General features: G+C 59.3%; 39 protein-coding genes, 2 tRNA genes and 1 pseudogene. 14 read left to right on the forward strand and 28 right to left on the reverse strand.

Features of this window, described 5'->3' with window-relative positions:
* Positions 1-72: IS3 family transposase (locus ACTM86_RS07560; RefSeq protein ID WP_441015707.1), on the forward strand; the 72-nt coding region annotated here is incomplete at its 5' end.
* A gap of 202 nt (positions 73-274) precedes the next feature.
* On the opposite strand, the gene ACTM86_RS07565 is transcribed toward ACTM86_RS07560, so the two are convergent.
* The 20 genes from ACTM86_RS07565 to ACTM86_RS07660 all read right to left on the reverse strand — a co-directional run bounded on the left by ACTM86_RS07565 (position 275) and on the right by ACTM86_RS07660 (position 21,252).
* Positions 275-1,024 (reverse strand): transposase, encoded by a 750-nt coding sequence (locus ACTM86_RS07565; protein WP_195838550.1) that lies wholly within the window; start codon positions 1,022-1,024, stop codon positions 275-277.
* 230 nt (positions 1,025-1,254) lie between these two features.
* Complete coding sequence (gene rsfS, locus ACTM86_RS07570) at positions 1,255-1,710, reverse strand: ribosome silencing factor (protein WP_427726898.1); 456 nt, start codon at positions 1,708-1,710, stop codon at positions 1,255-1,257.
* 28 nt (positions 1,711-1,738) lie between these two features.
* Positions 1,739-2,272, reverse strand: coding sequence for a bis(5'-nucleosyl)-tetraphosphatase (symmetrical) YqeK (gene yqeK, locus ACTM86_RS07575; RefSeq protein WP_427718844.1), 534 nt, complete (start codon positions 2,270-2,272; stop codon positions 1,739-1,741).
* A gap of 87 nt (positions 2,273-2,359) precedes the next feature.
* Positions 2,360-3,037 carry a nicotinate-nucleotide adenylyltransferase gene (gene nadD, locus ACTM86_RS07580; protein ID WP_154516208.1) on the reverse strand — a complete coding sequence of 226 codons (678 nt, stop codon included), beginning with the start codon at positions 3,035-3,037 and terminating at the stop codon, positions 2,360-2,362.
* 3 nt (positions 3,038-3,040) lie between these two features.
* Positions 3,041-4,507 carry a GTPase ObgE gene (gene obgE / locus ACTM86_RS07585; protein ID WP_441016857.1) on the reverse strand — a complete coding sequence of 489 codons (1,467 nt, stop codon included), beginning with the start codon at positions 4,505-4,507 and terminating at the stop codon, positions 3,041-3,043.
* An 85-nt stretch (positions 4,508-4,592) separates the two neighbouring features.
* Positions 4,593-4,850, reverse strand: a complete 258-nt coding sequence (gene rpmA / locus ACTM86_RS07590) for a 50S ribosomal protein L27 (protein ID WP_154516202.1) — start codon at positions 4,848-4,850, stop codon at positions 4,593-4,595.
* A 33-nt stretch (positions 4,851-4,883) separates the two neighbouring features.
* Positions 4,884-5,258, reverse strand: coding sequence for a 50S ribosomal protein L21 (rplU, locus tag ACTM86_RS07595; protein ID WP_035138585.1), 375 nt, complete (start codon positions 5,256-5,258; stop codon positions 4,884-4,886).
* Between the two features lie 67 nt (positions 5,259-5,325).
* Complete coding sequence (locus ACTM86_RS07600; RefSeq protein ID WP_441016854.1) at positions 5,326-6,138, reverse strand: TIGR03936 family radical SAM-associated protein; 813 nt, start codon at positions 6,136-6,138, stop codon at positions 5,326-5,328.
* A complete protein-coding gene (locus ACTM86_RS07605; protein ID WP_441016852.1) occupies positions 6,135-8,012 on the reverse strand; it encodes a TIGR03960 family B12-binding radical SAM protein in 1,878 nt (625 codons plus the stop codon). Before ACTM86_RS07605 ends, ACTM86_RS07600 begins: the two co-directional genes overlap by 4 nt.
* Positions 8,013-8,021: 9 nt before the next feature.
* A complete protein-coding gene (locus ACTM86_RS07610) occupies positions 8,022-8,951 on the reverse strand; it encodes a YcjF family protein (RefSeq protein WP_441016849.1) in 930 nt (309 codons plus the stop codon).
* An 18-nt stretch (positions 8,952-8,969) separates the two neighbouring features.
* Complete coding sequence (locus ACTM86_RS07615; protein ID WP_154516190.1) at positions 8,970-10,196, reverse strand: FtsW/RodA/SpoVE family cell cycle protein; 1,227 nt, start codon at positions 10,194-10,196, stop codon at positions 8,970-8,972.
* A 9-nt stretch (positions 10,197-10,205) separates the two neighbouring features.
* Complete coding sequence (mrdA, locus tag ACTM86_RS07620; protein ID WP_154516187.1) at positions 10,206-12,275, reverse strand: penicillin-binding protein 2; 2,070 nt, start codon at positions 12,273-12,275, stop codon at positions 10,206-10,208.
* Between the two features lie 13 nt (positions 12,276-12,288).
* Positions 12,289-12,855, reverse strand: a complete 567-nt coding sequence (locus ACTM86_RS07625; RefSeq protein ID WP_441016846.1) for a hypothetical protein — start codon at positions 12,853-12,855, stop codon at positions 12,289-12,291.
* Positions 12,856-12,867: 12 nt separating this feature from the next.
* On the reverse strand, positions 12,868-13,809 hold the full coding sequence (gene mreC, locus ACTM86_RS07630; RefSeq protein WP_441016843.1) for a rod shape-determining protein MreC: 942 nt from the start codon (positions 13,807-13,809) through the stop codon (positions 12,868-12,870).
* A gap of 78 nt (positions 13,810-13,887) precedes the next feature.
* Complete coding sequence (locus ACTM86_RS07635) at positions 13,888-14,919, reverse strand: rod shape-determining protein (protein ID WP_006236061.1); 1,032 nt, start codon at positions 14,917-14,919, stop codon at positions 13,888-13,890.
* 127 nt (positions 14,920-15,046) lie between these two features.
* Complete coding sequence (locus ACTM86_RS07640; protein WP_427726917.1) at positions 15,047-16,351, reverse strand: tetratricopeptide repeat protein; 1,305 nt, start codon at positions 16,349-16,351, stop codon at positions 15,047-15,049.
* Between the two features lie 12 nt (positions 16,352-16,363).
* The gene (locus ACTM86_RS07645) at positions 16,364-16,906 is read right to left on the reverse strand and encodes a peptidylprolyl isomerase (RefSeq protein ID WP_154516178.1); all 543 of its coding nucleotides are present in this window, start codon (positions 16,904-16,906) and stop codon (positions 16,364-16,366) included.
* Between the two features lie 105 nt (positions 16,907-17,011).
* Positions 17,012-18,166, reverse strand: coding sequence for a zinc ribbon domain-containing protein (locus ACTM86_RS07650; RefSeq protein ID WP_441016840.1), 1,155 nt, complete (start codon positions 18,164-18,166; stop codon positions 17,012-17,014).
* A gap of 215 nt (positions 18,167-18,381) precedes the next feature.
* The gene (locus ACTM86_RS07655) at positions 18,382-21,099 is read right to left on the reverse strand and encodes an HAD-IC family P-type ATPase (protein WP_441016837.1); all 2,718 of its coding nucleotides are present in this window, start codon (positions 21,097-21,099) and stop codon (positions 18,382-18,384) included.
* Between the two features lie 76 nt (positions 21,100-21,175).
* Positions 21,176-21,252, reverse strand: a tRNA-Arg gene (locus ACTM86_RS07660).
* A 203-nt stretch (positions 21,253-21,455) separates the two neighbouring features.
* On the opposite strand from ACTM86_RS07660, the gene aroF reads away from it, so the two are divergent.
* The 9 genes from aroF to ACTM86_RS07705 all read left to right on the forward strand — a co-directional run bounded on the left by aroF (position 21,456) and on the right by ACTM86_RS07705 (position 31,097).
* Positions 21,456-22,478: a 3-deoxy-7-phosphoheptulonate synthase gene (gene aroF, locus ACTM86_RS07665; RefSeq protein ID WP_427794404.1), complete on the forward strand. Its 1,023-nt coding sequence runs from the start codon at positions 21,456-21,458 to the stop codon at positions 22,476-22,478.
* A 3-nt stretch (positions 22,479-22,481) separates the two neighbouring features.
* Positions 22,482-23,396: a prephenate dehydrogenase gene (locus ACTM86_RS07670; protein WP_441016834.1), complete on the forward strand. Its 915-nt coding sequence runs from the start codon at positions 22,482-22,484 to the stop codon at positions 23,394-23,396.
* Positions 23,397-23,432: 36 nt separating this feature from the next.
* Positions 23,433-24,539 (forward strand): 3-dehydroquinate synthase, encoded by a 1,107-nt coding sequence (gene aroB / locus ACTM86_RS07675; protein ID WP_441016831.1) that lies wholly within the window; start codon positions 23,433-23,435, stop codon positions 24,537-24,539.
* On the forward strand, positions 24,533-25,852 hold the full coding sequence (gene aroA / locus ACTM86_RS07680; protein WP_441016828.1) for a 3-phosphoshikimate 1-carboxyvinyltransferase: 1,320 nt from the start codon (positions 24,533-24,535) through the stop codon (positions 25,850-25,852). The genes aroB and aroA overlap by 7 nt, the downstream gene beginning before the upstream one ends.
* Position 25,853: 1 nt before the next feature.
* Entirely contained in the window at positions 25,854-26,951 is a 1,098-nt protein-coding gene (gene aroC, locus ACTM86_RS07685; protein ID WP_441016825.1) for a chorismate synthase, read from the forward strand.
* A gap of 169 nt (positions 26,952-27,120) precedes the next feature.
* Positions 27,121-28,266 carry a prephenate dehydratase gene (gene pheA / locus ACTM86_RS07690; protein ID WP_441016822.1) on the forward strand — a complete coding sequence of 382 codons (1,146 nt, stop codon included), beginning with the start codon at positions 27,121-27,123 and terminating at the stop codon, positions 28,264-28,266.
* Positions 28,267-29,505 carry a shikimate kinase gene (locus ACTM86_RS07695; RefSeq protein WP_441016819.1) on the forward strand — a complete coding sequence of 413 codons (1,239 nt, stop codon included), beginning with the start codon at positions 28,267-28,269 and terminating at the stop codon, positions 29,503-29,505. It abuts the gene before it with no gap.
* A 100-nt stretch (positions 29,506-29,605) separates the two neighbouring features.
* Positions 29,606-30,040 (forward strand): type II 3-dehydroquinate dehydratase, encoded by a 435-nt coding sequence (gene aroQ / locus ACTM86_RS07700; protein ID WP_441016816.1) that lies wholly within the window; start codon positions 29,606-29,608, stop codon positions 30,038-30,040.
* 223 nt (positions 30,041-30,263) lie between these two features.
* Positions 30,264-31,097, forward strand: a complete 834-nt coding sequence (locus ACTM86_RS07705; RefSeq protein WP_441016813.1) for a helix-turn-helix domain-containing protein — start codon at positions 30,264-30,266, stop codon at positions 31,095-31,097.
* 98 nt (positions 31,098-31,195) lie between these two features.
* Here ACTM86_RS07705 and ACTM86_RS07710 read toward each other — a convergent pair whose 3' ends face one another.
* The 4 genes from ACTM86_RS07710 to ACTM86_RS07725 form a co-directional block, all read right to left on the reverse strand.
* Positions 31,196-32,182 carry an acyltransferase family protein gene (locus tag ACTM86_RS07710; RefSeq protein WP_441016810.1) on the reverse strand — a complete coding sequence of 329 codons (987 nt, stop codon included), beginning with the start codon at positions 32,180-32,182 and terminating at the stop codon, positions 31,196-31,198.
* A gap of 75 nt (positions 32,183-32,257) precedes the next feature.
* Positions 32,258-32,334: transfer RNA gene (locus tag ACTM86_RS07715), tRNA-Arg, on the reverse strand.
* Positions 32,335-32,386: 52 nt separating this feature from the next.
* Positions 32,387-33,154: an ABC transporter ATP-binding protein gene (locus ACTM86_RS07720; RefSeq protein ID WP_006236046.1), complete on the reverse strand. Its 768-nt coding sequence runs from the start codon at positions 33,152-33,154 to the stop codon at positions 32,387-32,389.
* 11 nt (positions 33,155-33,165) lie between these two features.
* Positions 33,166-34,011 (reverse strand): ABC transporter permease, encoded by an 846-nt coding sequence (locus ACTM86_RS07725; RefSeq protein WP_441016807.1) that lies wholly within the window; start codon positions 34,009-34,011, stop codon positions 33,166-33,168.
* 160 nt (positions 34,012-34,171) lie between these two features.
* Here ACTM86_RS07725 and ACTM86_RS07730 point away from each other — a divergent pair, with 160 nt between their 5' ends.
* The 3 genes from ACTM86_RS07730 to ACTM86_RS07740 are packed head-to-tail and all read left to right on the forward strand — an operon-like array spanning position 34,172 to position 38,513.
* A complete protein-coding gene (locus tag ACTM86_RS07730; protein ID WP_441016804.1) occupies positions 34,172-35,143 on the forward strand; it encodes a glycosyltransferase family 2 protein in 972 nt (323 codons plus the stop codon).
* Positions 35,144-35,149: 6 nt separating this feature from the next.
* Positions 35,150-36,118: a glycosyltransferase family 2 protein gene (locus ACTM86_RS07735; RefSeq protein ID WP_441016801.1), complete on the forward strand. Its 969-nt coding sequence runs from the start codon at positions 35,150-35,152 to the stop codon at positions 36,116-36,118.
* Complete coding sequence (locus tag ACTM86_RS07740; protein WP_441016798.1) at positions 36,102-38,513, forward strand: YfhO family protein; 2,412 nt, start codon at positions 36,102-36,104, stop codon at positions 38,511-38,513. Before ACTM86_RS07735 ends, ACTM86_RS07740 begins: the two co-directional genes overlap by 17 nt.
* Positions 38,514-38,550: 37 nt before the next feature.
* Here the strand turns inward: ACTM86_RS07740 and ACTM86_RS07745 are convergent, their stop codons facing one another.
* Genes ACTM86_RS07745 through rfbA form a run of 3 tightly spaced genes read right to left on the reverse strand, consistent with a single transcriptional unit; the run spans position 38,551 to position 41,965 of the window.
* Complete coding sequence (locus ACTM86_RS07745) at positions 38,551-40,005, reverse strand: sugar nucleotide-binding protein (protein ID WP_441016795.1); 1,455 nt, start codon at positions 40,003-40,005, stop codon at positions 38,551-38,553.
* 13 nt (positions 40,006-40,018) lie between these two features.
* Positions 40,019-41,041 (reverse strand): dTDP-glucose 4,6-dehydratase, encoded by a 1,023-nt coding sequence (rfbB, locus tag ACTM86_RS07750; RefSeq protein ID WP_441016792.1) that lies wholly within the window; start codon positions 41,039-41,041, stop codon positions 40,019-40,021.
* Positions 41,042-41,065: 24 nt separating this feature from the next.
* Positions 41,066-41,965, reverse strand: a complete 900-nt coding sequence (rfbA, locus tag ACTM86_RS07755) for a glucose-1-phosphate thymidylyltransferase RfbA (RefSeq protein ID WP_441016859.1) — start codon at positions 41,963-41,965, stop codon at positions 41,066-41,068.
* A gap of 156 nt (positions 41,966-42,121) precedes the next feature.
* Here rfbA and ACTM86_RS07760 point away from each other — a divergent pair, with 156 nt between their 5' ends.
* On the forward strand, positions 42,122-44,593 hold the full coding sequence (locus ACTM86_RS07760) for a glycosyltransferase family 2 protein (RefSeq protein ID WP_441016789.1): 2,472 nt from the start codon (positions 42,122-42,124) through the stop codon (positions 44,591-44,593).
* Positions 44,594-45,362: 769 nt separating this feature from the next.
* Here the strand turns inward: ACTM86_RS07760 and ACTM86_RS07765 are convergent.
* Positions 45,363-45,725 (reverse strand): annotated as a pseudogene (locus ACTM86_RS07765) (transposase); the annotation flags it as partial.
* Between the last annotated feature and the right edge of the window lie 200 nt (positions 45,726-45,925).

The following is a 45,925-nucleotide window of genomic DNA, read 5'->3' on the forward strand; positions in this document are numbered from 1 at the left end:
ACGAGGAGGCGCCAGGTTAAACTGAAGGGACTGACCCCGGAGGAGTTCCGGAGACAGTCCCTTGCGGCGTAGTTCTTATTTAAGCCGTCCAGGTTTTGGGGTGCAGTTCAATTTGGGACGGGGCTTTTTTAGCTACCCTTCAGCTGGCAGCGAATCACCCGGGGCCGGAATAAAACTCAACCGATTTGCAGGGTTAGCTAAAATAGCCCCGTCCCAAATTAGCTACCCAACCCATACCTGACGCGGTCGCAACACAGACCTCGTCCAAAATGAGTTATTTTTTGACTTTGACCTTTTGTATGGTGCAGTGTCCAATGCCCGTAAGGCGGACGATCTGTTTAATCGAAAAGCCCTCGCTCTTCAAAGTACGAATGCAGGCATCGCGCGCCCCCTTTGGCAAAGCCTTAAGGTGATGAGGCTCGTACGGCTTAAGAAGAGCCTGCGCAAACTCCAGCGCATCTGTGTCGCTCACATGAGCGCCGTCACGGAAGCAATAGCGATTGGGCTCACCCGAGGTGCTGAAGGCAAAAAATCTCTGAGAGTCACCGAGCAACCCGAGAACGCAATCCGTTTTGCAGATACCCGGATATCCCATATACTCGCGAAAGCTGCTCCATCGATACAGCGAAGCGGTCCCAATCCTCGCCTTCGCGGGATTGTCGTGAATGTATCTCACGCAGTTGAGCAGCTGATCATCATCGAGGATCGGCACACTCTTAAATCGATCCTGGAAAACAGGCCCCTTCCTGCCTGTCTTTGAGTTGAAATACATGGCATACGCCGTCGTAATCGAATGCATGCAATCGCTCAGATGAACATGCTCGTCGTCAAGCAGAAGATGAATATGGTTATCCATAAGGCACCACGCGATGACATCCACTTTAAACTTCTGGCATTTCGAAGCAATCAGCCGAATCAGATAGAGCCGATCTTCGTCATCCTCAAATATGAGTTGGTCGGCACATCCCTTTTGGACGACATGGTAAAAACCATATACAGAGATTTCTCGCGCAGTCCGAGTCATACGCATCCCCTCCTCTACAGATGACAATTACGTTACCCGAGCCAGAGTAGAAAAAAACGTACTGGGAGCTATAAATCGCGATGTTCGGCGAACGGTAGGTAGTAGCTAAAAAAGCCCCGTCCCAAATTAGCTACTTTTGGGCAAAAAGAAAGCCGGGCGGCCGCGGAAAAACGCGACTGCCCGGCGAAATACTTGAGGGTAGCTAAAAAAGCCCCGTCCCAAATGAGCTACTAGAGGAGGTCCAGGGAGAGCTGGGGAGCGTCGCCCCAGAGCTTTTCGAGGCGGTAGAACTCACGTGCCTCGGGAGTGAAGACGTGGACGACAACCGAACCGTAGTCCATGAGCATCCAGGTCTTCTGCTCGCGGCCCTCAATGGAAAACGGGTGCTCGCCGCAAGCCTCGGCGACTTTCTCCTCAATCTCGTCGACGATGGAATCAACCTGGCGGTTGTTGGTGCCGGTAGCAAGGACAAAGTAGTCGCACACATCGGAAAGCTCAGTCAGGTCGAGCACCTGAACGTCCTCGCCTTTCTTGTCGTAGGCGGCCTGCGCGGCAGCGCGGGCGACATCCTCGGCGGCGACACCGCTGGCGGAGAGCGTCGCGGCAGTGCGGTCGGACGTGGCCACGAAACTCTTGTGCTCCGCACCTTCAAGAATCTGCTCGTCGGTCATGGTCTCATCGGCCATGGAATACCTCTTTCTAGACGCACCCGAGCTAGCGCAGCTGGGCGTAATGGTTGTAAATCGTAATAGCCGTGGGATAAAGATAGCGCCCGGACTGGATCACATAGACCAGACCCTGCGCAAAACAGGAGAAGAACAACTCGTCGAGCGAGGACTTCCCCACCATCTTGCGCAGCGCATGGGCATAATCGCCGTGGCGGTTGGGTTCGATGGCATCGGCCACAAAGACCACCATATCGAGCGGCGTCATGTCGCAAGCGCCCACGGTGTGACGGTCGACAGCCTGAAAGACCGCCGGCGACAGCTCGGGAAAAAGCTGCGGAAGCTCATAGGCGGCAACCGGGCCATGCAAAAGCGGCGTCGCGGCAGACGGAGAGCCGGCAATCTTAATGCCGTAATGCAGAGCGCGCGTGACCAGCTCGTCGTCGGAGAGCACTTTGTCCCAGTCATGGATCAGGCCGGCGGCAGCGGCATCAAAGCGGTCGACACCGTATACCTCGGCTAGGTGCAGCGCCGTCTCGGCAACCCCGAGCGAATGCACGTAGCGCTTACGCTTATCCTTCATGCGCACATCGAGCAACTCGTGGATACGCGTCAAGAGCGCGCGCTCGTCGCCCTCAAACTGATCTTCTACCGACAACGTTTCCCCCCGTCAATCAAAATCGTCTTGCCCAAGATCGGCATACAGGCCGCGTTTACGGATATAGCCGAGCACGGACTCGCTCGTAAGATAGCGCACGCTCATGCCGCGGGCAACCCGCTTGCGAATGTTGGTCGAGCTAATAGCCAGCGCCGGAATCTGAATATAGCGCACATCGAATGGCAGTCCCGATTCCTTAATCCTCGACCGGGCCGTATCGATGTCAAAGCCGGGACGCGTCGCAGCGATAAAGGTTGCCAGTTCGGCAATCTCATCAGCATTGTGCCAGGTCACAATATCGATAATCGCATCGGCACCCGTAATAAAGTAAAGCTTCACCTGTGGCGGGTAAAACTCGCGAAGGGCACGCAGCGTATCGGCTGTATAGGTGACACCGGCACGATCGATCTCGAAGCGGCTTGCCAAAAAGGCCGGGTTCGCGGCAGTCGCGAGGACCGTCATGGCATAACGGTCCTCAGCAGGCGTCACCGGTTTGTCGAGCTTAAAGGCAGGAGAGCCGGCCGGCATAAAAAGCACAGCGTCCAAGTCGAGCGACTCGCGAGCCTGCTCGGCGGTAACCAAGTGCCCGTAATGAATCGGGTCAAAGGTGCCGCCCATAATGCCAAGCCGAAACTCGTGCCCATCCTTGATAGGCAGCTCTGGCAATCCGATTCCACCGCGCAGCGACATGGCCTACTCGCCCTCCGGGGTCTCAATAACGTCGACTTCGGTAGCGCCTTCGGAGCCCTCGGCGACATGAGCCACGTCCACATCCTCGGCCGCTACGTCAATAACCTCAACGCCAGCATCCTCGAGCTCGTCCTCGAACTCCGAGAAGTCCTCGGCGCCCTCAAAGTCAAAGGCGCGCTGGCAAATGCGAACCTCGTCGCCCGCACGGCAGCCGGCCTTCTCGAGCGCGTCGTCGACACCCATGCGCGCAAACTTATGCTGCAGGTAGATGACAGCTTCCTCGTTTTCCCAGTCGGTCTGGATGACCATGCGCTCGATCGCGCGACCAACCACGCGGAAAGCACCCGGCTCTTCCTCAACAATGCGGAAGCGCTTCTCGCGCTGCAGGCGGCGACGCTCCCACTCCTCATCGCGCAAATCGACAGGCTCATCGGAAACCGCAAGCTCCGCGCGGAGCTTAGCCACCTGCTCGCCCACGGCAAGCATCAGCGTGTTGAGGCCGGCACCCGTAACGGCGGAAACGGCAAAAAACATGTGGCCATCGTCGAGCGCCGCGCGCTTAAGGTCGGCAATCTTGTCGGCCGTGCCCGGCGCATCGCACTTGTTGGCGACGACGATCTGCGGGCGCTCCGAGAGCTCGGCACCATACTGCTCGAGCTCACGGTTAATGATGCGATAGTCCTCAACCGGATCGCGATCCTCAAAACCGCCCGTCATATCGACAACGTGCATAATCAAAGCAGTGCGCTCAATATGGCGCAGGAACTGGTGACCCAGGCCCTTGCCTTCACTCGCACCCTCGATGAGTCCGGGGACGTCGGCAACGACGTAAGAATATTCACCGGCACGCACCATGCCCAGATTGGGCACGAGCGTGGTAAACGGGTAGTCGGCGATCTTGGGACGGGCGGCGCTCATACGCGCGATGAGCGAGGACTTGCCCACCGAGGGAAAGCCCACGAGCGCGGCATCGGCCATAAGTTTCATCTCGAGCTCGATCCAGTGCTCCTCGGCAGGCTCACCCAGCTGGGCAAACGCGGGCGCGCGGCGCACCGACGTCACAAAGTGGGTGTTGCCCAGACCGCCGGCCCCACCGGGCGCCACGACAACGCGCTCGCCATCGTGCACCAGGTCGGCAATCTCGAACATCGGGGTCTGCGTCTCGGGATCGAGCTCGCGGACTACGGTGCCCATGGGAACTTTCAAAATCAGGTCCTCGCCGCTCTTGCCATTGCGACGGGCACCCTGGCCGTGCGTGCCGCGCTCGGCACGGAAGTGGTGCTTAAAGCGGTAATCGATCAGCGAAGACAGCTGAGCATCGGCCTGGATGACGACATTGCCGCCACGACCGCCGTCGCCGCCATCGGGGCCGCCCTTGGGAACAAATGCCTCGCGCCTAAACGACATGCATCCGGCTCCGCCGTCGCCGCCGCAAACGTTAATGCGGCTGATATCGGTGAACTGTGACAACAGAATCGCCTCCTACAAAAAAGAGGGAGACCCTTGAATCCTAAAACTCAAGTGCCTCCCACATATGTGCTCTATGAAGGGTGAATTACGCGTTCGCGAGCGGGCGTACGCTGACCCTGTGCTTGATACCCTTGTGGAACTCAACGGTACCGTCGACCAGCGCGAACAGCGTGTCGTCCTTGCCACGGCCAACGTTCGCACCCGGGTGGATGTGCGTGCCATGCTGACGGACGAGAATCGTGCCCGTGGTTACCGTCTGGCCGGCGAAGCGCTTCGTGCCAAGGCGCTGACCGCGGGAGTCACGGCCATTACGGGAGGAACCGAGTCCTTTTTTGTGTGCCATTGTGTATACCTACTCTTTCGTTACGAGTGTAATCTACTCGGCGACGGGAGCCTCGGCAACAGCCTCAGCCTCTGCCTTGACAGCCTTCTTGGCGCGGGAAGTAGCCTGAACCTTCACGATCTTCAGCTTGGTGAGCTGCTGACGGTGACCCTTCAGACGACGATAGCGCTTACGCTTGTGGAACTTGAAGACCAGCTGCTTCTCGCCCTTGAACTGCTCAACGATCTGAGCGGTAACCTTGGCCTTGGCCAGCTTGTCGGGATCGGTGACGATCTTCTTACCATCGTTGAGGAAGATGACCGGCAGGGTGACCTTGTCGCCCTCATTGCCCTCGATCTTCTCGACGGTGATGACATCGTCGGTGGCGACCTTGTACTGCTTGCCGCCCGTGTTAACGATTGCGTACATGTTTACTTGCCCTTCATGCATCAGTTAGTGCAACAGCCGAATATAGTAGCAGGCGATAATACCCCCGTCAACGAGTATGTGGAGCAAATCCACAAGTTCGCACAGGTATGGGGCTGACGAGTCGGCCCTCGTCGTCTTCGCATGCTTGATTCTGACGCTCGACATCGTAGGAGCAGATGGTCACGAGGTCTTGCATACCGGTGGAAACAATAGGTGCATCGACGCCCGGGGTCAAGCCCTGCAACAAAACATCAGCAGCAGAAAGCAAAATTTCCGGACGCATGGAGCCCTCGTTGTCGGCATGGGTGTCGAGCATGAGCACCAGATGGTCCGGGCGCTCCCCCGCCTTAAGCTCGTAGCCCACAAGCGTATGGTCCAAGTCCAGGCGCTTGCTCTTTTTGCCGCGCGCATAGTCGATGCCGTGGCCCGCACGCAACGTGTCGATTGCGCGACGCACCTCGTCGACAGCGACCGGCGCCTCAGGGTCCAGGTGCAGGTCGATGCGGTACGACAGGCGCGTGAGCTGGGCCGTGAGCGCCGGCGTGCGCACGTCGATGTAGGCGGCCTCGATGGGCGCCAAATCGGCCGGAGATGCCGCGGCCAGGCGCCCAAAGGCCTCGTCGAGCGCGACGAACTCGGTCATAAACAGGTCATACCACTCGCAGGTCGACGACGTGCCCACGGGCAACGCCGACGAAAAGCCCACACGCATATGCGGCGAGAAACCCTGCGTCACGGCATAGGGCAGCCCCGCACGACGCACGATACGCTCAATGGTATGGATTAGTTCCAAATGGCCCAGGTACTTGAGACGATCGCGCTTGCCGTAGCGAACGCGAAGCCTAAAGAGCGTGGGGTTGTCGGTCAAGCGCTCACTCATGCGCGATCACCCACCAATACGTTCTTGGCGTGGAGCGTGGGGCAGATTCCGCAGCCGGTGCACGACGTGCGGGTGCAGTCGGGCGTCGTGACACCCTCCAGCGAGCGACGGTACTCGCGCTCGAGGAAGCCGCGCGAGCAGCCGGGGCTCACGTGCTCCCAGGGCAGGTGCCAGTCCAGCTCGTAGGGCAGGTGCACGAGCTCGTTGAGGTCGATGCCGTTTTTGGCCGCGGCCTCCTTCCAGTTATCGAGCGAGAAATGCTCCACCCAGGCGTCAAAACGCGAACCGGCACGCCAGGCGTCAATGATGACCGGCGTCATGTCGCGGCCTGCACGAGACAGCGCCGCCTCGATAAGCGAGGTCTCGGCATCGTGGTAGTGCACGCGGACCGCACGGTTGCGAACGCTCGTAATGAGGAGCTTCTGGCGGCGTTTGACGTCGTCGTAATCGAGCTGCGGGCACCACTGGAAAGGCGTGGCGGCCTTGGGAATAAACACCGACACCGAGATGGACACCGAGATGGAGCCGCGGCGCGCCTTGGGTACCACGGAGCGGCCGAGCTCGAGCACATGGTCGGCCAGGTTGGCGATGGCCACGATATCCTCATCGCGCTCACCGGGAAGACCCATCATAAAGTAGAGCTTCATGCGGTTCCAGCCGGCCTCGAAGGCCGCCTTGGCCGCGCGGTCCACGTCCTCCTCGGTCACGTTCTTGTTGATGATGTCGCGCATGCGCTGGCTACCGGCCTCGGGGGCAAACGTCAGGCCGCCCTTCTTTTCTCCGGCGACCGACTCAGCCATATCCACGCCAAACGAATCCAGGCGCTGCGAGGGAATGGACACGCGAATGCCCGTATCTTCCAGGCGGCGGTTAAGGCGACCGAGCACGTCGCGGATGCAGGAGTGATCGGTGGTCGAAAGCGAGGTAAGCGACACCTCGTCATAGCCGGTCTTTTCCAGGCCCTGGATCACCGAGGACACGATCTGGTCGGCCGAGCGCTCGCGCACCGGGCGATACGTCATGCCGGCCTGGCAAAAACGGCAACCGCGAGCGCAGCCGCGCAGGATCTCGATAGACAGGCGATCGTGAACGAGCTGCGCATAGGGCACGCAAGACTGCGACAATGGATTGGTAGCGCCAAAGTCCTCGACGACGCGCTTGTAGACCACCGGCGGCACGTCCTTACCCTCGCGCGGCACGGTATAGCCGTGCGGTGAGCAGGGTTCGTCATAGCGCACCTCGTACAGCGACGGCACGTAGGTACCGGAGACGGTCGCGAGCCGCTCGACAATCTGGGCGCGCGGGACGCCCTCGTCACGCAGGCGGCGATGCAGGTGGCAGATCTCGAGCAGCGACTCCTCACCCTCGCCAATCAGGATGGCATCGAAGAAGGCCGCATACGGCTCGGGGTTATAAACCGAAGGTCCGCCGGCGACGATGATGGGATCGTCCTCGGTGCGGTCAGCAGCCAGCAGCGGAATGCCGGCGAGGTCGAGCGCCTCGAGAAAGTTTGTCACGGCCATCTCGTGCGGCACGTGCATACCGACGATATCAAACGAGGCCACGGGCGCTGCGCCCTCGAGCGACAGCAGCGGGATACCGGCCTCGCGCATGGCATCGCCCATATCGGGCCACGGCACATAACCGCGCTCACAGGAGATGCCCTCGGCCTGGTTAAGGATGTTGTACAGGATGGCGATACCCTGGTTGGGCAGGCCGACCTCGTACACGTCCGGGTAAATCATGCAGCAACGATAGTCGGCATCGGCCTTGGAGAGCGTACCCCACTCGTGGTCGATATAGCGACTCGGCTTTTCGACCTTCGCGAGCAGCGGCTCGATCAAATGAAAACAGTCTTGGTATGGAACGCGCAAAAGAAACCCCTAAGCAGCGAGATCGGATGCATCCTCAAAAGGATTCATGGGACGGGTAGCGCCGGCAACCGTGGTCACCAGGTCGCGGACGCGCGAGAACGTGGCGGCAACCACCTCGTTGGCACGGCTGTAGTCGATATCGCGCTCGTAGAGAGACACGAGCGCACGACCCATGACATAGGTGCCCGCGGCGGCGGAGAGTGCCTTGACGGCAAAGCCGATATGCGGCGTCTGCTTTACCAGGGCGCGAGTGACGGCGCGCATTACCAAGCCGCCGGCAAGCACGCCCGCGACCTCGTAGCCTCGCTCGGGCTTAATGCCGCGTCCAAAGATGGCCGCAAGCTCAAAGAGCATGCCAACCTGCGCCAGCGCCATAACGGGATAATCGGCCCCCGGCAAAAACACCAGCGCGCCCGTCGCCATATTGGTAAGCGCGCACGAGGTGATGATGCGGTTGGCGGCGGCGATGCGCATAAAGGCAAAGTTCGCCGCAAAGGCCGTCTCCTTTTCCGTACGGTCCAGGATCCAGCGGGCGAGTGTCTCGAGCAGATACGTCTTATCGGTGGCCGCTACCACGCCGAGCATGGGCGTGGACTCCTGGATAAAAGGCACCTCGACAGCGGACTCGGCCAGCACGCACACGGGCGCACCGGCAATGACGAGCTCCTGTACAGCACTCTCAAGGCGCTCAGATCCGCACGAAAGCACCAGCACCACGTCGGTATCGGTCTTGGGGACGATTCGCTCCTCCCCCAGGCGCTCAACGCGCACAATACCCGACGTCGTCTGCGGCACAAAGGCATCGCGCACCGTCTCGACCAAAAAACGCGAGGCGGTCGAATCCAGGTAGACCGAAACGCGCACCGGCGTATCGGAATCCCTCTTGGTGGTTGCGCCCATTTTAAAAGCGCGAGTCAGCTTTTCCACGGGAATCTTCATGGCAAACCCCTCCAGCGGTTACGCGGCGCCCGAACGATGCCGCCATATGGATTGTACGATACCCACCGTCAACAACTGAATCATCATCGACGACGAACCAAAGCTAATGAACGGCAGCGGAATACCGGTAATCGGCATCATGCCAATGCACATGCCAATGTTCTCGAACGTCTGAAATGCCCACATGCCGACAATACCCACGCATGACAAGCGTAGAAACAGAGACTCGCACTTAAAGGCGACGCGGATCGTCGAGAAGATGAGCAGCACGTACAGGCACAGCAACAAAAAGGAACCGCAGAAGCCGAACGTCTCTGACAAAAAGGCGAAGACGAAGTCGGTATGGAACTCGGGCAGGAAGCCGCCGGCCGACTGCGTCGCATGCCCCAGGCCCTTACCAAAGAAACCGCCCGAGCCGACCGCGATCAACGACTGCTGCAGGTTATACGCATCGTCCGAATCGGCGTTGTCGGGGTCGATAAAGACCGTCAGACGATTCATCTGGTACTGCTTAATGAGCACATCATGACCGAGCAGCGAATCGAAGACCGAATCGAGCGCCAGGACGAGCGCCACCAAACCCACGAGCAGAGCCAAAGTCGACAGCACCCATTCGCGGCGCGCACCGCTCATGCAGATGACGATGGCGCCCGACACCAGCACGACCAGACCCGAGCCCAAATCGCCCATGGCGACGACGGCCAAAAACGGAACGGACAGCATGCCGCAGAGCTTAATGTAGTCGCGAGCGGTATCGATGCGCCCGTTGTACTGCGAGCCAAGCGTGGCCATAAAGAAGATGGTGATGAGCTTGGCAAGCTCAACGGGCTGGAATGTTAAACCGATACCGGGAATCTTGATCCAACCCGTCATTCCCAAGCCGCCCGTGTAGGACAGGCCCGGAATCTTAGGCGAGAAGATCACGATGAGATCGATGACGAGCAGGGCCGTCGAAAAGTTGGAAATGCCGCGCAGGTCGGTGCGCCAGACGAGCACCGCCAGCACCGCGCCAATACCGATACCCAGCAGGTGACGCGAGAACGAGGCATCGGCTTTAAACTGCGAGGCGGACCAGATAATAATGGCGCCATAGGTGACGAGCGCCACAGTCGCCAACAGCACGCCGACGTGCACCTTTTGGCGAAACGTTCCGCGCGATGCGGAAATCTGCTTGTTGACGCGGTCCAGGCTGCTGCGAGAGCCGGTTTTGGTTGAGCGGAACAGGTCCGCCGGCGAAAAGTCCATCGCAACCTCCTATCGAACCGAGGAATCGCCCGTGGCCGTCGACGTGTCGGGCTCGTCATAAATCGCACCGAGGACATCGCGCACAACGTGCAGCGCGGTATCGGAGCCGCCACCGCCCTGTTCCAAGACAGTGGCGATCACGTACTTGGGGTCATCGGCCGGCGCGTAGGCGCAAAACCACGCGTAATCGTCCTCGCCGCTCTTCTCGCCCGTGCCGGACTTGCCGTAGACCGTAGGGGTCAGGGAGTTAAAGTGCGCGGCGGTCGAAGTCGACGCCGAGTAAATCACATCGTGCATGCCGTTGCGGACCAGCGCAAGATCGGCATCGTTGTTAATTTGGGCCTCAAGGCGCTTCTTTTTGCCCTTGCCGTTGTACTTGTAGGCATCGCCGTCGCCATCACGCGAGACAGCAGACAAGAACACATGCGGCACATACTGTTTGCCGCCGTTGGCAATACCCATGTAGGCGCAGGCCATCTGCAGGGGTGTCACCAGAATGTCGCCCTGGCCGATGGCGATGTTGGTCATATCGCCGGCATTCCACTTGCGGTCCTCGGCCGAGGCGTCGGTAAAGTACGACTCTTTCCACTCGGCATCGGGAATGCGGCCCGCACCCTCACTCGGCAGGTCGATGCCGCAGGTCTTGCCCAGGCCCCAACGGCGAAAGACCTCTTGCAGGCCTTCGGGATGCTGGTCGTTGTAGAAAAAGGCCTTGCCCATATCGTAGAACACGGGGTCGCAGGAGTTGGCGATACCGGACTGCAGCGTCATCGTGCCGTGGCCGGAGTGCAGCCAGCAGTACTTTCCCCAAGATTTGCCCAAGCCGGTCCAATATCCCGTGCAGTTGGTCGTTTGACTCGAAGTGTACGTGCCAAATTCGAGGCCAGCCAACGCCGAGAGGGGTTTGATGGTCGAGGCGGACATGTACTGGCCGCTAATGGCGCGGTTGAGCAGCGGATGCGAGCCCTCGTCATCGTTAAGCTCGGTCCACACGTCATTGGAAACGCCGCCGATAAAGACAGAAGGATCAAACTTGGGTTCGCTTGCCATGCCCAGGATCTCGCCGTTGTTGGGGTCAAGGCACACCACGGCACCGTTGCCGGCATTGCTATGGCCCGTAGTCTTGGCAAGCTCAATGGCATTCGCCAGAGCCGTCTCGCAGGCCTGTTGAATCTTAAGATCGAGCGTAAGCTTAATGTCAGAACCGGCCTTGGCGGGAACGGCGCCGGCTTGACCGGTAACGTTACCCGAGGCGTCAACTTTCACGGTCTGCTCACCGCGAATGCCCTGCAGCAGATTTTCGTAGTAAATCTCTACGCCCGCCTGACCCACAATATCGCCCGATTGATACGAGATCTGGCCAGCCGCGCTTTCGTTGCCGTCCGACGACTTCTTGTTCTGCGCCTCGAGCTGCTCGGAGGTAATGGTGCCGGTATAGCCCAAAATATGGCAGGCGGTCTCGCCATACGGGTACTGGCGCTCGGTGCGCTCGGCGATCTTCACGCCGGGAAACTCACCGGCGTGCTCCTGAATGTAGGCGACGGTAGAGCGGCGCACGTCAGTCGCGATCGTATGCAGGCTCTGCGCGCCCTCGGAATTGTCCTGGATGTTGCGCAGCACCGCGACATACGGCATGCCGAGCACGTTGGCAAGATGACGCACCAGCACCTTGTCGTCGGCAAGATCGCGATAGGCGACGACGGCGAGCGAGGGGCGGTTTTGCACCAGTGCGACGCCGTTGCGGTCCAAGATACGGCCACGCACGGCCGGCGTGGTAACGGTACGGGTCTGATTGCTCTTGGCCTGCTTGTCGTAGTAGTCCGACGAGACCATCTGCATGCCCCACAGCTTAACGGCAAGCGCGGCAAACATGGCACCTACGCCCGTGGTGAGGATGGAAAAACGGCCCTTGAAGGCCGTGGCGGCCGTATTGCCCTCGCCCTCGGTGGCGCGCGGGGCCGTTCCGTGCTGTGTGTCGTAGGTAAAGCGGGAGTCGCCGCGGCGCATGATGACCAGCGCGACCACAATGGCCACGACCAGCGCGATACCGGCGACAACAACCGTCAACTGGGAAGACATCTTGAGGCCTCCCCTATTTGAGCTTACGGGTCTTGGGCTTAAAGCGCATGCCCGTCTGACGCCCACCGCGCGCGGAGAACCCATGGCCAGACTGCGGAGCGGCACCGGACATCAAAAACGGAATGGCAATCAAGCCCGTCAGGATCGAGGACGGCAGAGCGTGCCCAAAGATGGCCACCACAAAGCTCGTCTCCAGACCCATAAACAGCAAGATAATGCTGTAGACCACGTTGATGGCAAGCGCAAAGGCGCCCACGGTAATGCCGCGCGCGCTCGGCGAGCCGCCCGTCTGACCAGCCGCGCTGTGCACCAAAGCAAAACTGCCCACGGTCAGCAGCAGCGACATAACGCCCACCGGCACGGCGGCGGAAAGGTCGTAAAACAGACCGCTGCAAAAGCCGCACACGACGGCACGCGTAGGGTCGCCCGAAAACACGGCCAGGCACACCAAAATAATCATAAAGTTGACGCGGCCGCCCGCGATGGAGATTTGCGGTGCCAGTCCCGCCTGCAGCAGCACGCAGACGATAGCGGCGATTGCAAAGGCGCGGGAGCCAGTCCCCTGCTCGTGTAGATCCATGGACATGCCTCCCTATTCGCTCGATCCAGAATCGGACGCTTCGGCCGTGTCGGAATCATCATCCGATTTCTCGTCCTTAGACTGAGTCGCGGCATCGCGCGACGAGCCCTGCGGGGCACTATTGGCCGAGCTCACGTCCTCGTCCGAAGCCGACTGCTCGTCGGTGAGCGAGGTGATGACGAGCACTTCCTCGTTATTTTCGGCCGTGGTCTGCGCACGCACCACAATGGTGTAGTACACGTCGTTAGCCGACTTCTCGACCGAAGACACGGTGCCAAGCGGCAGTCCCTTGGGGAACACGCCACCGATGCCCGAGGTCACGATGATATCGCCAACCTTAACATCGGAGTCGACGCTCACGTACTCAAGACGCAGCGTGCCATCGGGCTGGCCCTGTAGCATGCCTTGTGCGCGCGTGTCCTGCACCATGGCGGACACACCAGAGTTCTCGTCGCCAATCAGGCGCACGGTCGATGTCTTGGCCGAAACCTCGATAATCTGGCCGATGACGCCGGCCGAGCTCGTCACGGGCATGTTGATGGTAAGCCCGTCGGCAGAACCCTTATCGATGGTGACGGTCGACGTCCAAGCGTCACCCGAGGCTCCGACAATACGAGCCGCAGTGGACTTGAGGTTATAGGTCGACTGCAGGCCCACAAGACCCTCAAGGCGCTCAGCGGTCTTTTGGGCCTCGGAAAGCTCCGCGACCTTGGAAGTGAGGACCTCGTTTTGCTTTTTAAGGTCGTCGAGCGACTCCTGGGAAGCGGTGAGGTTGGAGAACACGTTGCCGATGGCATTGAATGGCGCCGCCACCGCCGAGCCAACAAAACGCACCGGAGAGGTGATTGTCGTGACGCCCGAGCGCACAGCATGTATCGGCCCGGCCTCGCCCTCTCGAATGTAAAACGTGAGCAGCAACACAGAAATCAGGCTGAAAACAATCAACGGGCGCATACCCGTTGATTGTCGTTTGGTATTCAGATTTGAAGAGAAACCCGAAGATCGTGCCAAATGGAATCCACCTTTTGGAAATTAAGCATTGGTCTGGACGAAACCGCCGTCAAACGCGTTGGCCTCGAGCACGCGAGCGCAACCGTTTACGACGTTGTCGAGCGCCGTGGGGCTCACGTTGACCGAAACGCCTGTCTCGTCGCGCAAGCGGACGTCGAGGCCGCGCAGCAGCGCTCCGCCGCCGGTCAACAGAATGCCGTAGTACATAAGATCCGAGGCAAGATCGGGCGGCGTGGCGTCGAGTGCGTCCTTAACGGCCTTGGCCATCTCGTCGAGCGGCTTATTGAGCGCACGACGAATCTCCTCGCTCTCGATGCGCACGGTCTTGGGCAGGCCCGTGATCACGTCGCGGCCATTGACCTCGACGTCGAGCTCGTCCTTGAGCGGCACGGCAGAGCCGACCTTAATCTTAATGTCCTCGGCCGTGCGCTCGCCGATGGCCAAATTGTAGGCATCGCGAACATGCGTGAGGATAGCCTGATCGAACTCGTCGCCGGCAATGCGGATGGACTGCGACACGACGATACCGCCCATGGCGATAACGGCAACCTCGGTGGTGCCGCCACCGATATCGATGACCATGGAGCCGGTTGGCTCCTCGACAGGCAAGTCAGCGCCGATAGCCGCGGCCATGGGCTCCTCGATCAGATAGGCCTGGCGGGCACCTGCCTGAATCGTAGCCTCGAACACGGCGCGCTTCTCGACCGACGTGACACCAGAGGGAACGCATACGACGACGCGCGGACGAGGGGTCCACGGATAGCGCTTCTCGGAAGCCTTATCGATAAAGTAGCGAAGCATGGCCTCGGTGACATCGAAGTCGGCGATGACGCCATCCTTAAGAGGACGCACGGCCACAATGTTGCCGGGCGTACGGCCAAGCATACGCTTGGCCTCGATACCGACTGCAAGGATGCGCTCATCGTTTTTGTCGATAGCGACGACGGAAGGCTCGCGAATGACGATGCCCTTGCCGCGCACGGAGACAAGCGTGTTGGCGGTGCCGAGGTCGATGGCTAGATCGCCCGCATAGCTACCGAAGAACATGTCCATCAAAGAAAACAACGCAACTCCTGATGTGTTGGATGATTGCTGGAAAACTACTAGCCCATCATACTAGCGCAAGCCCGGCACCTCACTTGCGGTGAAGCACCGGGCAGCGCCAAATCTCATAAGGTCACTACTGGTTGTCAGCGGCCGAGAAATCGATGTCGAGCGAAGATACCGCCCAGCCGATATGGTTGTCGGAGCGCACGAATTTGACGGTATATTCCTGCTCGCCGCCCTTGGACAGCGAAGCTTTCACCTTCGCGGTGGTCTCGGTCATGGACTGATCCATGCCCTCGATGGAGACGGTGGCGCCCTGCGGGATCGAGGAGATAATCATCGCCTTGGCGTCCTCGGACAGGCTGGAGGCCAGGCAGGACTCGGCCTTGGCGGTATCACCGTCGCCGGCAGCCTGGAACAGATCGGTGATGACGGACTCCTGCGAGGGGATACCCATGCCGCGCGTGTAGGCAAAGCCCAAACCGCCCGCGGCAAGAACAATTAGCAGAAGCAAAACCAGGAAGACCTTGAGGCCCGTATGGCGATGACGACGACGGACCTTGGCCTGCTTGCGGTCCTGACGATCCTGCTGGACCATCTCGGACTCGGACAGCGTAAAGAAGCCCGTGTCGGACGGATCGGGCATAAACTGGCCAGTAGCACCCGTGGGATCGAGCGAATCGACAGCAGTCGTATCCATGGCGGGCGCCGGGGCCGTGGCCATGGCGGTCTGGGCCGAAAGCGCGGCAAGTGAATCGTGCACGCGGGCAAGCTCATCGGCCTGCTCGGGCGTAAGCTGATAGATGCCGTCGGCGGTGGCGGCATTAAAGGCATCGAGCGCCTCGGAAGGACGACCCGCGGCAGAAAGCGCCTCGCCCATACCCGCGTTAAGCGCACGCGTGTCATCGCGCGGACCGGCAAAGTCGATGGCCGTGCGGTAGGTCTCCACGGCGTCCGCCGGTCGGCCAAGCTTGATGAAGCAGCGGCCGAGCTCGCCAAGGGCGGCCGCGGGGGCTGGATTGGCGCCATCGATGGCGGCCTGGCGGAAGGCAGTGCCTGCATTGGCGAAATCGCCCGACTGGAACAGCGCGTTGCCAAGACCCAGATAGGCCTTAAACGGCGTGGCATAGGAAGCATCCTGCGTTGCGGCGGAGAACGCCTGGGCTGCGGTCACATAGTCACCCACGGCAGCGAGCGCCTTGCCGCGGTTGGTGAGCAGCGCGCCGCGTTTTCCATAGGTGCCGTCGTTGAGGGCAGCCGCGTACGCCTCGGCAGCCTCGGCGTACATACCCAGGTGCATCAGAGCGTTGCCACGCAGATGGTCGGCCTCGCCCATGATCTCGCTGGGGGTCTTTGCCGCACCGAGCATCTGAGCGGCTGCAGAAAAGTCGCCCGCACGATAAGCGGCTCGACCCTGTTGAATCAGCTGGCTATTCAAGGAAGTCCCCTTTTACTCGTGAACGATCTCGACATGGACGATCTCGTCGCCGGCACGCAGCTGCGAAATCACGTCGAGGCCCTCGACCGTGGTGCCAAAGACGGTGTAACCGGAATCCAGATTGTGCTGGGCTCCCAGGCAGAAGTAGAACTGGGAGCCCGCGGAATCGGGATCCATGGAACGTGCCATGGCAAGCGCACCGTCCACATGGCTGTTGCGCGGGTTGGTGGCAAACTCTCCCTTGATGCAGTAGCCGGGGCCACCGGTGCCGGGCATACCGTCGGGGCCCTCAAGGCCGGCGGCGACGTCAGCGCCGGACATATCGCGGGTATTGGGGTCGCCGCCCTGGATCACAAAGCCGGGCACATAGCGGTGAAACTTAAGGCCGTCATAAAAGCCCATGGTGGAAAGCTCGCAGAAGTTCGCCACATGGATGGGAGCGCCCTCGCCGTCAAATTTGACCTTGATCGTACCCTTCGACGTCTCGATGATCGCACACTCATCACCAGCGAGCTGGTACTCGGGCGTATAAAGCTCTTTCTTAAAACCAAACATGTGGTTCCTTCCTCGTGCGTTTAAAGCATATTTGTACGAATTGTAGCAATAAGCACAGGCTTCCATCAATTGCGCACGCAGGTTATGCCGTCGGAGGGCAACAAATTACGAACGCGGCTGCGGCTTCCAAGCGCTCACATTGGCATCGTACTGGTTAAGGGCGCTGTTGCCGCCCTGTGCGATGGGCGCCAAGATTTCACTCTGGCGGGCGCTCAGCGACTCGCCATCGGGAATGGACAGCGAGATATCCCAGCTCTGGCAGATCATGTCGACGCGCTCGTACATCCACTCGGCAAGCTGCTTGAGGTGCTCGATATCCTCCGCGTAGACGGTATCATCTTGCACCTTAAGGTTGTTGAGCTCGTCTTGGGTATTTTTGATCTGGTCGCGCAGGGCATAAGCGCTCTGCGACAGCTCCTGACGCGTGGAGAGCGGCGTGCGCAGGTACCCGCTGTTAAACGAGTCGACAACCTCGCCGATCTGATCATCGTCGCCATACGACACGATGGTCTGATACAGACCGTCGAGCTTGGTATAGAGCTGGTCGTCGGAAAGGACGGTCTCCTCCTGGACCACCTCGGCGGTATCGTCGGACTTGGCCTCTTCCTCGGTAGCCTCGCCCTTCTGGCGCGAGGGGAACGTCGTCTTGGCGGCCTGGCCAAACTGGTCGTAAAAGCCCGGCATAACGCCCATGGGGTCCGATGTCACAAACCAATAGGCACTGCCGCACACGGTAGCGAGCAACGCGATGACGATGAGCGGCTTGGGAATACGGCGCTTGTGCTTGTGGTAGGCATCCTCGTCAGGATGCACCTTGCGCTTGGGTTTTTGATTTTTGGACTGAGCGTCGTCACGAAGGGACACCGGCAGTGGGATATCGACCTTGGGAATGCCAAAATCCCTGTCGAAAGCCGGCAGCACGCAGGTCTCATTGGGATCGGCGGCATCGGAAAGTACCGCGGCGGCAGAGGCCGGCGCATGGGGCACCTCGGTATCGATCTGCTCCTGCGTCAGGCGGGGAAAACCAGCCGTGCGCCCAGCAGCCAGGTCGGATGCGGCCGCATCCTCGGATAGAATGCCCGGGGCAGGGCGCCCGCACTTGGAACAGGTACGGTCATGCGGCGACAGACGGGCACCGCAGCCTTCGCAGAACACAAACTCGGTGTGCTCGGGGCCATCGCCCGGGCCAACATAGGTATTGCAATAGGGGCAGAACGAGGAGCCGTCCTCTATGGTCTTGAGACAATGCGGGCAAATCACGGCATCCTCTTTTCGGAATCATTCGAACCATCGAGGTTAGAGCATAACATCGCTACGCCCCTAAAAGCACAGGGCACCAATTCAACATCGCAGGGTAGCTAATTTGGGACGGGGCTTTTTTAGCTGCCCTGGCCGCCAAGCGGCCAAATAGATCGCGCCATCAGCCGGGTAGCTAAAAAAGCCCCGTCCCAAATTAGCTACCCTGTGAGGTGCGGTTACTTCTTCTTTTTGCTCGGCATCGAGACCTTAATGCCCTGGGCGGACTTGGTCACACGCGAGCGCTTGGCGCCCGCGCCCTTCTTTTTCTTGGGCTGGGTCTTTTCCACGCCCTCGAGCGCGCGGGCTTCGGCCTCACGTGTCGTACGCTCCTCGCGGCGCTGCGCCATGTCGGCGGCGACGCGCTTGGCAAAACGCTCGGCCGTCGAGCCCGTCGAGCTCACCTTGCCGCCACCGCGGCCCAAGCGAACGCGCACGCCGCGGCCAAAGCCAGTGGCGGCATGGCGGCGACGCGGCTTAAGCGAATCCATCATCGTGGCGAGTTTAAAGAACACGCTGCAAGTAAAGACCACAATCACCAGAAGGATAATTGCCTCGCCCATCGACAAGTTGGCGATAGACAGCAGCTCGGGGAATCCGATAACGCCCACCAAGATGCCGACGACGACAAATACAAAGAGCATCACGCGCAAGGGTGTGAGCGGCTGCGAGATACGCCAGATCAGGCTCACGCTTGCCGCGCACGACGTGAGAAGGCACATCGTCGACAGCGTGAGCTGGCTAAAGCCAAACACGCGCGCCACAAAGATATCGAGCGCCGCGGCCAAAATGACTGCAACCGATGCCGGCAACGCACGCTTGAGCACGTTGGTCAAGAATGACCCCTTCACGCGGGCATTGTTGGGCTCAAGGCCCAGCACAAAGCCCGGCGCGCCGATGCAGAAGAAGTTAATGAGCGTCATCTGGATAGGCTCAAAGGGATACGGCGGCAGCGCGATGCACAGTGCCGCCAGGCCCATCGAGAACAGCGTCTTGGTCAGGAACAGCGAGGCCGAACGCTGCAGGTTGTTGATGGAGCGACGGCCCTCGGCCACCACGGCGGGCATCGAGGCAAAGTCGTTATCGACCAGCACGATCTCGGCCACGTTGCGTGCGGCGTCGGAACCGGCGGCCATGGCCACGGAGCAGTCCGCCTCTTTGAGTGCCAGCACATCGTTGACGCCGTCGCCCGTCATGGCAACGGTATGGCCGCGACGCTTGAGCGCCTGCACGAGCTCGCGCTTCTGCTGCGGGGTCACGCGGCCAAAGACGTGATAGCGGTCCACCGCCGCATCAATCTTGGACGGCGTATCGAGCGTCGTGGCGTCCACATAAGCGTCCGCCCCCGGTACGCCCACCACGCGTGCGATCGACGACACCGTGCGCGGGTCGTCGCCACTGATCACGTTAAGGGTCACACCCTGCTCGTTAAAGTAGCCGATGGTCTCGGCGGCCGAAGTGCGAATCTCGTCGCGGATGGTCACAAAGCCCACGGGCTCGGCCTCGCCCACCATATCGCCATCGGGCGTAAAGCCGTCCACGCGCGCCACCACGAGCACGCGGCAGGTGTCGGCAAGCTCGGCCACACGATTTTCGACCTGCGCAAAGATACGCTCCGAAAGCACAAATTGCGCCGCGCCCATCACATAGGAGCCCTGCGCAAACGAGGCGCCGCTCCACTTTTTGGAGGACGAAAACGGAATGACCGACAGCGGCTCGGACACCTCGACCGGGCGGTCGGCGTAGTAGTTGAGCAGCGCCTGGCAGGTCTCATTGGCATCGGCCGAGGTCGCGCGCGCGACATTGGCAAGCGCAAAATCGAGCACGGTAGTATCGACGGGGACAGGTGCCTCGTCCGGGTCCAAGCCCACACCCTCAACGGGCAACGGATAAGTGCCCTCGACCTCCATGCGACCCGACGTGATGGTGCCCGTCTTGTCCAGGCACAGCACGTCGACGCGCGCGAGCGTCTCGATGCAATAGAGCTGCTGCGCGAGTACCTTGCGGCGCGCCAGGCGCACCGTGGCGATGGCAAGCACTGACGAGGTCAGCAGCACCAGGCCCTGCGGAATCATGCCCAAAAGAGCGCCCACCGTGGACAGCAGCGCCGACGAAGGTACGCGACCGGCCAGCAGCTCGGAAAAGCACCACGAAAGCGCGCTATCGCCCGGGGTACCGGCGGCGTCCCACAACCCACTTACACTCGAGGCGAACAGAGCCAGACCAAGCGGAATCATGATGACGCTTGCAAAACGCACGATGGCGTTGAGCGCGTTCATGATCTCGGAATTGACCTTTTTGACGTACTTGGCCTCGTTGTTGATCTTGGCCACATAGTTATCCGCACCAACATGGACCACGCGGGCACGCAACAGGCCCGAGTCGATAAAGCTGCCGCTCATGAGCTCGGAGCCAGGCTGCTTTTTGATGAGGTCGCTCTCGCCCGTCAGCAGACTTTCGTTAACGAGCGCCTCGCCCGATACCACCACGGCGTCGGCAGGTATCTGGTCCCCGCGCCCCAGACGAATGATGTCGTCGAGCACGATCTGGTCCAAGTCGAGCTCCACCTCGGCACCATCGCGCACCGCGATGGCCTTCTTAGAGGTCAGCAGTGTGAGCTTATCGACCATCTTCTTGGAGCGCATGGACTGGATAACGCCAATGGCGGTATTGAGGAACACCACGAACAGGAACGTCAGGTTCTTAAACGATCCGGTCATAATGACCAAAATCGCTAAAACCACGTTGATCAGATTGAACAGCGTGCAGAGATTTTCGATGATAAGCTCACGAACCGATTTGGTCTTGAGCTCCATGTTGCGGTTGATCTTGCCGGCGGCAATGCGCTCCTCGACCTCGGCGGTTGAAAGTCCGCGCTCGATATCCGTCGTTGCCATACCACGTCCTATCACGTCGCGTAGGTATAAGAAAAACCGCCCGGACCATGCGAGGTTCGGACGGTCTTACGTTCGATGGTGCCCCATGTTGGATTCGAACCAACGGCCTTCTGCTCCGGAGGCAGACGCTCTAATCCCCTGAGCTAATAGGGCCAACGGTTGGCATTATACCCAAGTGCACCACGAGCTAACAACATAATAGAAAAAGCTCTGCAATTACGTGGGAGACGAAGCGCAACGGCTCACTTTAGGACGCAAAAGTGAAATAATTAGTATAAACTCTCATGCACCATATGATACGGCTCGCACTGCGGGCCGTTTTTGCAAGGGTTATCCATCGAGGTGAGAGGCACACCATGATTGCAATTTTAAAGCAGAGCGCCAGCGATGAGGCCATCGGCCACATCGTCAGCTGGATTGAGAAGAAGGGTCTCAAAACCGACGTGTCGCGCGGCGAGAACGAGACCATCATCGGCCTGGTGGGCGATACGACCAAGATCGACCCGTTCCTGCTCGAGTCCATGGACGTCGTCGAGCGTGTGCAGCGCGTCTCCGAGCCGTTCAAGCGTGCCAACCGCAAGTTTCACCCCGAGGACTCCGTCATCGACTGCGGCCACGGCATCAAGATCGGCGGCGACCAGTTCCAGGTCATCGCCGGACCCTGTTCCGTCGAGGGCGAAAACCTCATTCGCATCGCACGCCGCGTAAAGGCCGCCGGCGCCACCATGCTGCGAGGCGGTGCCTACAAGCCCCGCACCTCCCCTTACGCCTACCAGGGCATGGGCCCCGCCGGCCTGGACCTGCTATGCGAGGCATCGGCCGAGCTCGACATGCCGATCGTCACCGAGATCATGGACCCGCGCGACGTGCAGGTCTTCTTGGATAAGAAGATTGACGTCATGCAGATTGGCGCCCGCAACGCGCAGAACTTCCCCCTGCTCAAGGAGGTCGGCAAGACCCAGACCCCAATTCTGCTCAAGCGCGGCATGTCCGGCACGATCGACGAGCTGCTCATGGCTGCCGAGTACATCATGAGCGAGGGCAACGACAACGTTATCCTGTGCGAGCGCGGCATTCGCACCTTCGAGACCCGCACCCGCAACACCTTCGACCTCAACGCCGTGCCGGTGCTGCACCACCTGTCGCACCTGCCCGTCGTGGCCGACCCCAGCCATGCGACCGGCTACACCCGCTACGTTGAACCCATGGCGCTCGCCGCGACCGCCTGCGGCGCCAACGGTCTGGAGATCGAGGTCCACGACGAGCCCAGCCGCGCGTGGTCCGACGGCGCCCAGGCCCTCACCCCCGACCAGTTCGACGACACCATGCGCCGCATCCGCGCCATCCGCGAGGTTGTCTGCCAAGAGACCATGGAGTAGCCCATGGGTACGGTGAGAAACGCACGCGTTAACCAGGGCGGCCCCAAATGCGCCGGCGTTGTGGGCCTGGGTCTGATCGGCGGCAGCTTTGCCCGCGGCTATGCGCAGGCGGGCGTCCGCGTGCTGGCCTGGGACCCCGACGATGACGTCATGACGGCCGCCAGCATGGGCACCGTCGCCGGCGAGCTCAACGACGAGACGCTCGGCGAGTGCGACATCATCGTGCTGGCCTGTTACCCCGAGGCCTGCATCGAGTGGCTCGAGACGCACGCCCAAGCACTCGCCGACGCCACCGATACCGAGGCTATCATGGGGCCCGTGGTGATTGACACCGTGGGCGTGAAGGGCATCGTGTGCGAGCGTGCCTTCGAACTCGCCCACGAGTACGGGTTTTACTTTGTGGGCGCGCACCCCATGGCGGGCACCCAGTACTCGGGCTACGCTCACTCCCGTGCCGACCTGTTCCAGGGCGCGCCACTCGTGCTCGTGCCGCCTGCAGTGGACGATGCGCTCAAGCTTGAGCTTTTAGGCCAGGTGCGCGAGATGGTGCGCCCCTTAGGGTTTGGCAAGTTCAGCGTGACCACCGCCGCCGAGCACGACCGCGTGATCGCCTTTACGAGCCAGCTCGCGCACGTCGTCTCAAACGCCTACGTAAAGAGCCCGACCGCCCAGGTCCACCACGGCTTTTCGGCCGGTAGCTACCGCGACCTTACCCGCGTGGCGCACCTCAACCCCCAGATGTGGTCCGAGCTCATGATCGACGACGCCGACGCACTTGCCTTTGAGATCGACCATCTGATCCAGTCACTTGGCGCCTACAGCCGTGCGCTCAAGGACCGCGACCAGCGTTATCTTGAGAATCTCCTTGCCGAGGGCGACCGCATCAAGCGCGCGCTCGACGACGAGGCCACCCACTAGACCACCTATCACGCCAGGTCGAAAGGACCAAAGCTTATGGCGATTACCATCGATATCGACACCGCACGCCCCTACCAGGTGCACGTCGGCACGTTTTTGCTGGAGCAGGCGGGCCCGCTCGTGCGCGCCACCGCCGGCGGTACCAAAGCCGTCATCGTGACGGACACCAATGTGGGTCCGCTCTACCAGATGCCCGTTAAGCAGAGCCTGGAGGCTGCGGGCTATACGGTGAGTGTCTGCACCTTCGAGGCCGGCGAGGCCCACAAGCGCGCCGAGACCTACATTGCCATCCTGGAGTTTGTGGCCGAGCACGAGCTTTCGCGCTCCGACGTGATCGTGGCACTCGGCGGCGGCGTTGTAGGCGACGTGGCTGGCTTTGTGGCCGCCACCTACATGCGCGGCTGTAAATTTGTGCAGATCCCCACGAGCCTGCTCGCTATGGTTGATTCTTCGGTGGGCGGCAAGACGGCCATCGACCTGGCCGCCGGCAAAAACCTGGCCGGCGCCTTTTGGCAGCCGAGTGTTGTTATTGCCGACGTGGGGTGTCTCGCCACCCTCACGCCCGAGCAGTTCGCCGACGGCTGCGGAGAGGTCGTCAAACACGCCGTGATCGCCGACCCCGAGCTTTTCACCGAGTTGGAGAAGACCCCGCTCACGCTGGAGCTCCTCAACCGCGACGTGGCCCGCGTGGCGCTCATCATCGCCCGCAATATCGACATTAAACGCGCCGTGGTTGTCGCCGATGAGCGCGAGACCAACCAGCGCAAGCTGCTCAACTTTGGACACAGCGCCGGACACGCCGTCGAGGCCTGCGAGCACTTTGAGCTGGGACATGGCAACTGCGTGTCGATCGGCATGGGCATCATCACGCGCGCCGCAGCGCTTCATGGCATCTGCGACGCCGCGCTGCCCGCACGTATTGAGGAGCTCTGCGCCCGCCACGGTCTCAAGACCCGCTGCGAGCTTTCCACCGACGCCATCTTTGCCGAGGCACTGCACGACAAAAAACGAGCCGGTGACACCATCGACCTGGTAATTCCGCACGACATTGGCCGCTGCAGCATCGACCGCACGCCGCTTTCCACCTTCCATGATTTAATTGCCGAGGGCCTCGGCCAGAAGGGAGACGCCTCCGCATGCTAGCCCGCATCACCCCGTTCCCGCTCAAGGGCACCGTCCCCGCCATCGCATCCAAGTCGATGGCGCACCGCCTGATCATCTGCGCCGCCCTTGCCAACGGAGAGACGCATGTGACCTGCAACACCACCTGCGCCGATATCGAGGCCACGGTGCGCTGCCTCACGGCACTCGGCGCCCGCATCGAGACCGTCGAGGATGGCTTCCAAGTCCATCCCACTATGAAGAGTATTGAGTTTGGCCTGCTCAAAGCACTTGCCGGCGGCACGCTCGACTGCGGCGAGAGCGGCTCCACGCTCCGCTTTATGCTGCCCGTCGCCTGCGCGCTGGGGGCAGAGGCCACGTTTGTGGGCCAGGGCCGTCTGGGCGCCCGCCCACTCTCCCCGCTCTCCGACGAGATCATCGCCGCCGGCTGCGACCTGCAGGGCCTGGGCGGCTTTCCGCTCAAGACGAGCGGCCGCATGCGCCCGGGCACCTTTGTGCTGCCGGGCAATGTGAGTTCACAGTACATCTCCGGTCTACTGTTGGCAGCCCCGCTGCTGGCCCAGCCCTCCTGCGTGCAGGTGACCGGCCTTATCGAGAGCCGTCCCTATATCAACCTGACGATCCAGGCCATGAAGGCCTTCGGCGTCGAGGTCAACGTCGAGCGCATCCCCGCCAAAAACGGCAAGCCCGAGGTCACAAACTTCCGCGTGAGCAGCGGCTCGTACCGCACGCCTGGCAACGTGGCTGTCGAGGGCGACTGGTCCAACGCCGCCTTTTGGCTGTGCGCCGGCGCCATCGGCTCCGACCCCATCACCGTGGAGGGCGTGTCGCTGAGCTCCGCCCAGGGCGACCGCAACGTGCTTGCCGCGCTCTCGCGCTTTGGCGCCCGCATCGTGCGCTCCACCAACGCCGCCACCGTGCAGTCCGACAAGCTCGCCGGCTTTGAGATGAGCGCCCACGACATTCCCGACCTGGTACCCGTTATCTCGGCCGTGGCCTCGCTGGCACAAGGCCGCACGTTCATCCGCGATTGTGCCCGCCTGCGTATCAAGGAATCCGACCGTCTTGCCACCACCACCCGCGAGCTCACCGCGCTGGGCGCGCAGGTGCGCATTGCCGGCGACGACCTCATCATCAAGGGTGTCGATGCTTTTACCGGCGGCGAGGTCGATTCGCACAACGACCATCGTATCGCCATGATGGCCGCTATCGCCGCGAGCCGTGCCACCGGCGAAGTTGTGATCCACGGCGCCGAGGCCGTCAATAAGTCCTATCCCGATTTCTTTGACCACTACCGCCTGCTGGGCGGCAAGGTCACGCTCGAGGAGGAATAGCATGTCCTCGACCTTTGGCAACGTTTTGCACTTAAGCATCTTCGGCCAGTCGCACTCCCCCGCCATCGGCTGCTCGCTCGACGGCATTCCGGCAGGTATCGCCGTTGACCAGGAGGTGTTGCAGGCCTTTTTGGACCGTCGCGCCCCCGGGCGCGACGAGACCGCGACCAAGCGCCGCGAGGCCGACGCCGCGCACATCATTGCCGGTGTGGTCGATGGGCACACCACCGGCGCGCCCATAGCCGCGATTATCGAGAACACCAACACGCGCTCCAAGGACTATTCCGAGCTGCGCCGCAAGCCCCGCCCGGGGCATGCGGACTACCCCGCGCGTGTGAAATACCATAACATGCACGATGTCGCCGGCGGCGGGCATTTTTCCGGCCGCTTAACGGCCCCCCTATGCATCGCCGGCGGTATTGCGCTGCAGGCACTCGAGGCCCGCGGTATTCGGGTGATGGCTCACGTGGCTCAGATTGGTGGCATCTCGGACCTGCCCATGGACGACATGGTCTATCGCGAGGCCGACCGCAAGGCGATCCTTACGAACGACCTGCCCTGTATTGATGCCGCGGCCGCCGGTCGCATGCGCGAGGAAATTCTAGCCGCGCGCGATGAGCTCGATAGCATCGGCGGCATCGTGGAGTGCGGCATCTACGGCCTGCCTGCGGGCATCGGCGACCCCATGTTCGACGGCATCGAGAACCGCATCGCGCAAATCGCCTTTGGCATTCCTGCCGTAAAGGGCGTGGAGTTTGGTATGGGCTTTGCCGTGGCCGCCATGCGCGGCAGCGAGAACAACGATCCGTATCGCGTTGATGCCGAGACCGGCGAGATTGCGGTCGAGTCCAACAACGCCGGCGGCATCCTGGGCGGCATCTCCACCGGCGCACCCGTCATGTGGCGGATGGCCGTAAAGCCGACGCCCTCCATCGGTCGCGAGCAGCAGACCGTGGACATGGACGCCATGGAAAATGCGGAGCTCTCGGTCCACGGCCGCCACGACCCCTGCATCGTCCCGCGCGCCGTCCCCGTAGCCGAGGCAGCCGCAGCGCTCGCCATCTGGGACGCCCTCCTAGAAGACGCCGCCCAGCGCTAGCCCGCCCACCCCGAGGGTAGTTAATTTGGGACGGGGCTTTTTTAGCTACCCCCATATGCCAGTGAGTATTTGCCTCGGCACCCATTGATTCGCCACCAGTCAAAGGGTAGCTAAAAAAGCCCCGTCCCAAATTAGCTACCCCAGGCAACGATTCACGAAAGGGGTCTCCATGGACCTTGCCGATATTCGCCAGGCCATCGATGGCATCGACACCACGCTCCTCAACAGCTTTGTCGAGCGCATGGACATTGCCACCGAGGTCGCCAAGTCAAAAGTCGAGATGGGCAAGGCCGTCTTCGACCCCGCCCGCGAGCGCTCCAAACTCAACAACCTCGCCAGCCGAGCACCCGAGCGCTACGAAGCTCAAACCATCACCCTGTTCCGCCTTCTCATGAGCATGAGCAAGGCCGAGCAGCAGCGCTACATCAACGAGCTCAAGGGCATCACCGTGTCGCAAAAGGCCCATACCACGGCAGCAGCATTTGACACGCCCTTCCCTCAAACGGCCTCCGTCGCCTGCCAGGGCGTCGAGGGCGCCTACAGCCAAATCGCCGCATGCAAGCTCTTCGACGTGCCCGATATCGCGTTCTTTGAGACCTTTGAGGGCGTTATGCACGCCGTGCGCGACGGCTTTTGCGAGTTTGGCGTGCTGCCCATCGAAAACTCAACCGCTGGCTCGGTCAACGCCGTCTACGATCTTCTCGCACAGTTCGACTTCTATATCGTGCGCTCGCTGCGCCTCAAGATCGATCACAACCTGCTCGTCAAGCCCGGCACCAAGCTCGCCGACGTGCGCGAGGTCTACAGCCATGGCCAGGCCATCGCCCAGTGCGCCGGCTTTATCGAAGCCCACAGCCTGCACGCCACCAAGTACCCCAACACTGCTATGTCAGCCGAGATGGTCGCCAACTCCGAGCGCACCGATGTCGCCGCCATCGCCTCGCGCAGCTGTGCCGCGCTCTACGGTCTGGAGGTACTGGAGCCCAACATCCAGGACTCGGACAACAACTACACGCGCTTTGTCGTCATCAGCCGTGAGCCGCGCGTCTATCCCGGCGCCAACCGCACCTCGCTCATGATCACCACGGCCAATGAGCCGGGTGCCCTCTACCGCGTGCTCGAGCGCTTCTACGCGCTCAACATCAACCTCATCAAGCTCGAAAGCCGCCCCATCCCCGGGCACGACTTTGAGTTTATGTTCTACTTTGACCTGGACTGCCCCTTTGGCAGCAAGGCCCTCGACGACCTGCTCGACTCGATTGACGACGTGTGCGAGAGTTTCACCTACTTTGGCAGCTACACGGAGGTGCTCTAGATGACCGATACCGCCGCAACCCGCCCCTACGGCGTCCTGGGCCGTGTGCTGGGTCACAGCTACACCCCGACCATCTACAAGGAGCTCGCGGGCCTGGAGTATGTGCGCTTTGAGCGCGAGCCCGAGGACCTCGAAGCCTTTATGACGGGCGACGAGTGGGAGGGCACCAACGTGACCATCCCCTACAAGCGCGCCGTCATGGACTACCTGGACGAGCTGAGTCCCCTGGCCAAGCGCATGGGTAACGTCAACACCATCACGCGCCTGCCCGACGGCCGCCTGCGCGGCGACAACACCGACTACTTTGGCTTCCAATGCCTGGTCGAGGAGCTGGGCGTAGAGGTTGCCGGCAAGAAGGTCCTCGTGCTCGGTGCCACCGGCGGTGCCGGCACCACGGCCAGCATGGTGCTCGGTGACCTGGGCGCCATCGTTGTGCCTGTCGGCCGCACAAGTGAAGTCAACTACGATAACATCGCGCAGCAGTCCGACGCGACGCTGCTCGTCAACTGCACGCCCGCCGGCATGTTCCCTCACTGCCCCGACGCTCCCTGCACGCTCGAAGGACTTGACGCGCTCGAAGGCGTCATCGACATTGTCTACAATCCCGCCCGCACGGGTCTGATGCTCGAGGCCGAGCGCCGTGGCATCCCCTGCATCGGCGGCCTGCTGATGCTCGTGGCCCAAGCGGCACAGGCCGTCGAGCGCTACACCGGCCAGATTACACCGCGCGAGCGCATCCTGGATGTGACGGAGCGCCTGTCCCGCCGCGAGCAGAACATCGCGCTCATCGGCATGCCGGGCTCGGGCAAGACCCGCGTGGGCGAGCAGATCGCCCAGCTCACGGGCCGCGAGCACATCGACTTGGACCGCGCGCTCGAGGAGCGCCTCGGCATGTCCTGCGCCGACTTTATCGTCGAGCGCGGCGAGGCAGCCTTCCGCGAGCAGGAGACGGCGGCGCTGGCCGACATTTCCAAGCGCAGCGGCCTGGTGCTCTCCACCGGCGGCGGCGTGGTCACACGCGACGAGAACTACCCGCTGCTGCACCAAAACAGCCAGATCGTGATGCTCAACCGCAAGCTCGACGAACTCGCCCACAAGGGCCGCCCCATCACTGCGCGCGACGGCATCGACAAGCTGGCCGAGCAGCGCATGCCGCGCTACCGCGCCTGGGCCGACTACATCATCGACTCACGCGACTGCGCCGCCAACACCGCACGCGCCCTCCTCGACACCCTCTAAAACCTGCCAAAAAGGGACAGGTTTATTTTGGCAGGTTTTATCTGGGCAAACGCCGCAGACAGCAAGCCCTGCCAACAACCAGACCACAAAGGAAGCAACCATGAAAGCACTCGTCATCAACGGCCCCAACCTCAACATGCTCGGCATTCGCGAGCCGGGCATCTACGGCAGCGACAACTACGACCGCCTGGTCCAGATCTGCCAGGAGGCAGGAGCCGCACAGGGCTTCGACGAGGTCGAGGTCTTCCAGTCAAACCACGAGGGCAGCATCGTCGACAAGATCCAGGAGGCCTACGGCAAAGTCGACGGCATCGTCATCAACCCGGCGGCCTACACGCACACGAGCGTGGCGATTCTCGACGCCCTCAAGGCCGTCGCCATCCCCGCCGTTGAGGTCCACATTAGCGCCGTCGAGACCCGCGAGGACTTCCGCCAGGTGAGCTATGCACGCCTGGCTTGCTTTGCCACCATCACTGGCGAGGGCCTGCAGGGGTATGCCCACGCGCTGGAGCTGCTTAGGGAACGTCTGGGATAGGAAGAAGCAAACAAGGCGATTGGATCAAGTGCATCGATCTTCTGTCCGCCAAGGTAACATCCATAAGAGAAACGCGCGTCCGCAGCACACATTCTGTGGACGCGCGTTTTTTCTCGTTCGAGCCCCATCAAACGCAAACTGACAACATACCAGCTTTACAAACACCTATTTAGTATTAATATGGTAGGTATCCTATACGTTCCGGTACCTGAAAGGAACAAAGATGCCTCCAAAGACGATCCAGGTTAGCGAAAATCTGGCAAACCAAATCAAAACAAGGAGAGCAGAACTGGGCCTAAGCATCGAAGAGGCAGCTTCCAGAGCCGGTATCGGGGCAAAAACATGGGGTAAGTACGAGAGCGGCCAATCCATTCGAAGCGACAAGGCAACAGCTGTATGCAAAGTCCTTAAATGGAAAAAATTCCCCGATGATTCCGCAGCAGAGACTGTTAATGAGGACACAACAAAGGAATCGCTGGCGATCGATTCGTCTCATGCCGCCTGGTCCCAATTCTTAAAAGACGAATACGGTTATAAGGGTGCAGCGTCCTTCGCCTTTGGCACAGATATTCTGCTTGACTATATTAATCAAGATCTTGAGGACCTTTCTCATCTTCCAAAAGGGACTCATGTTGGACAACTCCCCGATAGCTGGATAATTGACTTACTTCCATCTCAATACCTGATGAAGTACGACTATGACTTTCTTTTCAGATTGCGAGCAGATCTGATTAGATATCGCCTGAGAGCAAAACACGGACATGACTTAATGGCTCACACCGTTGCACAAGAACTACTTGTAAGGCTGATCCGAGACGTGTCATTCGAACTCGTTTCCGACTGGGAATCCGATGAGACCGATCTCGATGCAAACGGCTATCCAAGAGATTTAGGTTGGGATGAATGGCCCGAAGATATCTGCGGGGACGATGATTTCAGATTCTTCATTGACGACGACAAATGGACGGAAGAAAGTGATTCCTACTCATTCGAAAACTGGTTCGAACCCCAGTTTTATCTAAGTTACCCAGATGGAAAAGTGCGAGATCAGACGTAAAATCAAGCAATCGAGTCAAAGCCCAGCACGAATTCGCACCTCAAAACCCTTTCAAAATAGCGGGAGGCGGCTCTCAAAAAGACCGTCTCCCGCTGTCATCATGCCTTCTTGATCACATAAGCCAATCCAATATCGCAGGCGCAGCGCACGATTGATGCGAAGAGCCACGATGCCGACAGTGACATAAGCAGAGGCATGGTCTGCCAAGGAATAAACCAATCGACCGCGTGGATCGCAAAGATTGCCAGACTGGCTTGTCCGCAGAACACGAGCGCTCGCTCAAAAGCCCTCAAAACCGGCACGTCTTTCAACTTCTCCAACGCCATCGAAACCCAACAGACACAGTAGCTACCCGAAACAGCAGCAACCGTCGCAACAACAAATCCATCCACGCGGCGGCTCGAAAGCTCAAGCCCACTCAGCGCGGCAAGGACAAGCCAAGCGACACCGGCTCCAATAAACAGCAGAGGCTTGCACGCGCTCGGCTCCAGCCCCCTTTGGCGGGCCGTATTGCCAACCCACATCAGCAGCACAATATAGCAGCTCAGATCCAGATCGAGCGGCAGGTAAATACCCAAAACGCGAGAGACGCTCAAACCGCAAAAGGCAATCGCGGCACAGACAACGCCCTGCCAAACAACCCCAATCCCGCGGCAGTCAAACAACCGCACGAGCGCATTAAACAGCAGGCGCGACGTAAACAGCCCCGCTAGAAACCATGCCATGCCAACGGCAGCAACGCCAAGCCCGGGCACATCAACGCCCGAGGCAAACACAAGCGTCTCGAGCCCGCCTGCAAGTGTACCTCCCGTCAACGGAGCACCGCTCATCAAGAACGTCGGCACCTGCCACGCCAGTGCAAGAACCACATACGGCACCAGCAGGCGCGACACCGAACCACTCAGCAGCTCACGCCACGGCTTCGGCCTAAACGTATACCCGGCAAGAATAAAGAACACCGGCATGTGAAACGAGAAGATCGCGTGCCTCAAGGGAGAGGGATTTGGGACGGTGTGCCCCACAATGACCAGAATAATTGCAATCCCCTTTGCAATATCGATCCAGTCGAGCCTTTTGCTTCCCATAGCGAACCCTTCAAAACCGCAGCACACAAGACGAAAAAAGCCCAGACCACCAAGCGGCCCGGGCTCAATAAACGATGGTGCTCCATGGCGGATTCGAACCGTCGACCTTGGGATTAGAAGTCCCCTGCTCTATCCAACTGAGCTAATGGAGCAAATAACCGCACGCTCAACCAAATAAATCAGCCAAGCGGCTGTAATTATAACCTAGTTGAACTGCTCGCGGTACGCCTTGCAGACCTCATCGACCGGGCCGTCCATGCGAAGGTCACCCTTCTCAATCCAAACGGCACGCTGGCAGATGCGCTCAACCTGCTCCATGGAGTGCGAAACGAACAGAACCGTCACGTCGCCGCTCTGGATAAAGTGTTGGATGCGCGCTTCGCACTTCTGCTGGAAGAAGACATCGCCGACGGACAGCGTCTCGTCAACGATCAGGATATCGGGCTCGGTGATCGTCGCGATTGCAAAGGCGATACGCGCCACCATGCCCGAGGAGAAGTTCTTAAGCGGCATATCGACAAAGTTCTGCAGCTCAGCGAACTCGATAATGCCGTCAAAGTTTGCGTCGATGAACTCCTTGGTATAGCCGAGCAAGGCGCCGTTCAGATAGATGTTCTCACGGGCGGTCAGCTCGGGGTCAAAGCCGGCACCAAGCTCAATCAGCGGCGCGATGTTACCGTGCACCTTAACGCTGCCCTCACTGGGCTCGAGCACGCCGGCGATAATCTTGAGCATCGTGGATTTGCCGGAGCCGTTGGTGCCGACCAGACCCACAACCTCGCCACGATGAATATCAAACGAGATATGCTTAAGCGCCCTAAACTCCTCAAAGAACAGCTCGTGCTTTGCAAGCTTGATAAAGTACTCCTTGAGGTTGGTCAGCGACTCGGACGCCATGTTAAAGATCATGGTGACGTCGTCGACCTCGACAGCCAGAGGCTGCTCGCTGTAATCAACAACAGATTCAGTCATCACAGCACTCCTTAGATGTAGAGGATAAATTTGCGCTCGGACTTATGGAACACGGTGTAGCCAATAACAAGCGCAAGAACCGCCCAAACGACACACATACCGAGCGTCATAAGCGAAGGCGTTGTCTGGAACAGGAAGATATCGCGCATAAACTGCAGATAGTTGTACATGGGGTTCGCGTAAACCAAAATACGAACAAGATGAGGCATCTGAACGATAAAGTCGGTAGTCCAGAAGATAGGCGTGATATAGGTCCAAGCCGTGATGACAACAGTCCACAGATGCATAACGTCGCGGAAAAAGACCGTAAGGGCAGAGAGCATCATGCCCAGACCCATGCAGAAGCACATAAGCAGCAGCAGGCAGACGGGCAGCAGAATGAGGTGCCAAGAAGGCATAACGTGGAACCACAACATGACAATCGCGACGGCAACCAAGGAGAAGGCAAAGTTCACCAGCGAGAAAAGCACCTTCTGCACCGGGAAGACCCAGCGGTGCACTTTAACCTTCTTGAGCAGCGGAGCCGCACCTACGATGGACGTCAGTGCCTGGTTCGTGGACTCGGACATCACGGCAAAGGTAACGTTACCCACAATCAAATACAGCGGGTACATTTCGGGCGTAATCGAACCATTGCGGCCCTGGGCAAAAATCGTCGAGAACACGATGGCCATGACGATCATCATCAGCAACGGGTTGAGCACCGACCATGCGACGCCCAGAACGCTACGGCGATACTTGATCTTAAAATCCTTGGTAACAAGCTGACGAAGGATAAACGCATCCTTCTCAAATTCGTTCTTAGCAAACGTCGCAGGCAGACTGCGAGTTTCTTGTTGCTTTGTCTGATCCGACACGGATGCAACTCCCTTACTCGTAATCGTTGACAAATGAACAGTATAGACCCGACGGCCATGCAAAAGATTCGCGCAGCAAAACTGGAGAACTAACCCACATCTAAGGATGTCAGACGCAAAAGGCTATACTTTCTGGGATTGAATGTATAAGGAGCATTGAGTGAATTCTGAATCCATCGCCGTCATCATCCCTTGCTACAACGAAGCGCTCACGATCGGTAAGGTCATCGACGACTTTCACCGCGAGCTTCCGCAGGCGACGGTCTATGTTTATGACAACAATTCGTCGGACGATACCTCACGCATCGCCACCGAGCACGGCGCCACGGTCCGCTTTGAGCCCCGTCAGGGAAAAGGCAACGTCTGCCGTCAGATGTTTCGCGATATCGATGCCGATTGTTACCTGATGGTCGACGGGGACGACACCTACCCCGCCGAGGCGGCTAAGGCCCTCTGCGAGCCCATCCTTAACGGCACGGCCGACATGACCGTAGGCGACCGCCTTTCCAACGGCACCTATGCCGAGGAAAACAAGCGCGCCTTCCATGGTTTTGGCAACAACCTAGTTCGCGCCATGATCAAGTGGATCTATGGTTACAGCTTCGATGACGTCATGACCGGCTACCGCGCCATGAGCCGCCCGTTCGTTAAAACGTTCCCCGTGCTTTCCGAGGGCTTCCAGATCGAAACCGAACTCTCGATCCACGCCGTCGACCACCGCTGGCGCATCAAAGATGTGCCCATCGAGTACCGCGATCGTCCCGAGGGTTCCGAGTCCAAGCTCAATACCGTGAGCGACGGCATTAAAGTCGTTGCGATGATCGGCACGCTGTTCAAGGACTACCGCCCGCTGAAGTTCTTTAGCCTGGTTGCGCTTCTATTCGCGATTATCGGCCTGGCTTTGGGCATTCCTATCATTGTTGAGTACTTTCAGACCGGCCTGGTCCCGCGCTTCCCCACCGCCATACTCGCCACCTCGTTTATGTTCCTGTGCGGCCTGAGCCTTGCGACCGGATTCATCCTGGATTCTGTAGCAAAGGTCGAAAAAAAGCAGTGGGAGGTCAACGTGTACAGCAAATACGCCTACGACGACCAGCCCGGCCACCCTACTTCCAAGTCAAGCGAGAGGTAAACCACCATGCCGCTCATCTCCATCGTCGTGCCGTGCTACAACGAGCAGGAATCACTTCCGATCTTTCTTAAAGAGCTCGATGGCGTCGTTCGCATCATGACCCAGCAAGACCCCGGCATCTCCTTTGAAGCCGTCCTCATCGACGATGGCTCGGCAGACAAAACGCTCGCCGTCATGAAAGCAGAAGCCGCGGCGGCGCATCCATACGCCATCCGCTGGCACTCTTTCTCGCGCAACTTTGGCAAGGAGGCGGCACTACTCGCCGGACTCCAGCACGCAAAGGGCGACTATGTCGCCACCATGGATGCCGACATGCAGGACCCGCCCTCGCTTCTGCCGCAGATGTACGAGATCCTGCAGACCGAAAACTACGATAACGTCGCCACACGCAGGACCACCCGCGAAGGCGAGCCTCCCATCAGGTCGTTCTGCGCCCGTATGTTCTACAAGATCATCAACCGCATTTCCAAGGCTGACATCGTCGACGGAGCACGCGATTTTAGGCTCATGAAGCGACCTATGGTCAACGCCATCATCTCCATGGGCGAATACAACCGATTCTCCAAGGGCATTTACGGCTGGGTCGGCTTCAAGACCAAATGGCTCCCCTACGTAAACGTCAACCGCGTGGCCGGCGAGACCAAATGGAGCTTTTGGTCGCTGCTCCTCTATTCCATCGACGGCATCGTCGCGTTTTCCACGGCGCCGCTCTCCCTCGCCGCCCTCACGGGTATCGTCTTCTGTCTCATCGCCATCCTGGGACTTATCGTCATCCTCGTCAAAACGCTTGTTTGGGGCGACCCCGTAGGCGGATGGCCCTCCCTTGCCTGCCTCATTACGCTGTTTGGCGGCATGCAGCTCCTATGCCTAGGAATCATCGGTGAATACTTGGCAAAGGCCTACTTGGAGGCCAAACGGCGCCCCATCTATATCATTCGAGAATCCAACGAGGAATCTGATGACACGGCCCAATAACAGCACGCTCAAGAATGTGGCGTTCTACGCCACCTGCTTCACGTTTTCCGTCGCACTCTTTGTCGCACTTGCAGCGGCGGGGCATGTCTACCCCTTTGGCGACAACTCGTTTCTCACCAACGATCTCAAATACCAATACATCGACTTCTTCGCGTGGTTTCACCGCGTCCTTTTAGGCGAGGCAAACCTTCGCTATTCCTTCTCACAGGGACTCGGCATGAACACATGGGGGCTCTATAGCTACTACCTCGCCAGCCCCTTCAACCTGCTCTGCGTGCTGTTTCCCGCAGACAAGCTGACGCTCTTTGTGTTTATCATCAGCGCGCTAAAGCTTGGCTGCATCCACATCAGCAGCGCTTGGTATGTGCAAAAGCGCTTTGACCTGTCCAAGCCCGCAGCATTCCTGCTTTCCCTCTCATTTACGTTTTGCAGTTGGACCATAAGTAATTTGTGTAATCCGCTCTGGATTGATTGCCTTATCCTGCTACCCATCTGCGCCTTCGGATGCTACGAGCTCATTCGCGAACAAAAAATGATACGCCTCGTTATTGCGATTGCTCTCAATGTCATGTTCTGTTGGTATACGGCCTATATCAACATCCTATTCCTCTGCATCTTCGTATTGGTTGAGTTTGTCGATTACGTCGCTGCAGAAGGATTTAGCTGGATGCTCACGCTCGACCGGGCCCTACGATTTGCAGGGGCTATGATGCTTGGGCTGCTCCTGTCCGCCTGGACCTTTTTGCCGACCATCCTTGCCATGGCAAAAGGCGGCCCCGTGCTGGCACTTGGCCCTTTGCTTAAAACAGGCCTCAAATCGCTCATCAGGGGCTTCATCCCCGGCATGTGGGTGAATAACGGGAATACGCCGCAGTTCTATTGCGGCGTCATCATGATGTTACTTGCAACAAGCCTACTGTTTAACCGCAAGGTTACGGCCAAGATACGCATCGCAACGTTCGTCGTCACAGCCGTCCTGATCGCTAGCTCCGTTTTGAGCCCGCTCGAGTACATCTGGTGCGGCATGCGCGTTCCCAATGGGTTCTATTCGCGCACAGCCTTTTTGGTGGGCTTCTTTACGATGTGGGCCGCAGGATACGCGCTGCAGAAGCTCAAAGAACGGCCAGCATTACGTCGAGCCCATCGGCCGGCCATCGTCATGCCACTCCTGGCACTCACGGCAATTGAACTATTTGCAAACGCCCATGTCATGTGGAATCAGCTGTACACAGGCTATTCCGAAGAAACCAACAGCGCCTATGTCGCCACCGCAACCGACACGATCACAACCATTCAAGCCCAGGATCCTGCGTCATTCTACCGTATCGATCGAACGACCACGCGCGCCGATAGCGCTGCCCTCAACGAGGGCTTAGCGCTTGGGTACAGCCAGCTGTCGTCCTACTCATCCGCAAATAACCCGCAGGCCATCGCACTGCTCAACTCCCTTGGATACAGCAGCGTCGGCGAATTCTCGACCCGTTATGCCGAGCCCATTCTCGCCGTCGATGCCCTACTGGGAGTCAAGTATGCCATTCCTGAAAACGCGCCTGCGGAATACGTTTTAGCCAAGACGAATCAGGCCGACTCCACAAGCGCGGTGTACGAGAACCCCTATGCGCTCAGCATTGGCATCGCAGCCTCAAGCGATATCAAAAACAGCACGCTGAAGAGCGAAAACCCTTTCGAAAAGCAGAACGACCTCTACAGCAAAATCCTAGGCCGCGAGGTCGAGCTCTATACCAAGATCGAGGCCACGAGCACGGAGAATAGCGATAGCTTAAAGCAATGGAGCGTCACTGTACCGGCAAGCTCCATCGGGTATCTCTACATCAACAAAGATGCGACCGCCGGCAGTTATTGGCCCGTCACCCTTACCATCGACCAGCGAACGATCGAAAACGAGGCCTGGAGATTCGACAATAATATCCGCCAGATTGCAGATGCATCGGACGCCCCGAGCCAGCATACGGTGTTAATCGGAGTCGCAGAGGGCTATACAGACATGCCCCAAGACAATGAGCCGGTCTTTTACACCCTCAATCTGGACGTTTTTGAGCAGATTATTAACGAGCTTAGGACGAGCGAGTTTATTCCGACGGTTTTTGAAGACGGAAGGATCGAAGGCGAGTATACCGCCAAGGACGACGGTAACCTGCTGCTGAGCATTCCGTACGATGAGGGATGGAACGTAACGGTAAACGGAACTGCCGCAGAACTAACGCCCGCCGCCGATAAGGGCTTGTCGTCCCTGAACATGCAGAAAGGCGCAAATAGGATCGTGATGACCTATAAGACTCCGGGCGCCCTTGCGGGGCTTGCAGTGAGTCTGGCGACCGCAGCCGCCCTTATTGCAGCGGGACTATACGCCAGGCATAAGAAAAGCCGCCGTTAACAAGCGGCGGCTTTTTCTCTCGAAAAGTTGATATCGGCTAGAGCGTCTTGAGGTACTCCCCAAGCTCTTCCTCCCAGTCGGGCATGTGGAAGCCGACCGAATCGAGCTTTGACAGGTCCAGCGCGGAGTGCACCGGGCGTGGGGCGACGGGCCCCTCGGCGCCGGAGTAATAGTCGGCGGTGCCGACCGGGACCACTTTGTCCCCGTTGCCGTTGGCGGCCTCGAAGACGGCGCGGGCGATGTCGGCCCAGGACTTGACGGCGCCGGAGCCGGTGCAGTTATAGGTGCCGTAGGGGGCGCGCGAGCCCAGCACGTGGAAGATGGCCTCGGCCATGTCGCGCGTGAAGGTCAGGCGTCCCAGCTGGTCGTCCACGACCGTGACCTGCGTGAGCCCGTCCTCGGGGTCGGCGACGCGGTCGGAGAGGCCCTTCATCGTCTTGACGAAGTTGCGTCCCTCGCCGATGACCCAGGAGCTGCGCATGATGTAGTGGCGCGGGCACCCGGCCACGGCGATGTCGCCGGAGGCCTTGGTCTGGCCGTAGACGGACAGCGGACTGAAGGGCTCCCCCTCGGTGTGGACCTCGGCGGTGCCGTCGAAGACGTAGTCGGAGGAAACGTGGACGAGGGTGACCCCGTGCTCGGCGCAGGTGCGGGCGAGCAGCGCCGGCCCCGTCGCGTTCGCCTTCCAGGCGGTCACGCGGCCCTCGGGAGTCTCGGCCCTGTCGACCGCCGTGTAGGCGCCGCAGTTGATCACGGTGCCGTAGAGCGACCAGTCGTATTGTGAATAGGCGTCCGGGTCGGACATATCGAAGGTGTCGATGTCGCAGAAGTCGAAGTCCTTGGCGACGCCGCGCTCCTCGGCCAGCGCGCGGACCGCACGGCCCAGCTGGCCGTTGCAGCCGGTGACGAGGGTGCGCTTGGGCGCCATGGGGACGACGTCCTTAAGGTACGGGTGGTTGAGGTCGGCCTCGGATACGGTGGCCTCATCGAGCGGGATGGGCCACTGGATGGCAAGCTCGGGGTCGGCGAGGTTCACGAACGTGTAGGTCTTCTTCAATTCAAGGGACCAGTGGGCGTCCACCAGGTAGGTGTAGGCGGTGCCGTCCTCCAGGGCCTGGAAGGAGTTGCCCACGCCGCGCGGGACGTAGATGGCCTTGCTTGGGTCCAGGGTGCAGGTGAACACCTTGCCGTAGGTGGCGCTGCCCTCGCGCAGGTCCACCCAGGCGCCGAAGACCGAGCCGCGGGCGACGGAGATGAACTTGTCCCAGGGCTCGGCGTGGATGCCGCGGGTTACGCCGCGGCTGTCGTTGTAGGAGATGTTGTTCTGGACGACGCGGAGGTCCGGGATGCCCAGGGCGGTCATCTTGGCGCGCTGCCAGTTCTCCTTGAACCAGCCGCGCGAGTCGCCGTGTACGGCGAGGTCGACGACCTTGAGGCCCCCGATGCCGGTCTCGGTGACCTTCAGGTCCTTCTCGAATGCGATGTCTGCCATGTAACTCCCCCTCCTACTGCCCCTGGGCGCGGTAGCGGGCCTCGGTGGCCTCCTTGGCCGGGCGCCACCAGGCCTCGTTGGCGACGTACCAGTCGATGGTGGCCTTGAGCCCCTCGGCGAAGTCGGTGTGGGCCGGCCTCCAGCCGAGCTCGCGCTGCAGCTTGGTGGAGTCGATGGCGTAGCGGCGGTCGTGGCCGGGGCGGTCGGCGACCCAGTCGAAGTCCTCGGGGTCCTTTCCCATCGCCTCCAGGATCATGCGCAGGACCGTGATGTTGTTCTTCTCCCCGTCGGCGCCGATGAGGTAGGTCTCCCCCGTGCGGCCCTTGGTCAGGATGTCCCAGACGGCCGAGGAGTGGTCCTCGGTGTGAATCCAGTCGCGGACGTTCTCGCCCTTACCGTAGAGCTTGGGGCGCACGCCGTCGATGATGTTCGTGATCTGCCTGGGGATGAACTTCTCCACGTGCTGGTAGGGACCGTAGTTGTTGGAGCAGTTGGAGATCGTGGTGCGAAGGCCGTAGGTGCGGGTCCAGGCGCGCACGAGCATGTCGGAGGACGCCTTCGTCGAGCTGTACGGTGAGCTCGGGTGGTAGGGCGTCTCCTCGGTGAACTTGGCGGGGTCGTCGAGCGCGAGGTCGCCGTAGACCTCGTCGGTGGACACGTGGTGGTAGCGGATGCCGTACTTGCGGACGGCCTCCAGCAGGCGGAAGGTGCCCTCGACGTTGGTGCGCAGGAAGGGCTCGGGGTCGGCGATGGAGTTGTCGTTGTGGCTCTCGGCGGCGTAGTGCACGATGGCGTCGTGGCCCGGGACGATCCTATCGAGAAGCGAGGCGTCGCAGATGTCGCCCACGACGAGCTCCACGCGGTCGGAGGGCAGCCCGGCGATGTTCTCGGGGTTGCCGGCGTAGGTCAGCTTGTCCAGGACGGTAACGTGCACCCCGGGGTGGTTGTTGACCACGTAGTGGACGAAGTTGCTGCCGATGAAGCCGCAGCCGCCCGTGACGATGATGTTCCTGGGCTCGAAGAGCTCTTCAGACATGTTTCTATCTCCCATTGAATCGGATTAGTACTCGCGCGGGCTGTTGACGATCTCGCCGGCGGCGACCTTCTTCAGGTGCTGACCGTAGACCGACTTGCCGTAGGCCTCGGCGGCCTGCTTGAGCCCCTCGGTGGTGATCCAGCCGTTCTCCCAGGCGATCTCCTCGGGGACGGACACGGGCAGGTCCTGGGAGTGCTCGACGGCGCGGACGAACTCCGCGGCCTCGTGCAGGCTCTCCATGGTGCCGGTGTCCAGCCACGCGTATCCGCGGCCCAGGGTGACCACGGACAGCGTCCCCTCCTCCAGGTACATCTGGTTGAGCGTGGTGATCTCCAGCTCGCCTCGGGCCGAGGGCCTCACCTCGTGCGCCTTGGTGGCCACGTCGCCCGGGTAGAAGTACAGGCCGGTGACGGCGTAGGAGCTCTTGGGGCGCTCGGGCTTCTCCTCGATGGAGACGGCCCTCCCCTCGCCGTCGAACTCCACGACGCCGAAGCGCTCGGGGTCGTCCACGTGGTAGCCGAAGACCGTGGCCCTACCGGACTCGGCGTTCTTCACGGCGCGCGTCAGGTGGCGCGACAGGCCGTTGCCGTAGAAGATGTTGTCGCCGAGCACCAGGGCGCACGGCTCGCCGGCGATGAAGTCCTCGCCGATGGTGAATGCCTGCGCCAGGCCGTCGGGGCTCGGCTGCTCGGCGTAGGACAGGTTCACGCCGTAGCGCGAGCCGTCCCCGAGCAGGCGCTCGAAGTTGGGGAGGTCCGTCGGCGTGGAGATGACCAGGATGTCCCGGATGCCCGCCAGCATGAGGGTGCTGAGCGGGTAGTAGATCATGGGCTTGTCGTAGACCGGCAGCAGCTGCTTGGAGGTCACGAGCGTGAGCGGGTACAGGCGGGTGCCGGACCCGCCGGCGAGGATGATGCCTTTCATAATAATCCTCTCGATTGACAATCGTTGAGCAAAAGCCGCCGATTACTGAAGCACAGTTAATTAAATTATACGCACCGGCAGCAACCTCCCCGTCATCTTATTTAAATCGGACAGCAGAAACACGCAACTCTTTCTGCATTTCTAGCGAGGCAACAAATGAAAAAGTACAATGAGCAGTGTCCAACAAACGAAAGGCAAACAATGCGAGTCGAAACAACCGGAGTATGCAGAGGAAACTGGAAAATCTACCAGCAGCTTAAGATTGAAGACATCCATAAAGGCTCCAGCGTAACAGCCCAAGCGACTACAGACGATAACCGCCGTTTACCTTTATCCCTCCTAAAATTCCGGGACAATAGTTGTGACTCGAACTCATACGTCCTTGTACTCCCCGATCCCGATGCTCGCGCCATCAAAATTGAGTTTAGCGAAATCGGCCAAGACGATCGTGTCCTGAGCAGTGACTCCCTTTCGCTCAATTGCAAGAACATCAAATGGGAGTCTCGCCTTAACTACAAAATTAAACCCAATATGTGCAGCAAACTCCGAAACTACGATGACGTTTCAGAGTTTGACATGGCAACTATTGATTTCTGGCAGTGCATCGAAGATTCAAACGACTATATCCTTAGGTGCACGGTGAGGACGCCGTATCGTAGCGACTCGCAAATCAAACTTCGTTGTTTCGATCGAACCCTTAATGAAGTTAATTTGAGCATCGTCAATTTCGGTTCGAATGTAACAAGCGTTGGATTTACGTCTGAAAAAAAGCAGCTTGAAACGCAGCTCTCAATTCGAATGCCAAAGGCGTTCGATCGTTACTTCTTTGTTATTGACGATCAAAATCACCCATCATTCAGTGCATTTGACTGCTTAACACCCGATAAGTTAGGCTTGCTTCTTGAGGAGACCAACTTTCTCTTTACCCATGCGCAGTTTGACCCTGAATATCCCGAATGGTTCACGGAGCATAAGGCAACCATCGGCGCTCTGGAGAAGCAGAGAAAAATCGTCTTCAACAGTGCTCCGAAGTTCAGCATTATTGTCCCTCTATACAACACACCCATTTCGTTCTTTAACGATATGACCGAATCCGTAAAAAACCAGTCTTATGCAAACTGGGAGCTCATCCTAGTTAATGCAAGTCCTGACAATCAGGAACTAAAGGTTCGCGTTGAGCAGGAGACGGCCCACGACAACAGAATTAAATCAATTACACTTTCCGAGAATAAGGGCATTTCCGAAAATACAAACGCCGGCGTTGCCATCGCTTCTGGTGATTTCGTTAGCTTCTTTGACCATGACGATATTCTTGAACCGGACTTGTTGTTCTCATATGCCGAGGCAATTGAAAACAATGATGACGTCGATCTTCTATATTGTGATGAAGATAAACTCATGCCCGATGGAAAGCTAGCGCAGCCGTTCTTTAAGCCGGATTTCAATATCGATTTACTCAGAAATAATAACTATATATGCCACATGCTTACCATCCGTAAGTCCCTTCTTGACACTCTGGAACCGAATACGAAAGAGTTCGATGGGGCCCAGGATCACAATTTGACTCTCCGGGCTGTGGAAAAGGCTAGGAACGTCCACCATGTTGCAAAAGTTCTATATCACTGGCGCCTAAGCGAAACGTCAACCGCGGCAAATGCCGACAGCAAACCTTATGCCACCATTGCGGGCATTAAGGCGGTTCAGAATCACCTCGACAGGCTTGGGCTGAATGCTAAAGTTGAACAAGCGCGTCGTCCCTTTACATATAAAGTGACTTACGCCGCGCCAGATTCCCATCCGCTCGTTTCGATCATCATTCCGACCAAAGATCACGCTGATATCCTCAATAACTGCGTTACGTCAATTGTCGAGAAATCCACGTACGACAATTACGAGCTTGTGATAATCGAAAATAACAGCACGGAAAATGCGACGTTCGAGTATTACGATAAGTTACAAGCCAAATACCCTGATTTCGTTCGCCTTGTTACCTGGGAGCACGAATTTAACTTCTCCAAGCTCATGAACTTTGGGGTGTCCCATGCCAAGGGCAATTATCTCTTGCTGCTAAATAACGACACTGAAGTGATTACGCCCACTTGGATTGAAACTATGCTTGGCATCTGCGCACGCGAGGATGTTGGCGCAGTTGGTGCAAAACTCTACTATCCCGACAACACCATTCAACACGCTGGCCTATGCGTCACGGGCGGCGTCGCAGGACATCTCTGCCAAAGCATGCCAAAAGACAACTGGGGCTATTTTGCACTCAACGATGCGCAGCAAGACTTCAGCGCCGTCACGGCGGCTTGCATTATGACCAAACGAAGCGAATACGAAAAAGTCGGAGGTTTCACCGAAGAGCTTCAAGTCGCATTTAATGATGTTGACTATTGCTTAAAGCTACGCGAGATTAACGATCTGGTTGTATACACGCCCGAAGTCGAGCTGTATCATTACGAGTCAATTTCTAGAGGCGTTGAAAACAACACGGACAAGCAGATTCGCTTCCACAAAGAGGTTGCGTACATGAATTATCGCTGGGCAAACTACTATGTCGAAGGCGATCCATACATGAACCCGAATTTCACCGTGGGAGAACCAGGAAATCGCTATTACCACTTGTGAGATCTAAATTGTTGGCTCCTGAGGTTCTGCTTTCTTATTTCATTGGCGGTTGGCAAGAGAACTATTATGCACGAAGAGTCCACCAAGCAGTTCAAGCTAATCTGACCTGGCAACGCTAAAGTCACTGGCAGTTCCTGTTTTGAAGGACGGGAGAAGACTAGAATACGAGCGGAAGGCAATTCCATTGTTGAAGGCCATGGAGGCCAACGCCTCCGAAAGCAGAACCCTGGCGAATTTACGCGACACCCTACTTCCTAAGCTGATGTCGGGCTAGAATGATGTGCCAGGGCTTGAGATCGTTTAGCATTAGTCGGGTCGAGTTGGGAATGCGGTTTGAAGATTGCAGATATTATATCCAATCACATTGCCCCTTTTGAAACTGAGGACATGAAGCTCAAAAGCCTCTTTAGCTTCTTTTTGCATCTTGCACCAACGATCAGCAGCTCGAGTGCGGGTGATATTCCGGAGGCTGGACTTGCTCGGGCTTGGGCAAGCTTTCTTCGTGAAACGAGAATCAAGAATGAGTCATTCCGATTCTATACGTCCGGAAGCATTAACGAAAAGCAACTCGAACGTTATTCCCTATCCAGTTCTTCGACGGTGTCACGGAATAGCAAGTGTTTCATCTGCAGCAGAAAAACTGCTGACGAATGCGAAATGAGTTGTTTGCTAAGACATTTACGCAATGGTAGTGTCGAGAAAGTTGGTGTAGTGCCCGATCCGAAGCGAGTCGGCCCGGCGTCCCAGAATCTGGAATACGGTTGATATCCTATGCCGCCTCGACCCTGTCCGCAAGCTCGAGGCCGGACTCGAGCATCTTCCTTGCCTCCGCCTCGAGCCGCGCCCAGTCGACGGGACCGTCGATCCCCCGGGTGCGACCGTCGTCGTAGAGCTCGTTCATCCTCGCCTCCGAGAAGTACCTGGACTCCTGCCATATCTCGTCCTGCTCGCACATGACCGCGCCCGCGAGCCGCACCAGCGAGCCCGTGGAGGGGAACACCTGCACGACGCGCGACCTGCGCTTTATCTCTCGGTTGGTCCTCTCCTGCACGTTGTTGGTGCGCAGGCGCTTCCAGTGGGTCGGCGGGAAGTCGAGGTAGGCCAGCGCGTCGGGCTCGGCCTCCTCCAGCACCGCCGTGTTAGCGCTAATCTAAAATTGACCACTTTCGCAAACGCATCTCGCCGAATGCGCTAACGCGCTTTCGCCGACCCCGCTAACGCACTTTCACCAACTGCGCTAACGGAACTATGCTCCGATCGGGTATCCGACCCGGGAGGAGCGGGATATGGAGCGAAACGTAATGGGAGAGCTGAACGTCTACAGGGGGTCCG

Source organism: Collinsella sp. HCP3S3_E11 (assembly GCF_052067375.1).
Taxonomy (GTDB): Bacteria; Actinomycetota; Coriobacteriia; order Coriobacteriales; family Coriobacteriaceae; genus Collinsella.

What these genes read in the sequence shown, in the direction of transcription:
- ACTM86_RS07565 (WP_195838550.1), bottom strand. Translation starts at nt 1,024, where the DNA reads ATGACTCGGACTGCGCGAGAAATCTCTGTATATGGTTTTTACCATGTC.
- rsfS (WP_427726898.1), bottom strand. Translation starts at nt 1,710, where the DNA reads ATGGCCGATGAGACCATGACCGACGAGCAGATTCTTGAAGGTGCGGAG.
- yqeK (WP_427718844.1), bottom strand. Translation starts at nt 2,272, where the DNA reads ATGAAGGATAAGCGTAAGCGCTACGTGCATTCGCTCGGGGTTGCCGAG.
- nadD (WP_154516208.1), bottom strand. Translation starts at nt 3,037, where the DNA reads ATGTCGCTGCGCGGTGGAATCGGATTGCCAGAGCTGCCTATCAAGGAT.
- rpmA (WP_154516202.1), bottom strand. Translation starts at nt 4,850, where the DNA reads ATGGCACACAAAAAAGGACTCGGTTCCTCCCGTAATGGCCGTGACTCC.
- rplU (WP_035138585.1), bottom strand. Translation starts at nt 5,258, where the DNA reads ATGTACGCAATCGTTAACACGGGCGGCAAGCAGTACAAGGTCGCCACC.
- ACTM86_RS07600 (WP_441016854.1), bottom strand. Translation starts at nt 6,138, where the DNA reads ATGAGTGAGCGCTTGACCGACAACCCCACGCTCTTTAGGCTTCGCGTT.
- ACTM86_RS07610 (WP_441016849.1), bottom strand. Translation starts at nt 8,951, where the DNA reads ATGAAGATTCCCGTGGAAAAGCTGACTCGCGCTTTTAAAATGGGCGCA.
- ACTM86_RS07615 (WP_154516190.1), bottom strand. Translation starts at nt 10,196, where the DNA reads ATGGACTTTTCGCCGGCGGACCTGTTCCGCTCAACCAAAACCGGCTCT.
- mrdA (WP_154516187.1), bottom strand. Translation starts at nt 12,275, where the DNA reads ATGTCTTCCCAGTTGACGGTTGTTGTCGCCGGTATCGCGCTGGTCGTG.
- ACTM86_RS07625 (WP_441016846.1), bottom strand. Translation starts at nt 12,855, where the DNA reads ATGGATCTACACGAGCAGGGGACTGGCTCCCGCGCCTTTGCAATCGCC.
- mreC (WP_441016843.1), bottom strand. Translation starts at nt 13,809, where the DNA reads ATGCGCCCGTTGATTGTTTTCAGCCTGATTTCTGTGTTGCTGCTCACG.
- ACTM86_RS07635 (WP_006236061.1), bottom strand. Translation starts at nt 14,919, where the DNA reads ATGGACATGTTCTTCGGTAGCTATGCGGGCGATCTAGCCATCGACCTC.
- ACTM86_RS07645 (WP_154516178.1), bottom strand. Translation starts at nt 16,906, where the DNA reads ATGTTTGGTTTTAAGAAAGAGCTTTATACGCCCGAGTACCAGCTCGCT.
- ACTM86_RS07655 (WP_441016837.1), bottom strand. Translation starts at nt 21,099, where the DNA reads ATGGCAACGACGGATATCGAGCGCGGACTTTCAACCGCCGAGGTCGAG.
- aroF (WP_427794404.1), top strand. Translation starts at nt 21,456, where the DNA reads ATGATTGCAATTTTAAAGCAGAGCGCCAGCGATGAGGCCATCGGCCAC.
- ACTM86_RS07670 (WP_441016834.1), top strand. Translation starts at nt 22,482, where the DNA reads ATGGGTACGGTGAGAAACGCACGCGTTAACCAGGGCGGCCCCAAATGC.
- aroB (WP_441016831.1), top strand. Translation starts at nt 23,433, where the DNA reads ATGGCGATTACCATCGATATCGACACCGCACGCCCCTACCAGGTGCAC.
- aroA (WP_441016828.1), top strand. Translation starts at nt 24,533, where the DNA reads ATGCTAGCCCGCATCACCCCGTTCCCGCTCAAGGGCACCGTCCCCGCC.
- aroC (WP_441016825.1), top strand. Translation starts at nt 25,854, where the DNA reads ATGTCCTCGACCTTTGGCAACGTTTTGCACTTAAGCATCTTCGGCCAG.
- pheA (WP_441016822.1), top strand. Translation starts at nt 27,121, where the DNA reads ATGGACCTTGCCGATATTCGCCAGGCCATCGATGGCATCGACACCACG.
- ACTM86_RS07695 (WP_441016819.1), top strand. Translation starts at nt 28,267, where the DNA reads ATGACCGATACCGCCGCAACCCGCCCCTACGGCGTCCTGGGCCGTGTG.
- aroQ (WP_441016816.1), top strand. Translation starts at nt 29,606, where the DNA reads ATGAAAGCACTCGTCATCAACGGCCCCAACCTCAACATGCTCGGCATT.
- ACTM86_RS07705 (WP_441016813.1), top strand. Translation starts at nt 30,264, where the DNA reads ATGCCTCCAAAGACGATCCAGGTTAGCGAAAATCTGGCAAACCAAATC.
- ACTM86_RS07710 (WP_441016810.1), bottom strand. Translation starts at nt 32,182, where the DNA reads ATGGGAAGCAAAAGGCTCGACTGGATCGATATTGCAAAGGGGATTGCA.
- ACTM86_RS07720 (WP_006236046.1), bottom strand. Translation starts at nt 33,154, where the DNA reads ATGACTGAATCTGTTGTTGATTACAGCGAGCAGCCTCTGGCTGTCGAG.
- ACTM86_RS07735 (WP_441016801.1), top strand. Translation starts at nt 35,150, where the DNA reads ATGCCGCTCATCTCCATCGTCGTGCCGTGCTACAACGAGCAGGAATCA.
- ACTM86_RS07740 (WP_441016798.1), top strand. Translation starts at nt 36,102, where the DNA reads ATGACACGGCCCAATAACAGCACGCTCAAGAATGTGGCGTTCTACGCC.
- ACTM86_RS07745 (WP_441016795.1), bottom strand. Translation starts at nt 40,005, where the DNA reads ATGGCAGACATCGCATTCGAGAAGGACCTGAAGGTCACCGAGACCGGC.
- rfbB (WP_441016792.1), bottom strand. Translation starts at nt 41,041, where the DNA reads ATGTCTGAAGAGCTCTTCGAGCCCAGGAACATCATCGTCACGGGCGGC.
- rfbA (WP_441016859.1), bottom strand. Translation starts at nt 41,965, where the DNA reads ATGAAAGGCATCATCCTCGCCGGCGGGTCCGGCACCCGCCTGTACCCG.
- ACTM86_RS07760 (WP_441016789.1), top strand. Translation starts at nt 42,122, where the DNA reads ATGAAAAAGTACAATGAGCAGTGTCCAACAAACGAAAGGCAAACAATG.